This window comes from Nocardioides oleivorans (assembly GCF_004137255.1).
Taxonomy (GTDB): domain Bacteria; phylum Actinomycetota; class Actinomycetes; order Propionibacteriales; family Nocardioidaceae; genus Nocardioides; species Nocardioides oleivorans.
Genome location: NZ_SDWT01000002.1, coordinates 283,627 through 339,822 on the forward strand (window position 1 = coordinate 283,627; position 56,196 = coordinate 339,822).

Consider the following 56,196-nt stretch of genomic DNA (forward strand, 5'->3'; position numbering starts at 1 on the left):
GAGCACGTGCTCGGGTTGAACGTCGCTTCGAGGTGTTCGACGAACTCGTCGATTTCGCTCGATGGGTCGTAAGTCTGTTGTTGCGCTTCGTCATGGCGCTCCGCAACACGGAGCCGGACCTCCTCGCGGTGGTCGCGAAGGTCCTCGACCAATGCCTCCGGCTGAAGGAAGGAGTTTCGTGGAACGGCGAGTACTCCCCACTGGTGCACGTCCATGCTCGGCGGCAGTTGAGTCCATGAAGCCGCCGACTCGGCGCCGAGCGCGATCTGCAGGAAACCCTTGAGCAGGCGGTTGTCGTCTATGCGCGACCGGACGCGCTCGTAGTCTTTGGCGTCGCCCATGATCAGCCAGCTGCCATCGATGTCGCCGCCTTGTTCGTGCGGCGCCTTTCGCGCGACAACGGCAAAGTCGGGGAGCGCCGGGGTCGCGCTGGCCTCCTCGAAACCGACGAAGGGGATGGCCAGCTGGTAGATCATCGTCGCGACGTTCCCTGAAACGGCGCGCTCGTGGGCGACGGCAAGGATCGCCGCCGTCTTGTCAACGTTGGTGCCTGCATGGACTATCGCCACCGACTCGGGCCGGGCCAAGTCGAGCCGTCCGACGGTCGTTGTCGCTACCTCGCTGGCGAATTTCTCGTCTCTGACGAGCTTCTCGAATGTGGCGGCGCGAAGCCACCTTGCCTCGGGGATCTTTCCCGAACTGTCGGCGAAGCCAATGTCAACGGCGAGTTTGCGCCGGGAACGACCCGTGATGATCGGGTCGGTCCCGCGGAAACGCGCGCAGGCGGCATGGGACGACGCCGCCACCGCGCTGGTTGCGCCTCCGGTTACTGTCGCCGCCACCCTCGACCCCGCTCTCGGTTCACTTGGTGAGTCGCCGGATGCAACCCCCGGTCAAGGACCCTAGTCAGACGGTCCGACAGTGTCTGGCCATTCGGTCGCAAAGGTCCTCGCAATGGTCGAGTTCCTGCGACTCCTGCGCGGAGTCAGGTCAAAGCCGATCGATCCAAGTGTCCTCATCGCGGTCGTCCCAGGCCGAAGCCCCCGACGGCTTCTTGGTCGGCGCCGGGCCCAACCGGTTCAGGACGCTGAGCGCCTCTTCCTGAGTGAGTGCTCGCAGCGACTCCACAGGCCGTCCGACTGAGGTCTCGATGGCCTCTTGACGCTCCGCCATTGTGGTCAATCCCCGGGCGTCGAGCGCCTTGCGGAGGAGGTCGATCTGCCAGTCAGCAGCGGAGGCCGGCCAGGTCGCCTGAGTCGGAGGGGCGGAAGGCTCGTCGTCACCGAATAGCGAGAGATCGTCAGACACGTGACGATCCTACGAAGCCGGGTGTGGGACGGTCAGCGACCGGGGTGGGGCGCCGATGAAGGAGTCTGGCGGCGCTGCGAAGGAGAACACCGATCGTGAGGCATCCAATCTTGATCGCGTCCCAGGCAAGGAGGAGCACGACGAGGTTGAGCCAACAGGGGCCTCCGGCACTGATGCCGAGTTGCATGCCTCGCATGGCCAACAGAAGTGCCGCCGCCAGGGCGGTGAGGCCCGCTGTCATCTTCCACGATGGAGGCGACCTCCGGACGTGGCGGATGAGGACGCTCGACGGGGCGTACACGGCCAGGTAACGCTGGAGGGCCGCGACTGCCATCAGGGCCGGGATTACGAGCAACAGCAACGTGGGGCTCCCTTCGGAGGTATCCCTCCAGACATACGCCTCGCGGGGCCAGCCTCTCGGACCGGAATTCCCTTCCTGTGGAGAACTGACCGCTGCGGGTGGCTATGGCGCGGACATGAGCGGCGGGACGGCAGTGACGGCTCGGCCGCGGTGGCTCTGGGCAACCAACTGCTCAGTGCGGCGTACTGCGTGGAGTGCACGGTCCCGATCAGCGCGCTGAGCGTCGGACTCCGCTCCCCCACCTATGGGGAGATTTGACGTGACCCGGTAGCGATCTCGGTAGGCGGCGATGGTCGCCAAGCATTCCACCCACTTCGCCTGCTCCGCGCGTTCAGGTTGGGTCACGCTGAACCGCCGAGTCCACGGTGGAAGCGGCTGCTTCACCCATCTCACCCACCAAGGCCTAATCTGCCGCAGGGTCGCGAGCCGCGATGACCTTCACCATGTTCGATACACCAGCATCGAACCGCAGGACGTGCCCCCGCCCGGCGGCCAACTCCTCGCTTCAGCCCGGTTGGTCGATCTACCCCCAGGATCCACGCCGGCGCATTGATGGTCCGCGTTCCGACAGCAGCTCAAGGTGCACGAAGAAATCGGCACTCCATACGGGGGCGAGTTTGGGATCACGGTCGAGCTTGGATCGGTTTGGGGTCGCCGCGGCATCGCCCCTGCGGTGAAGACGTTGCTCGACGGGTTCATAAGCGCCCTGCACGTCCACGACTTGTCGAGTCGTGAACACGTGGCGGCTGCTCTGGACGAAGTCGGCGACGGCGAGCGTCTGTGGGAGCTTCTCAACGATCCCGCAATGGCGATTCTGGGTCCACGACGCTTGGTCCGCCCTCACGGTAGGGGCATCGCATGGAACCCTGCCGACGAACGCTGCGGGTTCTTCCAGTTCACGAGGTCCGCGCAGGCCGATGCCGTGACCGTCAGGATCCACGCGTTGTCGCGCTGAAGTTCGGCGTCAGGTCTGCCCATTGAGTTGGAGCGCAGCTTGCAACGTTGGGGCGATGACCTCTGTGACATATGGAGCATTTGGTCGATCGCCCCACCTGATGTTCCCGTGAGCCGACGGGTGGGACAAGCGGCAAACGACAACCCGGCGCCCATCGAGGGTGGCCTCGTACAGGTGCTCCGTGTGCTCTCGTTCTGGGGCCAGAACCCCGGTCGCCCACTTGGCGACCTTGGTGCCCTGGAGGATCACGATCGTGGGCTCAAGTATCGACAGCGTGGCGGAGAAGTGGGTGCCGCAGTTGCGGGCCATGGTGCCGGTGGGTCGCCCTTGGCTACCTCCGGGCGGGCCAGCTGAGCAGAGCAGGCGGTTCACTAGGGCAAACGCGTCAAAGAGATGGAAGCGTCGACCCGTCGTGGGAAGCACGAACTCGCCCTCGTAGTCCGTACCGAGGCCGGTTCCCAAGAGCAGCCTCAGCGCGGTGGTCGTGCCTCTCATGTGGGGATTGCGTCCGGGGTATCCGTCCTGCGCGTAGTAGCGATGCGCCAACCCCGACCCGTTCAGGACCTGCTGATACCGCGTTTCCATAGTGACCCCGCTGAGGTACCTGGCCGCCGATGGACCCTTGGCGAGACCGGACTCTTGACCCACGACGGCGATGCGTAAGGGCGCTCCGTCAAGAGTCATGTCGAACCGGCGGCCGACGTGACTCATGATGCCTTCCCTGAAGGCATCGCCCTGGTGCCGCGAATTGCGGCACTGCTGGTAGCTCGGACAGATGAACTGGCCATCCGACAGGAGGCTGCCTTCGACGTACCTGCTTAGCCTCGCGATGCGACTTCTCGTTGCCGGGAGATCCACGCTGACCTGCCGGTCCCGCGGCTCAGGCACGGCGGCTACCGGCGGTCCTCGCAACCAATAGCGGGACGAGTCGATCTCTCCAGGTCGGTACGTGAATGTGCCCGCTCGACATGCCTCCGTGCGCGCACTGCTCGCGATACACGGACTCCTGCGTTTCCCGGCGAATGTCGACACCCGCCAGGTCTTCGATGAGGGTGACGAGCAGGTTCTCCACGCCGTCGTCGGTGGGCGGGACCGGCGTCTCGTCGAGAGCATCTCGAAGTTCCTGCCAGAGGTGCTGATCACCGCGCAGCCTCCACTGCTCGGGCTCGGGAATGAACAAGGACCCCATCCTCACGTCGTCAGACTACGGGAGCGGGCGGAGGCGATCGGGGGACGGAGAGCCCCGGTGCTTCGGTCAACGCACCTGATGGTCATGACCCTGATGCTGGTGACTTTCACGGACGTCGGCCCGAACTTCGGAGCCGTCGGCGGATCAGGCGAGCTCCGCACCATCGTCGGTGCCCTGCTGACCTACGGCCTGATCGTCGCCGTATTCGTGCTCGTCGTATCCGTGACGACGTGGGCCATCGCGTCGAGCTCTGGTAGCTGGAACACCGCCCAGAAGGCGAAGACCGGCTGCTTCGTCGCGATCGGCGGCGCGGCCCTTACCGGCGCCGCCCTCACCTGGGCCAACTGGCTGCTGGACATCGGCCCGCACCTCTAAGGCGTCCGCCCGTCCGACGTCAGGAGCCTCCGATGGACCTACTCACAGCAGCACTCCTGCTCCCCCTCGACATCTCGATCGATCCGAACTCCAACGGCCTGCCCGGGATCGGCCAACTCGAGAAGATCGTCGGAGCGTCGATGACGGTCGGGCTGATCCTCGCGGTACTCGCGCTGATCATCTCGGCCATCGTATGGGCGCTGGGAGCCAACTCGTCCAACCCACACCTCGCGGGTCGCGGCAAGCTCGGCGTTCTCGTAGCCCTGGGCGCCGCGATCGTCTGCGGCGCCTCGGTGACACTGGTGAACTTCTTCTGGAACGTCGGCCAGCAGGTCTGAGGAATCGGCATGGGTGTCTGCGACGTACCGGTAATCCACGAGGTCTGCAACGCCGCGGGCGACGCGGCCGGCGCGGTCATCACCGCGCCCTTCGACTGGCTTGCCCAGGGCATGGGCGGCGCGGCCGAGTGGATGTTCACGTCCGTCTGGAAGGTCATCGACACCACGACCTTCGTCGACGTGACCAGCGGGGAGTACACGAAGGTCTACAACATCATGTTCGGCGTCGGCGTCTTCGTGATGCTCGGGTTCTCATGCTCCAGGTCATCGGCGGCGTGATCCGCCGCGAACCGGCTGCACTGTCCAGAGCCGCGCTCGGGCTAGCCAAGTCGATCCTCGGCTCTTTCGTCGCACTCGCGTTGCTCGCGACCGCGCTCGAGATCACCGACCAACTCTGCATTGGCATCGTCAACGCCGCCGGCACCAACATGAACGAGATGGGCGACAAGGTCGCCGTACTCGCCGCCGGACTCGGTTCCATCAACCTCGCCGCCCCGGGAGCCGGCGCGATCCTGACGATCTTCCTCGCCAGCCTCGCCATCATCGGCGCCATGGTCGTGTGGATCAGTCTGCTGATCCGCAAGGCGCTGCTGTTGATCGCGATCGTGTTCGCGCCGATCGCACTCGCCGGATCGAGCTGGGACCACACCCGCTCGTGGCTGGCCCGGTGGGCGACGTTCGTGATCGCGATGATCCTGTCGAAGGTCGTCCTCATGGTGATCTTCCTACTCGCCACCGCCCAGGTCTCGGCGCCGATCGATGCCGACCTGGAGTCCGTTAGCCAGCCGATGGCGGGCGTCGTACTGATGCTGATGGCCGGGTTCGCGCCGTACCTGACCTACAAGGCCATCGCCTTCATGGGCTTCGACATGTACCACACGATGTCGGCCGAGCAGGAGGCCAAGTCGTCGCTCAACCGGCCGATGCCGATCCCGCTGTCTCGCCGCACCGGCAGCGAGCCGGCGAAGGTCCTGGGCGGGGGCGGCGCAGACGGTGGCGGCGGTACGACGTCCGGCGCCTCGCCTGCGGTCACGGGACCATCCACGGGCGGACCGTCAGGTGGAACCGGCGGCGGAGGCGCCGCAGCAGGTGGCGCCTCCGGATGTGCTGCGGCGGGCGGTGCAGTTGCCGCCGGAGTCGTGGTCGCGAATGAGGCAGCAGCGGCCGGTCCTCGGCTCGGCAACTTCGTCGCCGCCCAGGCGACCGGCCAGGCACAGGCACATGAGTCCGCCGCTCCTTCGACCATCCCACCCCCAGTCGCGGATTCGACGCTGGTCGACACCGCAGGGAAGAAGTGAGCGGCCGTGGCCACGACGACCCGCGAGCGGGAGCTGACCCCGATCAAGTTCTCGCGCCTGACGCGGCGCGGCGTCCTGCTGGGCCTCTCCGGGGCGCAACTCGTGATGGCCAGCCTCGCGTCGGGCACGTTGATCATCGGTCTGTACGTCGGCGCCGTGGTGATGACCTTCCCGATCATCCTGTTCTTCGTCATGCTGGCATTCGTTGGCGTCGGCGGGCGCAAACTCATCGAGTGGGCGCCGATCGGCGCGCGCTGGCTCTGGCGATCAGCGGGAGGTCAACTCCTGTATCGCCGTCGAGTCGTGAAGCCGCGTCCGGCCGGAACGCTGGCGCTGCCCGGCGATGCGGCTCGGCTGCGTCAATGGGTCGACCCCGAGACAGACGCCGTCATGGTCCACGACCCCCACGCTGCAACCCTGACCGCCATCGTCGGTGTCTCCCACCCCGCGTTCGTGCTGCTCGACCCAGCTGAGCAGGAGCGCCGAGTCGTCTCGTGGGGCCGCGTCCTCGCGACGGCATGCCGATCCGGACGAATCGCCTCCGTCCAGGTGATGGAGCGGACGCTGCCCGACTCCGGCAAGGGCCTGGCGGACTGGTGGGAGCAGCACGGCAGCCGTTCAGGATCGTGGGCGTCGACGACGTACGGCGAGCTCGTTGACCGCGCCGGCCCGGCGGGCGAGCGCCACGCGTCGACCGTCTCGATCTCCCTGGACATGAAAGTGGCCGGGCGAGCGATCCGGGCTGCCGGCGGCGGCAAGCGGGGGGCGGCCGCCGTACTCCGGCAGGAGATGGCGACCATGCTCGCCGCTCTCCGGTCCGCCGATCTCTCCCCCGGCGAGTGGCTCACGGCCGGGGATCTTGCGCTGATCCTCAGGTCGGCGTACGACCCTGCCGTGGCGGGCGCACTTGAGCGCCAGGGCGACATCGGGCGCGACCTCGCGACCGCGGGCCCTGTCGCGGTCACCGAATCGTGGGGCTCCTTGCGCAGCGACTCCGCGCACCACTGCGTGCTCTGGATCAGTGAGTGGCCACGATCCCTCGTCTACCCAGGATTCCTCGCGCCGCTGCTGCTGTCCTCGGGGATCCGGCGGACTTTCACGCTTCTCTACACACCGATGCGCACCGACCGCGCGGCCCGGGACATCCGCAAGAAGAAGACGGAGTACATCTCGGACGCCGCCCAGCGGCAGAAGATCGGGCAGATCGAAGACGCTCAGCAGACCGCCGAGTACCAGGACGTCCTCCAACAGGAGGCAGACCTGACGGCCGGCCACGGCGTGCTGCGGGCAACGGGCTTCATTTCGGTCAGCGCGAGCGATCCCGATGAGCTCGAGCGCGCCGTGGCAGCGATGGAGCAGGCGGCGATCCAGGCATCGTGCGAGACCCGCCGGCTCTGGGGGCAGCAGGCTCAGGGTTTCGCGCTGGCAGCACTCCCCCTGTGCCGACCCGTGTGACGCGACCGGCTCCGCTGATCACCTGCGGCACGGGTCCTGCCTGACTACGATCGGCCGTGTGACGGGCCCCGACGAGATGCTCACCCACAAGACCCGGGCGAACCATTTCAAGAGGCGGATCGCGATGGGGGGCCACCTCTGGCTGGACGAAGGAACGTCGCCCGCCCTGGTCTTTCGGGCGCATGGGTTCTTCCAACGGCGCTACGAGCTCCGCCTTCGACTCGCCGACATTCGTTCGTGCACCGGGTGGACGATCAACATGAAGGACGGGACGACCGAACGGTTCATTGTGGCGTCCGGTACTGGCCTTGCCGAAGCTCTGGCCGCGGCGCGCTCGCCACGTCGGCGCAATTCGAACATCTCGGATGACGATGGCTACGACAACCTCTCGAAGAAGCAGAGCGATCACTTGTGGTACGGCGATCACTCGGAGCTGAACTGGCGCGACAGAGAACAGGCGCAGGCCTGGGGCATGGATGCCGACACCTACGTGAGCAACTGGCTCGAGAACGACAAGGACTGATCGTTCGGTCGCGCTTCGGACACGTGGACCCATCCCAGAGAGCCGTTGGCGGATCGTTCACGAACCCTCACGGGAGGAAACGTTGCCGGAGGTCCGCCCAGCCGATCGCGCTCAGATGTTCCAGAGTCGCCCTCGGAACGTTGACGTCCCATGAATAGAACTCCTTGTGGAGCATCACGAGGTCGCCGCAGACTGCACGTTCGTCCTCGTCAAGGCAGACGCCGCGACTCAGCTTCGTGAACACGGTCCTTACGAAGCCGACCAGAAGGTCGGCAAGTTGGATGAAGGGCTCCTGCTTCGAGTCGCCGAGCTTCAGGCTGTCGACGGTGGGCATGCTGAAGAAGCGAATCTCGCCATTGATGACGAGCCAGTCACTGCCGTCGGACTCCCGGATCATGCCACGCACCAAGGCGAGAAGGTCATCGAACCGCACGATGTTGTCGTGGACGATGTCGATACGCACATCGCGGGGTCGGAGGAACTGCTCTAGCCGGTTCATCAGAGCGAACATCGAGTGCCCGAGCGTGGTCCGCATCCAGACATCTGCACCAAACTCACGCCCGATGGCGGCAAGCGACTCGGATCCGAAGTGTCTGAGCATTTCTGCGAGGGCGGCCCCGTTGTTCTCCTCGATGAAGTCGGCGAATTGCAGCGCGAGCTGTGCGAGGCGGGCGAGCTCTGGTTCTACACCGGCACGGAGCATGTCCGCGAACGCGGAGAGAAGCTCGGGAGCCGGCAAGAGGTGCTCCGCAAGGTCCTTCTTGACGTCGTACGCTGACGTGAACTCGATGGGGAGGAAGTGGTTGTACTCGGGATCAAAGAAGGTCTCCACCACCTTCGCGGCGAGGATGTAGTCCTTGTCCATCACGTGGAAGAAGGGCACGGCAGCGCTCCCGAGCATCGTCTGGAAGATGTCCCTGAACACAGCCGAGCCACCGTCACGTCTTGACAGCTGTTGCCACTTCAGCTCAGGAGCGTTGAGGCGGTGCCGCGCCCGCAGGCCGGAAAGGGCGGAGACCAGTGCCCCTTGGTGGGTGGATGGAACCATCCAGCCTCCGTGGACGAACACGGGCTGGTCACGATCACCCCAGTGGACGCCTGTATTGCCGCTCTCGTCGCAGTAGAAGGTGGCGCGCGTTTCGGTCTCCCGACTACCGACGGCAGCGCGAGCACGCTCCTGGACCGCTCGCTTAGCCGGATTACCTGACCTCCCCACAGCGAAAGCCTAGATCTACAGAGCGTGGCCGAGCTGCAAAAAGATGTTGCGGAGGCGCTTCTTCGGGCCTACCGCTGTGATGACCTGGCCGTTGCGGTCGACCACCTCGACGACCATGTTGAGGCCCTTCGCCGCCACCCGGACTGAGGCGATGTCGTCCTTGAAGACCTCGGCGAACCCAGAGAAGTTCCGGCCGATGAAGTGCAGCGCAAGCACGTCCTCTGTCGGGTAGTGGTTCAGCACCCATGTCCCGTCGGTCTTCGTGGAGGACCGCGAGGTCCGGAACTCGTCCCAGCCCCCGTCGATGAAGCCGCCTGCCGTCGAGATCAGCGCCGTGGGGTCGGAGTCCAGCGCGGGCTCGTAACGGATTCCGCCGATGAGCGTGTGTGTGCCCTCCGTGGCCCGACCCGGCCGATCATCAACATCATCGTGACCGGGGATCGTGACGCCATGGAGGCGGCCGCCAGGCCCCACATCTGAGGCGATGTGCTGGCCGACGTACTCGTAGAATCGTCTCACCGTGCCGCAGTCGTCCATGGAGTGTCCGGCCTTGAGCCAGCGCCCGGCCGCCTCTGCGCCCGCCACCTGGCTCGCGAGCTCTGCCAACTCGGGCGTAACGACATCACCTGGTTCACCGAGTTTCGAGGCCGACGCGAAGATCTCGGCGGCGACGGCACCTTCGTCGGGCAGCATCGCCATCACCCGCGCCCGCTCGCGTTCTTCACGCTTGGACATGTCTCTCTCCTGTTCTCAGTGGCCGGCACAACGTCATGGTCATGAAGGGACTCGTCGCTTCGATGTGCACGCGGGGAAGCGGTTGCACGCCATGAACGGGCCGTACTTGCCCTGCCGCAAGACCATCAGCCCCTTGCCGCAAACTGGGCAGGGGTCAGGCACGTCCCCTTGTGCGCCATCACCGAGGACGGTCACAACGCCATCGCTGAGCAGTTCGGTCACGAATTCCGACTCACGGCCGGTCCTGGCGATGAGGAGCACCGTCTCGCGCGCCCTCGTGAGCGCGACGTAAAAGAGACGTCGTTCTTCGGCGTGCGGAAAGTCGTCACCTTCGGGGAGCGCGAGTCGCAGCAGTGGATCGTCTTCCTTGGTGCTTGGAAAGGCACCCCGGGTGAGTCCAGGGATGATCACGTGATCTGCTTCAAGCCCCTTGGACGAGTGCACCGTTTGGAACGAGACATCCAGGCTCGGATAGCGGGTGCGCGGAACGAGTTCTCGCTCGTACCTGTAGCGCCCGAGGATCTTGACCGACGTGGTGGGTCCGTCCGCAGCGAGGCCCGATAACTCGCTCAGTCTTTGCGCAATCGCGTCGGTAACCCCTGTGTCGCTGTCCACAAGGGCGAGGGCGAGCGGGACAGCCTGAGTCCGGTCGGAGCGCACCTGCTTCTTCAATTGGTTTGGGTTCTTCATGGCGAAGTCGCCAGCGATGGTGCTGAGCTGCTGAGAGCAGCGGAAGGTCCGTTCAAGGCGCAGGATGTGTCCCGCCCCGAAGGCGTCTTCGAAGCTTGTCATTGCCGAAATGTCTGATCCTGCGAAGCGGTAGATCGATTGCCAGTCGTCTCCCACCGCGAAGAGGAAGTGGCCCGGGCGATTTACTAGCGCGCGGACGAGCCGGGCGCGCGAGTGGCTTGCGTCCTGGAACTCGTCGACGAGCACGACGCGATACGGCGACGTCCACCGGCCTGCCTCGACGAGGTCGGTTGCGTGGTTCAGCATGTCCTCGAAGTCGACCTCATTTGCATCCCTCAGGCGGCGGTCCCACTCCTGGCGGACCTCGTCGAAGAGGTCAAGGAAGAGAGTCTCGCGGAGGTCCGGTGTCCCGTTTCGTCCCGTTGTCACCCGGGCACGCAGGTCGGCAGCTCCAAGGCGGTTGCTCTTTGCGTGGGCCAGGAACGTACGGAAGAGGGTGCACATCTCCCGATCCGTGAGGAGCGGAGTTCCGGGGACTGGTCGGTCAGGGTCGAAGTCCGGTTCGATGCCATTGGCGCGGAGCTGTCGCTCAAGGTCACCAAAGAGACTGCCACTTGCCAGGTCCCTCGCTGCAGTTTCGATCAAGATCGTCCGGTTGTCAGAGTGGAGGCTCTTCTTCCAAGCGCTGGACTGGAGGTACCCCTCGAAGCCCGGCGGCTCCGCCTGGCCAGGCACCAAGGCCCAGTGCTCGTGGTAGACGCCCACTGACGGATAGAAGAAGTCGGGTCGGTATTGCGAGTGCTGGGCGTCTGCGACATCGACTTCGTACGGACGCTCATATTCGAACTCGATGCCGGACTTGATGAGCCAGTTCGCGATAGCCCGTTCGCCGGCACTCTTCATCACCTCGAGGTTCAGATCACGGAAGCCACTCCTCCGCTTCACGGGATCCCACGCGTCGGGCTCGGGTTCCGCGTCACCCGTCACCGGAACGCCCAGCACGTTCTGGAACAGAGACCATCTGGCCGCGAACTCCGGCGATGAACGTCGTAAGGCGCGCACGACGTCCGCGATCAAGGGAACTCCGTTGTCGGAGTCCAAGCCCGGTGCGAGACGCGGCTTCGCTCCGGTCGCCTCTCCGATGACCCTCAACCCGAAGGCATGGAAGGTCGTGGCGCGGAGGCCGTCAGCCGAGATGTTGGCGTTCGCGAGTCGAGCGTCACAGCGCTGGCCGAGCTCATCAGCCGCAGCCTTGTTAAAGGCCAGGAGCAAGATCTCGTCAGCCTCGGCGAGGTTCTTTCGGATCGTCCACCCGGCCTTGGCGACCATCGTGGAGGTCTTGCCAGAACCTGCCGAGGCGACGAGCTGCACTCGATTGTCAAAGCAGATGACTGCCCGAGCCTGCTCCTCATTGAGGGGCGTCTTCTCGATCCGGTCAAAGAACGCTCGTTCGTCGATGAGCTCGACGTCTACGAGGGCCTCGTTTTGGGCTGCGACGTGGGCGTGGACGGACCAGTCTGCGTCGAGAACGTGCAGCGCCTTGCGCTCCCGCTCATCTGCTCGGTCAGCCATCAAGCGGCGCTGCGCGGCACTAAGCAGATGAGTCGAGCGCAGATGAGCGAGTCTGTCTTCCCACTCGACGATGAACTCTTCGGGGAGCCAATGCCGGTTGTCCCAGTTCGTGCGGGTAGCTGCCTGGAATCCGGTCCACCAGCCAACCAGCGCTTCGAGCACCGGCTGAAGGTCGAGTGCTTCCTCGTACTCCCTGACCTGCTGACCGACGCACGCGCGGAACTCTGACAGGGCACGCTTTGAAAGGCCCGGGAGTGCGCTCAAAATGCCAAGTTCAGGCGCAGACATCCGCGCCCAGATCGACCCGATCTCGAAGTTGAGCTTCTCGTGTTCGGCGACATGCACAGTCGACAACCCCGACGGCGTCATGACGCTGATGTGCTGGTCAGTGATACCAAGCGTCCAGTACGGCGCCCGACCGAGATGCCGAGCCCAGAACGATGGGGACCACGAGTTCGCCTGCCGCCCGCCGATCACACCCATCCCCTCCCTGAAGGCCGCCGGCACCCTTCCCTCCGCCGATCACCTGAAGACTGGCAGAGCCGTCCGACAGATGTACCGAAATGCGTACAGGGACTCACGTCGAGTCGTTCTCCGAGGAGGAACCGCCCCCCGCACCCGGCCCCGGCGCGGTCCGGACGCGCAACCGGGCCAATCGGGTGAACGGTGCTGCTCTGCGTGCAAGCGACCCTGACGGGCTCGCTTGACGGCTGAAGGAGAGGACGATGGCCAGGCAGAAGTTGATGGTCGGCACCTACGGTGAGATCAGTTGCTTCAAGTTGAAGAGCGGCACGTGGCATGCCCGCGCCCGATGCTGCGATGTCGACGGTGTCGTGCGTCAGTACCGCAAGAACGGCGAGACCAAGAACAAGGCGAGGGCCAACCTCAAGGCGTTCTTCGTCGAGCACACCGGAACCTTCGGCGATGGTGCTCTCGCACCCGATAACACGGTTCAGGATCTTCTCGACCTCTGGTTCGAGAAGATGGAGAAGGCCGAAGGCGGTCCCAGCGCGGAAACCCTGGGGTACTACCGCTCCCACGTCCGCTGGGTCCTGGACAGGGACAAGACCGAGCAGCCGCTCGGCGCCTACCAACTGCGGCACGTTCGACCGGTGATCATCCAGGCCGCGCTAGACAGCGCTGGCGTCTCTCCCGACCTGCGCAAACGCATTCGCAGCGTTCTCGTGCGCGCGTTCAACATGGCGATCTTCCACGAGGCCATCAACGGCAACCCGGCCACGGCCGTCCCCTCGGTCCCTGTGCCACGTAACAAGAAGAAGCCTGTTCCCGTGAAGGACCTGGACGCCGTCCGCGTCGCAATCCGCGAGTGGGCCAGCGCCGAGAAGCGGAACGGTCCGAAGAGCGTCGATCTGCCCGACATCGTCGAAATGCTCATCGCCACCGGCATGCGCATCGGCGAACTGCTCGCCCTTCGATGGTCCGACATCGAGCTGACGCCGCCGCCCGAACGGCGGGACCACGAGGGGTGGTTCCCGTGGCTGATGGTGAACGGCCAGATCACCTCGAAAGGCAAGCGGGTCGACTACGGCAAGACCCACGCCGCGATCCGTCCCATCGCGCTCCCGGACTGGGCTGCGGCGCTGCTACGCCGGCGCAAGGTTGCGCAGACACCCAACGACCTCGACGCGGTGTTCATCACCCGCAACGGCACCTGGCACTTCCCCACCATCGTCCAGGGTCGGCTGCGCCACATTCGCCTACTCGATGACTACGCCGACCTTGCCGCGCTCCAGGATGTCTCGCCCCACTCCTTCCGCCGAACCGTGGCAACCGAGATCGACGAGGTCTACGACGCCGAGGCCGCAATGAACCAGCTGGGCCACACTTCCAAGGCGGTCACAGAGCGGCACTACATCAACCGACGGCTCGTCGTGCCCGACTACCGGGCCGCCACCGACCGCCTTGCTCCCGGCCCCGAGACGAGCGATGGGCCGACTCCCGGGCTCTGAGAGGCCTTCGGCGGACCGAAGTGGCTCTCCGGTCCGTAGACGCGCCCTGAGCCGTCTACGGACCGTTCTGCGCGTCCCCAGCCCATCACGACGGCCAGTCACGGCGGCGCGATCGAGGCCTCAGAAGCCGAGCCGCGATCTCAAAGTGAGCCCAAAGTGAGCCTTAAGGCCGGTTTTGCGAGGTCAACCCTGACAGCCCGGATCGCATCACCGCAGGTCAGAGCCGGTTTTCGTCAGCAGGGCCACGCACTCGACGTGGTGCGTCATCGGGAACAGGTCGAACGCCCGGATGGCGGTGAGCTCGTAGCCGTGCTCGGCGAAGATCGCCACGTCGCGGCCGAGCGCGGCGGGGTCGCAGGCGACGTACGCCACCGCGCGGGGGCGGCGGTCGACGACCTGCTCGACGACGGCGCGCTTGGCTCCCTCGCGCGGCGGGTCGAGGACGACGAGGTCGAACGGCTCGTCGTACCCCTCGCGCAGCACCTGGTCGGTCGGACCGCACTCCACGACCGCGGGCTTCAGCGCGGCGAGGTTGCCGCGCGCGTGCTGACAGGCCGTGCGATCGGCCTCGACGGCGACGACACGGGCGCCGGTGGCCGCACCGACGAAGCGGGCGAAGAGCCCGACGCCGGCGTAGAGGTCGAGCGCACGCTCCCCCGGCGCCGGTGCGAGCAGGTCCAGCACCGTCTCGACCAGGACCCGCGGAGCCTCGGGGTGCACCTGCCAGAAGCCGTCGCCGGCGACCGTGAACGGGTACGTCGACCCTGCCGCCGTGACCTCGTGGGTGACCGGGTCTCGTGACGGGCGCTGGGCGCCCTCCTCGACCAGCGACTCGCGGGGGCCGGCGCCGTCGGCGGCGATCAGGCAGTCGTCGACCGGGACGAGCGTGTGGGACCGGTGTGCGCGCATCGCGGGACGTCCGTCCGGGAGCGCGGCGTAGCGCTGGCGGGTGCGCCAGCGCAGGCCGTCGTCGGGGCGGCCGGGCACCGGCACGGCCGCGACGTGCAGCCCGTCGACGAGCGGCGAGGCTGCGTCGAGGCGTCCGAGCCGGACCAGCTGCTCGCGCACGACGGACGTCTTGAGGTCGCGCTGCGCGGGCACGGCGACGTGCTGGAAGTCGCAGCCGCCGCACAGCCCCGGGCCCGACAGCGGACAGGGCGGCACGACCCGGTCGGGCGAGGACGTGAGCACCTCGACGGCGTCGCCACGCCAGAACCGGTCACCCTCGGTGCCCTCGGTGATCTCGAGGACGACCCGTTCGCCGGGCAGCGCGTGGCGCACGAACACCACCCGCGCCTCCGGCTCCGGCAGTCGTACGACGCAGTGGCCGCCGTGCGCGACCAGACCGACCTCGGCCTCGAAGCGCTCACCGACGCGGGAGCGCCCCCGGGCCCGGCGCGGGCGGTTGGTGCGGCTCACGAGTCACCGGGACGGCGGGTCCCGCGCGAGGACGCCCGCCCACGACGCAGGTCGCCGGCCAGGACCCGGCCCTCGTTGGCCTTCTCCCGCTCCTGGGCGGCCTGCGACGAGCGCAGCTGGTAGGGCACGGAGATGACCATGACGCCGGGCGTGAAGAGCAGCCGGCCCTTGAGCCGCAGCGCGGTCTGGTTGTGCAGCAGCTGCTCCCACCAGCGGCCGACGACGTACTCCGGGATGTAGACCGCGACGACACCACGGGGGTTCGCGTTGCGGATCTCCTGGGTGTACTCCACGATCGGCCGCACGACCTCGCGGTAGGGCGAGTGCAGGACCTTGAGCGGGATGTCGAGGTGCCGGTCGTCCCACTCCTCCAGCAGCCGGTTGGTCGCCTTGGCGTCGATGCTGACGTAGATCGCCTCGAGGACGTTGGGGCGCGTGGCCCGGGCGAAGGCGAGGGCGCGCAGCGTCGGCTTGTGCAGCTTGGACGCCAGCACGATCGCGTGGACGCGGGTCGGCATGACCTTGTCCTGCTCGTCGGCGGCGAGCTCGAGCTCGACCCGGGCGTAGTGGCGACCGATCGCCTTCATCAGGACGAAGAAGAACACCATCGCCAGGATCGTGATCCAGGCGCCGTGGAGGAACTTGGTGATCAGCACGATGACCAGGACCACGGCGGTCATGCCGAGGCCGAAGGTGTTGATCGCGCGCGAGCGCAGCATCCGGCGTCGGGCGGCGGGGTCCTTCTCGGTCCGCAGGTGGCGCGTCCAGTGGCGGATCATGCCGAGCTGGCTCAGGTTGAACGAGACGAAGACACCGACGATGTAGAGCTGGATCAGCTTGGTGGTCTCGGCGTCGAAGATCCAGATCAGCAGGATCGACATCGCGGCGAGGAAGACGATGCCGTTGCTGTAGGCCAGGCGGTCGCCGCGCGAGCCGAGTGACCTCGGCGCGAGGCCGTCCTGGGCGAGGATCGAGCCGAGCACCGGGAAGCCGTTGAAGGCCGTGTTGGCGGCCAGCACGAGGATGATGCCGGTCACCGTGAGGACGAAGTAGAAGCCCGGCGAGAAGTGGTCGAAGACCCCCGCGGCGATCTGGGCGATCACCGGGTGCTGCTCGTAGCTGTCCGGCACGGCCCCGCCCGCCGCCGTACGCAGGCGGTCGAGCTCGTGCGGGTCGACGTAGCGGATCGCCATCTGCTTGGCCAGGACGATCACGCTCATCATCATCGTGATCGCGATCAGGCCGAGCAGGAGGAGCGTCGTGGCGGCGTTGCGGCTCTTGGGCTTGCGGAACGCGGGCACGCCGTTGGAGATCGCCTCGACACCGGTCAGGGCGGCGCAGCCGGACGAGAACGCGCGGGCGAGCAGGAACATCAGCCCGACCTGGGTCAGCGGCTCCTCCCAGCCGGGCTGCGGCTGGATGACGAGGTCGGCGCTCTCGGCCTGCGGCAGGTCCCCGGCCAGCAGGCGCAGCAGGCCGTAGGCGCACATCCCGAGGATGGCGAACATGAAGAGGTACGTCGGGACCGCGAAGAACGAGCCGGACTCGCGCACCCCGCGCAGGTTCACCGCGGTGAGCAGGACCACCGCGACGATCGCCACCGTCGCCTCGTGCCCGATCAACGGGTTGATCGCGCCGGCGGCGTACTGGGCGGCGGACGAGATCGACACCGCGACGGTGAGGACGTAGTCGACCAGGAGCGCGCTCGCGACGGTGACGCCGGCGTTGCGGCCGAGGTTGACCGTGGCGACCTCGTAGTCGCCACCGCCCGACGGGTAGGCGTGCACGGTCTGGCGATAGCTCGCCACGACCGTGAGCATCACGAGGGCGACGACGATGCCGATCTTCCAGGACCAGACGTAGCTCGAGGCCCCGGCCACGGCCAGCATGATGAAGATCTCGTCCGGCGCGTAGGCCACCGACGACAACGCGTCGCTGGCGAACACCGGGAGGGCGATCCGCTTGGGCAGAAGGGTCTCGCCGAGCTGGCTGCTGCGGAGCTTGCGCCCCAGCAGGATCCTCTTCGAGACGTCGCCGACACTCACAGGCGGGAAGCCTAGACCCGGCCACGCCATATTCCACGCTGGGATACGGTTCTGGAGTGCACGTCGTGATCATGGGTTGTGGCCGCGTCGGTTCGACGCTTGCCCGCAGCCTCGAGGACCGCAACCACACCGTGTCGATCATCGACAGCGAGCCCGACTCGTTCCGTCGCCTGGGACCAGAGTTCAACGGCGACAAGATCACCGGCTACGGCTTCGACCAGCAGGTGCTGGAGAAGGCCGGGATCCGGCGGGCCGACGCCTTCGCCGCGGTGTCGAGCGGTGACAACTCCAACATCATCGCGGCGCGCGTCGCGCGCGAGACGTTCGGCCTCCAGCAGGTCGTCGCCCGCATCTACGACCCCGGTCGCGCCGAGGTCTACCAGCGCCTCGGCATCACCACCGTCGCGACGGTCAAGTGGACCTCCGACCAGATCCTGCGGCGCATCCTGCCTGCGGGCGCCGAGCCGGACTTCCGCGACCCGTCCGGCACCATCCGGGTCGACCACGTGCCGATCCCGGAGGCCTGGATCGGCAACCGCACGGTCGAGTTCCAGATGCAGTCGCGCTGCCGGATCGCGTGGATCGACCGGCTCGGGGAGGGCATGCTGCCGACCCGCGAGAGCGTGCTCCAGGAGGGCGACATGCTGCACCTGGTGATGCGTGAGGAGCACGCCGCCCACGCCTACGCCGTGCTCGAGGCCGGCCCCGAAGCCGACTGAACACCCTTCCCCGAACTGAGCCAGGAGCACTGCAGACATGCGCGTCGCCATCGCCGGAGCCGGAGCCGTGGGTCGTTCGATCGCCCGCGAGCTGATCGAGAACGGCCACCAGGTCCTGCTCATCGACAAGAGCCCGTCGTCGATCCGTCCCGAGCGCGTCCCGAACGCCGAGTGGCTGCTCGCGGACTCGTGCGAGCTCTCCTCGCTCGCCGAGGCCCAGCTCGGGAAGTGCGACGTGGTGATCGCCGCGACCGGTGACGACAAGGCCAACCTGGTGACGTCGCTGCTCGCGAAGACCGAGTTCGGGGTGCCCCGAACCGTCGGCCGGGTCAACCACCCGAACAACGAGTGGCTCTTCACCGAGGCCTGGGGCGTCGACGTCAACGTCTCGACCCCGCGCATCATGTCGGCACTGGTCGAGGAGGCCGTCTCCATCGGCGACCTCGTCCGGCTGTTCACCTTCCGCCAGGGCAACGCCAACCTGGTCGAGATCACGCTGTCGCCCGACTCCCCCTACGTCGGTACGCCGGCCGGGCTGGTGCCGTTCCCGGAGAACTGCGCCCTGGTCACGATCCTGCGCGACGGGCAGGTCTACACGCCCGAGGCCGAGCAGCCGCTCGAGTCGGGTGACGAGCTGCTCTTCGTGGTGCCGGCCGAGGTCGAGTCCGCCCTCGAGCACCTGCTCTCGCCCGGGCACCACCCGGGCTGAGTCAGGCCGGGGCGGCGTCCGGTTCGACCGGCGTCCGGTTGCGCGACAGCAGCCACACCATCGCGCCCAGTGCCGCGAGCTGGAGCGGCCAGCCGAGCACGATCTTGAGCACGCCGAGCGCGGCCACGGCCGTGTCGGGGTCCATCCCGCCGTTCCCGCCGGCGATCCAGATCGGCGCCTGGATCGCGACGCGGAGGATGCAGGGCGCCACGAGCAGCCAGGTGAGGCGGCTGCAGAGCCTCACGACCTGCTTGTCGGAGTGCCAGGCCGTCGGGTCGCCGGTGATGCTGCCGACCATGAAGCCCACCAGCGGCCAGCCGATGAGGCACGTGAACGCCAGCACGACGGCGTACCCGCCGTTGTAGAGCAGGCCGGGCAGGAAGTAGGCGAGCGCCTGCTCCTGCTCCGATCCCCCGGACGCAGCGGACCGGTGCACGAAGTACCAGCCGATCCCGATGCCGAAGAGCGCATTGAGGACGAACTGGACGGTCGAGCGCTGGACGAGCCGGATCGCGAGGAGGACCAGGGCGGCGCCGATGCTGACGTAGAGCGCGAGCTGCAGGTCGCGCATCGACAGCCAGGTCGCGGTGAAGAGGATCGTCGGCACGGCCGCCTCGGCCATGCCGCGCCGCCCGCCGAGCGCCTTGGAGAGCTGCTGGCGCACGGCCGCCTCGACCGACTCGGTGCTGGTCACGGCCTGCTGCCCGGTCTGCTGCCCGGTCTGCTGCCCCGTCGCGTCGGCCTGCGCCGCCTCGTCGGTCACGGGCGCAGCTCGTAGCGCGGGTTGAACATCAGGGGTACGTCGCCCTGCCGTCCGATGCAGCCGGTGACCGTGACGTTGCGGCCGGGGTCGACGCCGGTGATGCGCCGGCGGCCGAGCCACACGACGGTGATCTTGCCGGAACCGTCGTCGAGCTCGGCCTCGAGGGCCGGGACCCCACCACGCGGGCGGAGCGTGACGGTGCGCAGGACTCCGCTGACCGTGACCAGCTCGCGCTCGGGGGCGTCGGCGATCGCCAGCGTCTCCCCCTCGATGAACCGGTGGGACTCACGCAGGTCGCGCTGGTTCTGGTCGGAGCTGTCGGCCCACTTGGACAGTGCCTGGCGCAGGCGGCTCTTCTCGGCCACGGGGGTCACCTCACCCGGCGGGCGTCGTCCGGCAGGCGCACGGGCAGGGGCTCGCCGACCGGCATCGCGCCTTCGCCACGGCGTACGACGACCTGCGCGAGCGCGTCCTCCCACTCGGTCGTCTGCTCCGGCTCGAGTGCCGGGCGGCCGAGGAACGAGGCGCGCAGCATCCAGCGGTCACCGTTGATGCCGAGGATCCGGGACGGCTGCACCGCCTCGGTGCCGTCGGGTCGCTTGACCGGCATCTGGCAGACCAGCTCGGTGCCCCATCGGCCCTCGCGCTCGGTGGCCTGGCCGCCTCGGCGGACCATGTCCTCGGCGATCTGCGGGCGCACGTCCGACCAGAGGTCGCCGTTGCGCGGGGCGGCGAACGCCTGGAACTCGAGGGCCCCGTCGGAGCCGGCGAGCATCACCGAGCGGACCTGCCCGCTCTGCTCGTCGACCTGGAGGCGCAGCTCGCGGTCGGCGATCGCGGGGACGAGCACGGAGCCGAGGTCGGCCCGGTCGATGCCGTCGTCCTCGACCTGGGAGAAGTCGAAGGGTCCCGTGGCGGGGTCGGCGGGCTCGACGCTCGTGGCGGCTGCCTCGTCGGTCGGGCTGGCGTCTGCCTTGCGGCGGAACTTCACGTGAGCATCTCCTTGTCAGCGAACCGGGTCATGGGCGCGAACCGGTACCCGTAGAACCGTAGCCCCCGGCACCGCGAACGGACTCCGGCAGCACCCCCACCTCGACGAACCGGGCACGCTCGAAGCGCTGGACGACGAGCTGGGCGATCCGGTCGCCCCGCTTGAGGTCGACGGCCTCCGCCGGGTCGTGGTTGATGAGCATCACCTTGATCTCGCCGCGGTAGCCGGCGTCGACCGTGCCCGGGGTGTTGACGATGGACAGGCCGTGACGGGCGGCGAGGCCCGATCGCGGGTGCACGAGGGCGACGTACCCGTCCGGCAGCGCGATCGAGAGGCCCGTCGGCACGAGTGCCCGCTCGCCGGGCGCGAGGGTGAGGTCGACCGTCGTGTGCAGGTCGGCGCCCGCGTCGCCCGGGTGGGCGTACGACGGCAAGGGGAGGTCGGGGTCGAGGCGGACGACGGCGATGTCGAGGTCGTGGTCGGGCACGAGGACTGAATCTATAGGCTCTGCGCCGTGGACTACGCCGAACGCCTCTCCGTTCCGCTGCGCTGGTGGGTGCAGGGATCGATGATGGTGGCGTCCGTCTGGCTGGCCGTCCTCGTCGCGACGCCCGACAACGAGGTCATCGCCTGGCTCGTGACCGCGCTGGCGTTCGCGGTGATGGTCGTGCTGTTCGTGAGGTACGGCGGCGTCCGGGTGTCCGTCGACCGCTCCACCTTCCACGCGGGACGGGCGCACATCGCGCTCGAGCACGTCGGTTCCGTGACGGCCCTCGACGCGGAGGGTGTACGTCGGCAGGCCGGCGTGGACGCCGACGCCCGGGCGTACCTCCTGCTGCGCCCCTACCTCAAGCGCGGCGTGAAGGTCGAGATCACCGACCCGGCCGACCCGGCGCCGTACTGGCTGGTCAGCTGCCGCCGCCCCGACCTCGTCGTCTCAGCCCTAGAGGCGGCGCGGACGCGCTGACGCGCTGGGTAGGGTGGCTACATGGCCAAGAAGAGCTCCGCGGAGTCGAACAGCAAGATGTACTCGGTGTTGTCGCTGGTCGCCGCCCTCGGCGCAGCAACCGTGGTCAAGAAGGCCCTGAACACCTCGTGGCGTGCCGCGACGGGCAAGAACCCGCCGGCCAACCCCGCCGACCCCGACGTCAGCATCGGCGAGGCCGTCATGTGGGCGACCCTCAGCGGCACCCTGATCGGCGTCGCCCGGATGCTGGCCACCCGCCGCGCCGCGCACTACTACGCCCGCTCCACCGGCCACCTCCCCGGCCAGCTGAAGAAGGACGGCCAGGACGCCTCGAGGGCGCCCGCTCACACCTGAGCGCCCTGCGGCTCCACGCCCACCGCTCTGTCCGGGGACCCGGTCCCCGCACGGCTGGTTCTCGTCCGCTTGCCGATGAGTCTCTGAGCGACTCAAGGCCGAAGTTCGCCGTCGCCCCCGCACACGCCGCCCGCCACTTGCCGATGAGTCTCTGACCGACTCATCGGCAAGCGCGCAGCGGGGCGGGTGCCGGAAGGGTCGGCCGGCCGCCCGATAGCGCCGGATCGTTGGCCATCAATCATCCACAGGTCCTTCTGTGAGGCGTTCGCGAGCCTGGCTGTGGAGGGCGGCCGACGGTCGTCGGTGGGCTGCCTTGTCATGGGTCGTACGACGACCACGACGGGGCAGGAGCAGACAGATGGGCGACGACGACGAGATGGCGGGTGCCGGTGACGGCGGCACGAGCGCCGGGGGCCTCGGACCGGGTCCAAGTCCCGACCCGGCGACGTGGGGCTCGATGGCCAACTGGACCGAGGCCGAGCGGGAGTGCTGGTTCATGGGCCCGTTCGGCGGTGGCATGCCCGGGTTGGTCCGTCGGATCAGACGGATCCTCGACGTGTCCCAGCGGGGGCTGGCTGCGCTCCTCGGCGTCTCACAGTCCGTGGTCGCGAGGTGGGAGACCGGGCGCACCAGCCCACGTGCCAGCGCGGTCGAGAGGCTGCTGGGGATGGCGAAGGTCCGGGCCACGCTGCACGACGAGGAGAGCGGGGAGGAGGTCACGCCGATGCGGGCGGACGGGGCGAGGAAGCACGGCGGCAGCAGGTTCCCGGCGCACACCGACCTCCGGGTCACCGGCTGGTGGATACCGCGCGAGCTGAGATCGATGACGAGTGTCGAGTACTTCTCGAGCAGGGACCGTTCACGGGAGCGGCGCGACCCCGCCATCCACTACCGCACCGGTCGCCGCGCCAAGTGGGTCGAACGGCTCGTCCGGGGCGTCCCGGACGATCACCCGGCCCTCCACCAGCTCGTGGCCGAGGCGGAGCACCTCGACGAGGTCCGCGAGGCACGCAGGCACCCCGAGCGCGCGGCCTAGAGGTGCCGACACGTCACAGCGCCCGCCCTCGAGGAGGACGAGCGCTGTCGCGTTCGAGGTGGTGCAGGCTCAGATGCAGTCGCGGCAGATGAGCTTCTTCTCATCGGCCAGCTGCGACCGGTGGTGCACCAGGAAGCAGCTCATGCACGTGAACTCGTCGTCCTGCCGCGGCATGACCTCCACCGCAAGCTCTTCGTGCGAGAGGTCGGCACCGGGAAGCTCGAACGACTCGGCCGCCTCGGTCTCGTCCTCGTCTACCTTGCCCGAGTTCTTGTCGTGGCGGCGGGCCTTGAGCTCCTCGATGCTCTCCTCGCTCTGGTCCTCCTCGGACTTGCGCGGTGCGTCGTAGTCGGTAGCCATCGAATCCCTCTCCCCATGCTGTGGTCCACCCCCGCCGGATCACGGCGTGGGCACGACCTGTTGTGCTCGTCGTCGGCGCCAGATTGTGCACCATGAACCGGCTCCGTGGTGAGCCGGTCCGCGACGTGTCGCATGAACAGTGGGTGCCGTCTCACTATTCCCTCGACGAGGAGGTGGTTCCGACCACCTGTTCGGGCGGCTTCAGCGGGCGAGGAAGCCCGTCTCCCGGAGCACCTCGACGAAGTCGTCCCACCCGTCCGCGGGAGTGGCGACCACCACGCTCCGGCCGGGCCACTCGTCGAGGTCCATCGTCCCGGGGAACACGTCGAGCCGGCCCCCCGCCTCACGCAGGACGACCGCCGCCGCGGACCAGTCCCAGGGCAGCGGGCCCTCCTCGACGTACGCGTCCCCGGAGCCGTCCGCGACGTGGCAGATGTCCAGCGAGCTCGAGCCGATCCGGCGGATGTCGCGGACCTTCGGGAGCAACGAGGCGAGGCACGACGCCTGGTGGGCGCGCACCTCGGGCCGGTAGCCGAACCCGGTGTGGACCAGTCGCTGCCCGACCGGCGGGCTCGGCCGCACCGAGATCGGCTTGCCGTCCCGGGTCGCGCCGTGCCCGACGGCAGCGGCGTACACCACGTCGACGCCGATGCCGACCACCGCACCGGCGACCAGGGAGCCGTCCAGCTCGGCCGCGACGGAGACCGAGCAGTCACGCAGTCCGTAGAGGTAGTTCACGGTCCCGTCGATCGGGTCCACGATCCACCGGACACCACTGGTGCCCTCGTGGTCGTCGCCCTCCTCGCCGAGGATCGCGTCGTCGGGGCGCACCTCGAGCAGCCGGCTCCGCAGCAGCTCCTCGACCGCCCGGTCGGCGCGGGTCACGACGTCGGTCGCGCTGGACTTGGTGTCCGCGACATCCACGCCTTCGTCCCGCATCCGACGCGCCAGGGTCGCCGCCTCGCGACCGACCGTGAGCGCGACGTCGCGCAGGGCGGCGTAGTCCTCGCTCACGAGTCCGCCCCGCACAGCGCCGGGCGCGCGCCCTTGGGGTTCGGGCAGCAGCCCACTCCGCACCGGTCCGGACCGGCAGGCATCGAGCCCACGGCCGGGCGTTCGGGTGACTCCCCCCGCTCGGCGGCGGCCCGCTCCAGCACCAGCTCACGCACCATCGCCACGAACCTCTCGTCGACCCCGGCCGTCGCGGCGCGGACCGCCTGGATGCCGAGGCGAGACGCGGTCGCCATCGCCTCGGTGTCGAGGTCGTAGATGACCTCCATGTGGTCCGAGACGAACCCGATCGGGACCATCACCACCTGCGCGACGCCGTCGGTCGCGAGCTCCTCGAGGTGGTCGTTCACGTCGGGCTCGAGCCACGGCGTCGACGGCGCGCCCGAGCGGGAGCAGTAGACGAGGTCGTGGCGGTGGGCTCGCCCGGTCGCCTCGCGCACCCGCCGGGCCACCTCGTCGACCGCGCTGCGGTGCTGGGTGACGTACGCCGGACGCGGCTGGCCGGCCGGGTCCTCCGAGCCGCTGGTGTCGTTCATCTCGGTCGGGATCGAGTGGGTCACGAAGACCAGTCGGGCCGCGTCGCCACCGCCCGGCAGCTCGGCCAGCGACGCCAGGACGGCGTCGACCGCCGGCTCGAGGAAGCCCGGGTGGTTGTAGTACTGGCGCAACCGGTCGAGCACCGGCGCCCCCGGCACCTCGGCGACCGCGTCGGCGAGGTTCTCGCGGTACTGCCGGCACGACGACCACGACGAGTACGCCGAGGTGGTGAAGACCGCCGCCCGCCTCACTCCGGCGGCCGTCATCTCGGCGAGCGTGTCGGCGAGGTACGGGTCCCAGTTGCGGTTGCCGAAGTAGACCGGCAGATCGATGCCGTGGTCGGCGAAGTCCTTCTCGAGCGCCGCGATCAGCGCCCGGTTCTGGTCGTTGATCGGGCTCTTGCCGCCGAAGAGGAAGTAGTGCTCCCCCACCTGCGCCAGCCGCTCGCGCGGGATCCCCCTCCCGCGGGTGACGTTCTCGAGGAACGGCACCACGTCGTCGGGCTTCTCGGGGCCTCCGAAGGAGAGGACCAGGAGGGCGTCGTACGGCGACACGTCGGGGAGACCCGCGGAGTTCATGTCGCCAGCGTAGACACGGCACGCGATCCTCTAGCGTGCGGGCATGAGCAGCCCCGTGCACGGCCACCTCTGGCGCAACTGGTCCGGCCTCGAGGAGGCGGTCCCCCGCCACGTCGAGACCCCGACGTCGGTCGAGGCGGTCCTCGACGTCGTACGCCGGACCCGCGAGCGCGGGACGACGGTGAAGATGACCGGGACCGGGCACAGCTTCACCGGGATCGCCGCGCCCGAGCACACGCTGCTGCGCCCTGAAGGGCTCTCCGGGATCCTCGCCGTCGACCGCGAGGCGATGACCGTGACTGCCCGCGCGGGCACCCCGCTCAAGGACCTGAACCTCGCCCTCGAAGGACTGGGGCTGAGCCTGCACAACATGGGCGACATCGCCGAGCAGACCCTCGCCGGTGCGACCTCGACCGGCACCCACGGCACCGGGGGCACGGCCGCCGGGCTCGCCGCCCAGCTGGCCGGGCTCGAGCTGGTCACCGGGACCGGCGAGGTCGTCCGCGCCTCGGCAACCGAGAACCCCGACGTGTTCGAGCTCGCCCGCGTCGGGCTCGGGGCGCTCGGCATCCTCACCAGCCTGACCTTCCACGTCGAGCCGCTCTTCGTCGTCGAGGCCCACGAGCAGCCGATGACGTGGGACGAGGCGCTCGGGTCGTACGACGAGATGGTGGCGGCCGCGCACCACGTCGACATGTACTGGTTCCCCCACACCGACCGGCTGATGGTGAAGCAGAACATACGCACCGACCTCGACCCCGGCGAGCAGGAGCCGCCGTCGGCGCTCGCGGCGTGGTGGGAGGACGACTTCGTCTCGAACACCGTCTTCGGCGGCCTGTGCCGCGTCGGGTCGCGCGCGCCGGGACTCATCCCCCGGATCAACCGGGTCGCCGGCCGCGCGCTCTCGGAGCGCCGCTACAGCGACCTGGCGCACCGCGTCTTCGTGACGCCGCGGCGTGTCCGGTTCCGCGAGATGGAGTACGCGGTCCCGCGCGAGGCCGGCCTCGACGTGCTGCGCGAGTGCCGCCGGGTGATCGACGCGAGCCACTGGCGGATCGCGTTCCCGATCGAGGTTCGCACCGCTCCCGCCGACGACGTCGCGATGTCGACCGCCCACGGTCGCGACAGCTTCTACCTGGCCTTCCACGTGCCGCAGGACACCGACCACACGGCGTACTTCGGAGGTCTCGAACCGATCCTCCGCGAGGCCGGCGGACGTCCCCACTGGGGCAAGGTGCACACGCGCACGGCCGCGGACCTGGCACCGGCGTACGAGCGGTTCGACGACTTCCTGGCGCTGCGCGACCGGCTCGACCCCGACCGGCTCTTCGCCAACGCCTACCTCCGGCGGGTGCTGGGCGACTGACCAGCGACTGACCAGCGACTGAGGCGCGACCGGGCGGCGACGACGGGCGGCGGCCCTTCACGTGGCGGCCGATCCGCAGTACGGTCGAGGTGATTGTTTTGTTACCTCAATGAACTAACTCCGTCTCGGATGCACCCACAGGAGCCCTCATGAGTACCCATGCACCCACCCGTCCCCTGCGCGCGGCGGTCACCGCCGCAGCCGCCACGCTCGCCGTGGCCGCAGGCGTCCTCACCTCGATCGGCGCGCCCTCCCAGGCGGCCGGCACCGACGCTGCGCCCAGCGCCGTGGCCGCCGACCTGCCGGCGCACGTCCTGACCGGCTACTGGCACAACTTCGACAACGGCTCGGGCGTGATGCGGCTGAGCGACGTGCCCGAGCAGTACGACATCGTCGCCGTCGCGTTCGCCGACGCGGTCCCGACCCGGTCCGGCGCGATCGACTTCGCCCTCGACCCGGCGGTGAGCTCTGCACTCGGCGGCTACGACGAGGCCGCCTTCAAGGCCGACATCGCGACCCTGCACGCACAGGGCCGGCAGGTGATCATCTCGGTCGGCGGCCAGAACGGCACCGTCCACCTCGACGACGTCGCGGCCGGCCAGGCCTTCGCGGACTCGACCATCGCCCTGATGGAGGAGTTCGGGTTCGACGGAGTCGACATCGACCTCGAGAACGCGCCGAACCTCGAGCACATGACCGAGGCGCTGCGCGCGATCGACGCCGCGAAGCCCGGCTACACCCTCACCATGGCGCCGGAGACGATCTACGTGCAGCCCGGTGGCTCCTACCTCGCGCTGATCGACCAGGTCGCGGACCTCATCACGGTCGTCAACACGCAGTACTACAACTCCGGCAGCATGATCGGCCGCGACGGCAAGGTCTACAGCTCCGGCACCGTCGACTTCCAGACCGCGCTCGCCGACATCCTCCTCGACGGCCACCTGCGCCCCGACCAGGTCGGGCTCGGCCTGCCCGCGACGTCCCAGGCGGCCGGCAGCGGGTACGTCGCCCCCGCCGTCGTCAACCAGGCACTCGACTGCCTGGCCACCGGCCAGCGCTGCGGCAGCTACACCCCCGCCGACACCTACCCGACGATCCGCGGCGCGATGACCTGGTCGATCAACTGGGACGCCACCAACGGCTACGCGTTCGCCACCACGGTCGGCGGCCACCTGGGCTCGCTGCCCGGCGGCGGTGGGGTCACGAACCCGCCGACGACTCCCCCCACCACGCCCCCGACCACGCCCCCGACGACCGATCCGACCGACCCGCCTGCCGGATGTGAGAGCGTACCGGCCTGGGCGGCGGCGACGGCCTACAACGGCGGCGCGGTCGTGTCATACGCCGGGCACCGCTGGCAGGCCAGGTGGTGGACCCAGGGCGAGGCGCCGAAGGTGCAGGACTGGTACGTCTGGGCCGACCAGGGCGCCTGCTGACGGGGTCGCGACGAGCCCTCCCTTGGCGTTGAGTCTCTCAGCGACTCAACGCCGAGGGGACCAGGTCACACGCTCGCCGGCCCCCTGGGCAGCGGAGCACGCCAGCCACGGACGAGACCGAGCAGCCGCCAACCCAGGCACGTCGAGGCGCCGGCCACGACGACCATGACGAACGGCAGGTCGGCGCGGTCGAGCAGGACGGCCACGGCGGCGCCGGCCAGCGCCGGGGTGGCGTAGAGGACGCCCTCGAAGATGATCGGCACGCGACCGGCCAGCACGTCGCGGATGACGCCTCCGCCGATGCCGGTCACCATGCCCAGCAGTGCTGCGGGCAGCGGGCCGAGGCCGTAGTCGACCGCCTTGAGGGCGCCCGTGACGCAGAAGAGCGCGAGGCCGCACGCGTCGAACAGCGTGACGACCCGCTCGACCCGCCCGATCGCCGGGTGGAGGAAGAACGTGAGCACACCCGCGGTCACCGGGACCAGCAGGTAGCGCCAGTCGGCCAGGGCGGCGGGCGGGGTCGCGCCGATGAGGACGTCGCGGATGAAGCCGCCGCCGAGACCGGTCACGCCGGCCAGCACCGTGGCCGCGAAGAGGTCGAGGTTCTTGCGCACCGCGACGAGCGCCCCGGTGACCGCGAACACGAAGATCCCGACGAGGTCGAGCACCACGAGCGTGGTGGCGTAGTCGGTGTCGAGCACGAGGCGAGGCTAGGCCCTGCGAAGGTCCCCCGGCACACGGCGCGCGTACCGGGACGGCACGGCACGCTGGCGTAGGGTCGTCCGAACGGACAGCACCCTCGTCCGCACCACCAGCACCCAGGCAGGAGCCCGCCGTCCATGGCCAAGCTGACGTTCACCGGACGCAGCGGGGACGGCAAGCGCCTGCTGCTGGTGGACGAGTCGGGCCAGGAGCACACCCTGGTCATCGACACGAAGCTCCGCCGCGCCCTCACCGGCGCTCCCGACACCACCGGCCACCCGAACGGCCAGTTGGAGATCCCGATGGAATCAAGCCTGCGCCCCCGAGACATCCAGACGCGCATCCGCGCGGGTGAGTCACCCGAGGCGGTGGCCCACGCCGCTGGTACGTCGGTCGAGAAGATCATGCCCTTCGCCGCTCCCGTGCTGGCCGAGCGTGCCCACGTCGCCCAGCGGGCCCAGCTCGCGTCCGTGCGCCGCCGCGCCACCGAGTCCGGGGTCCGCACCCTCGGGGAGGCCATCAGCGCCCACCTGCGCTCGCACAACGTCGACCCGAGCACCGTCGAGTGGGACGCGTGGCGGCGCGAGGACGGCCGCTGGACCCTCACCGGCCTGTACGACGTCGCCGGGCGCCTCGGCACCGCGACCTTCTCCCACGACCCGCGCGGCAACTTCGTCACCGTCGACGACGAGGACGCCCGCTGGCTGGTCGGCGACGCCACTCCCGCAGCCGGCTCCGAGACCGGATCCGGGACCGCCTCTGCGAGCGCCGTCGAGCCCGCGCCCGACGACCTCGCCGCGGCCCGGCAGCGCCGCCTGAGCGCCGTCGAGGAGGACGTGCCGCTCGGCGAGGACGCGATCGAGATGGTCGGCGGCGCCGACACCGACACCGACGCCGACTCCGACGCCGACGCCGTGTCCGCCAACGAGACCACGATGGAGCTCACCGGCGCCGACCTGGGCACCGACCTGGGCACCGAGCAGCCGGTCGAGGCCTACCTCGACGCCGACGGCTCCCCGGATGGCGCCCCCTCCACCGACGCCGAGCCCGCCGATGAGCAGGAGCCGGCCGCCGAGGCCCCCGAGCCCCGCCGCCCCGCCAAGAAGCGCGGCCGGGCGTCCGTGCCCAGCTGGGACGAGATCATGTTCGGCGGGGGTCCGAGCGAGCGGTGACGAGCAACGCGAAGTGAGGCTCCTCCAGCTCAACGTCCACCCGCTCAAGTCCGGAGCCATCCGCTCGGTCGACTCGGCCACGGTGCTCCCCCGCGGGCTGGCCGACGACCGGTCGTGGATGCTCGTCGACGCCGACGGCCGGCTGGTCTCCGCCCGTGAGGTCCACGAGACGTTCCGGATCGTCGCGGACACCCCGACGACGGACCCGGGCGTCGCTCGCGACCTGCGGCTGCGCGCACCCGGCCTCGACGACCTCGACCTGGACGTGCCCGGCGGTGACCCGGTCGCCGTACGCCTGCACTCGCAGGACCTCTTCGGCGTGCCGGCTCCGTCGGCCGATGCGTGGCTGGCCGAGGCGCTCGGCCGCGACGACGTACGACTGGTCTGGTGCCACGAGCCCGAGCAGCGGAACCTGCAGCCGGAGTTCTCCCGGCCGGAGGACTTCACCGCCTACGCGGACTCGTTCCCGGTGACGGTCGCGACCCTGGCCTCGCTGCGCCAGCTCAACGACTGGATCGTCGAGCGCGCTCTCGAGGTCGGCGAGGAGCTGCCCGAGCCGCTGCCGATCGAGCGGTTCCGGGCCAACCTCGTCATCGACGGCGACGAGCCCTTCGCCGAGGACCACTGGACCTCGCTCGAGGTCGGCGGCGTGCGGTTCCGCGTGGCCAAGCCGACCAGCCGGTGCGTGATGACCACGGTCAACCTCAAGACGCTGACCACCGCCAAGGAGCCGATCCGCTCGCTGGCCCGCCACCGGCTCGTGGGCGGCAAGACGCTCTTCGCCGCCCACCTGGTCCCGGAGACCCGCGGGCGGATCAGCGTCGGCGACGACGTCTGGGCCGACTGACCCTCAGCCCTCCTCGACCGGTCGGTCGGGGTCGGTGATCCAGCCGCTCCAGCTGCCGGGGTAGAGCGCCGCGTCGATCCCCGCGACCCGGAGCGCGAGGAGGTCGTGGGCCGCGGTGACTCCCGAGCCGCAGTAGGCAGCGACCGAGCCGGCCGTGTCCGCACCGACCCGGCCGTACGTCGCCCGCAGCTCGTCGGCGCTCCGGAACCGGCCGCGGGCGTCGAGGTTGTCGGTGGTCGGCACGTTGACCGCTCCGGGGATGTGCCCGGCCACCGGATCGACGGGCTCGGTGTCGCCGCGGAAGCGCTCCGGCGCCCGGGCGTCGATGAGCACGTCGACGTCGAGGACGTCGGCCGCGTCGACGAGGGTGGTCCTCTTCTCGGCGGAGACGGTGAAGCCACCCGCCTCCGGGGCCGACTCCCCCGTCTCGGTGGCGTGCCCGTCCTCGAGCCAGGCCGTCCAGCCTCCGTCGAGGACCCGGACGTCGGGGTGGCCGTGGTGCCGCAGCAGCCACCACGCCCGCGCGGCCGCCCGACCCTGCCAGTCGTCGTACACCACGACCGGGCGGTCGTCGTCCACGCCGACGCGGCGCATCGCGGCCTCGAAGCCGGCCTCGGCGGGGAGCGGGTGCCGGCCACCCTCGCCGGGTGCGGCTGCCAGGTCGCGGTCGAGGTCGACGTACGCCGCTCCGGGGACGTGGCCCGCGACGAACTGCTCGCGACCGGGCGGTCCGCCCATCTGGTAGCGGACGTCGAGGACCGTGAAGCGGTCCAGGCCGGCTGCCAGGTCGTCGGGACTGATCAGCGGACCGTCTGTCATGGAAACACCCTGCCACGCCGTGGCAGGCTGCGCGCATGGAGTACGACTGGGCCCGGGGCGACGTGATCCAGGCCGACGGTGTCGAGGTCGCGCAGGCCACCCGCTCGTGGTTCCGCGACCAGGCCGAGGTCCGGATCGGGCACGAGGTCTGGACGTACCGCGCCCAGGGCTGGGGCCGCGGCACGGTGGTGGCCGACGCCGACGGGGCGCCTCGGTTCACCGCTCGCCGGTCCGGTCTCTTCACGGCACGCTGGACGCTCGACGTCGGGTCGGAGCTCGCGCTCGTGCAGGCCGGCTGGGCCTCGTCGCGGCTCGACCTCGTCCGGGGCGGCACCTCGATCGCGAGCTGCTGGCGCTCCGGGCTCTTCAACGGCCGGCCGCGGCTCGAGCTGACCCAGGAGCTCGACGTCCCGGTCGTGTGCTTCGTCCTGTGGCTGGCCTATCGCGAGTACAACCGCCAGTCGAGCGACGGCGGCGCGGCCGCCGCGGCGACCTGACCGGTCTGTGACAAGATCGCCGCGACATGGCTGAACTGCACTTCTTCACGGGCACGATGGACTCCGGCAAGTCGACGCTGGCGCTCCAGACCAACCACAACCACGCGGCCCGGGGACGCGTCGGCCGGATCTTCACGACCCACGACCGGGCGGGCGCAGCCGTGCTGTCCAGCCGGCTCGGGCTGACTCACGACGCGCTCGAGGTCGACGCGGACTTCGACTTCTGGAAGTACGTCGTCGACACGCTGACCCGCGGCGGTCGCATCGACTACCTCATCTGCGACGAGGCCCAGTTCTACGCCGCCGAGCAGATCGACCAGCTCGCCAAGGTCGTCGACGAGCTCCAGATCGACGTGTTCGCCTTCGGGATCCTCACCGACTTCCGCACGGCCCTCTTCCCGGGCAGCGCCCGGCTCGTCGAGCTCGCCGACCGGATGAACGTGCTCCAGGTCGAGGCGCTGTGCTGGTGCGGCAAGCGGGCCACCCACAACGCCCGCACCGAGAACGGCGCGATGGTCGTCGAGGGCGAGGTCATCGTCGTCGGTGACGTCGACCAGGCCGACGAGCCGCCCGCCGACGTGGCCTACGAGGTCCTCTGCCGCCAGCACCACCGGCGGCGACTCACGGCGGCCCGCGCCAAGGCCGTCAGCCTCGCTCCGGAGCCCCTGCCCTTCGGCTGAGGCGTGCCCGCTTGCCCGTGAGTCTCCAGGAGACTCATCGGCAAGGGCGCCGGTCAGCCGACCAGGATCGGGATCAGCATCTCGGCCGGGGTGAGCGAGCCGTGGAGCCCGACGAGCGTGTCCTCGTAGGCGAAGTCACGGCTCGACACGACTGCCGAGTCACCGTGGCAGGCGACCATCACGTCGCCGAGGCGCGGCAGCACGCCGGGGTCGACGGTGCCGAACCACCCGGACGAGATCGCGTCCTCCCGGCTCAGCACGGTCGCCCGGGTCCCGAGCACCTCGCGCCAGGTCGCGACGACGTCGGCCACGGCACCGGCCGAGCAGTAGAGGTGCCGGAACCGCGCCTCGCCGCCCAGCAGCGCGACGCCGTCACGCAGACCGTCGGTCTCGTCGACGTCGATCCGGGACTCGCGCGGGCTGTCGACCATCCCGTGGTCGGCGACGACCAGCAGCCGGGTGGCCGCCGGCAGTGCCTCGCGCATCTGCTCGGCCTCGGCGTCGACCATCGCGAGCTGCTGGAGCCACTGGGTCGAGGCCACGCCGAACTTGTGGCCGGTCCAGTCGAGGTCGGAGTCGTAGACGTAGGTCAGCGAGGGGCTGTGGGCCGAGGCGGAGACGGTCGCGGCGATCCGCTCGCCGACCCGGTCGGCCCCGACGTACGTCGCGCCTCGCTGCGAGGCGAGCGTCAGACCGGTGCCGTCGAAGTCGCGCTTGTTGACCGAGGAGACGTGCACCCCGGCGCGCGCGAGGCGGCCGAACGCGGTCGGGTGCGGCTGCCACTCCAGCGGGTCGACGGACTTGTCCCACCACAGGTGGTTGAGCAGCCGGTCGGTGCCGGGGATGCGGGCGGTGAACCCCACCAACCCGTGGGCGCCGGGCGCGAGGCCGGTGCCGAGCGAGGTGAGCGAGGTCGCCGTCGTCGACGGCACCCCCGCGGTCCCGGTGGCGCCACCCTCGAGAAGGGAGGCGAGGTACGGCGCCGAGTGGCTGTAGCGCGACAGCAGCTCGGCGCCCATGCCGTCGACGAGGAAGACGACGTACGACGGGGCCGGCGGGAGCTCGATCCCGACGGGGTGACCTTCGAGGGCCACCCCCAGCGCGCGTCCGACGGAGGGGACGACGTCGGCCAGCGAGCGGTCGCCGTACGCCGGCGGGGTGAACGCTGCCGACGCGGTGTCGCTCATCCCCGGGTGCGCGCGGAGAGCGCCTCGGCGAAGCCGAGCAGCCCGGCGACGGAGTCCGCGCCCTCGGCGGCGGCCGAGACGCGCAGCGTGTAGTCGTCGCCCGCGAGGGTGCCGGTGTAGCCGTGGTCGGCGTCGCAGTTCGGGTCGGAGCACCCGGCCGGCTCGAGGTCGATCCGGCCCACGCCGCCCCACCCGATCGTCAGCACGGCCTCGGCCGGCGGGGCCACGCCCTTCGTCGGGTTGGCGACCATCCGGGTCACGACGACCGTGCGGATCGAGGTCAGCGTGACCGCCTCGGTCGTGGTGGAGGTGTAGGGCTCCGGCAGCAGGTCGTCGCCGGGGTGCTCGTCGGTGTGCGCGATCACCAGGCGCGTCGGGGTGAGGAGCAGTGCCGTCAGGTGCCGGCGCACCTCCTCGTGGTCGAAGGTCGTCTCGTGGTGCACGAAGTACGACAGCACCTCTTCGCCGCCGGCTGCGGAGAAGACGCCGTCGCTGACGACCTCGGGGTAGTAACCGGTGCGCTGGATCGCCTGGCGGAGGTCGTGGGAGACGTCCGCGTCACGGATGGAGCGGGGCATGACGGCAGTCTGTCACGCGGACCTCAGTCGGGCAGGGTGTCCCCGGGCATCGTGCTCAGCCGGCGGACGAACCAGTCCGAGCGCGGGTCCTTGACCGGCTCGACCCGGATGGTCGCGCCCAGCACCGTCGTGCTCTCGCTGCCGGCGAGCACCAGCGGCAGCTGGAGCGCCCGGACCTGCGGCAGGTCGTGCTGGAGCTGCGAGACCTGACGCACCAGCCGCTCGATCTCGGCGACGTCGACGATCTCGCTGCCGCGGTAGCCGAAGAGCAGCGGGGAGGCCTTGATCTCGCGGATCATGTCCTGGGCGTCGTGGTCGGCCAGCGGCGGGATCCGGAAGGTCCGGTCGCCGAGCAGCTCGGTCAGCGGCCCGCCGACCCCGAAGGAGAGCACCGGACCGAAGAGCGGGTCCTCCATCGTGTTGATCGTGACCGGGACGCCGGGCGGCGCGTTGCGCTGCACCACGAAGCCGGCCCGGTCGGGGTCGGTGATGAGGTCGTTCAGCGACGCCCACGCGTCGGCCATCTCGTCGGGGGTGTCGATGTTGCGCCACACGTGCGCGAGGTCGGGCCGGTCGCGCAGGTGGTCGGCCGTCGCCTTGAGCACCACGTCCCACCCCAGCGCCTCCGCGGCGGTCGTCGCCTCGTCCAGCGTCTCGACGGCGTAGGTGTCCCACAGGTCGATGCCGTAGGCGCCGAGCAGCCGGTGCTGCTCGACGAAGTCGAGGTCACGACCCTCGGGGTGGTTCATCAGCAGCTCGTTGACGAGGTGGCGCGCGTCGTCGCGGTCGTTGCCGACCAGCTCGCCGACGCTCGTCTGCGGCACCCGCACCCACACGGCGTACTCCACGACCCGGGCGAGCGCGCGCACCGCGGCCTCGACGGCGGGGTACGACGGCACGGACCCGCGACCGGCGCTGGAGCCCGCCACGTCGGGGACCCGCAGCAGCTCCGGGACGCCCTCGGTCCCGAGGAAGGTCGACACGATCGGCTTGTCGGACTGCTCGCCGACCGCGGCGAGCACGTTGGCGACCTGCTCGCGGGCGCCGGCCACGTTGAGGGGCGGGATGAAGATCGCGACCACGGCGTCGACCTCGGGGTCGTCGATCGCCGCGTCGAGGGCGTCCTCGAAGTCCTCCGCAGTCGCCTCGGCACCGAGGGCCTCCTGCCGGTTGACCACGAGCCCGACGCCGTTGGCGGCGTCGGCGGCGAGCAGGCCGAGCGCGTCGGAGTTGCCGACGATCGCGACCCGTCGCCCGCGGGGCAGCGGCTGGTGGGCGAGCAGCTGGGCGACGTCGAACATCTCCTCCAGCGACTCGACCTGGATGATCCCGGCCTGCCGGAACATCGCGTCGACGGCCTCCGGCGGGGCGCCGATCTTCCGCACGGCGTGCCCCATCGGCACGCCCTGCGAGCTGCGACCGGACCGGACGGCGACGATCGGCTTGCGGCGGCTCACCCGGCGGGCGATGCGGGAGAACTTGCGCGGGTTGCCGATCGACTCGAGGTAGAGCAGCACGACCTCGGTCGCGTCGTCCTCCTCCCAGTACTGGAGGAGGTCGTTGCCGGAGACGTCCGCACGGTTGCCGGCGCTGACGAAGGTGGTGAGGCCGAGGCCGCGGTTCTGGACCTTCTCCAGGATCGCCGAGCCCAGGGCACCGGACTGGCAGAAGAAGCCCGCTCGTCCGCGCGGCGGCATGACCGACGAGAGCGAGGCGTTGAGCTGGACGTCGGGGTCGGTGTTGATGATGCCGAGCGCGTTGGGCCCGATCAGGCGCAGGCCGTAGGACCGGGACAGGCCGACGAGGCGGCGCTGGCGCATCCGGCCCTCCTCGCCGGTCTCGGCGAAGCCCGACGAGATCACGACCAGGCCGTGCACCCCCTTGGCGGCGCAGTCGAGCACGACGTCCTGCACGGACTCGGCCGGGACGGCGACGATCGCGACGTCGACCTCCCCGGGGATCTCCCCGACCGTCTTCCAGGCCGGCATGCCCGACACCGAGTCGGCGCTCGGGTTGACGACGTGGATGCGGCCGGTGAAGTTGCCCAGCACGAGGTGGCGCACGAGCGCGCGGCCGATGGTGTCCTGACGGCGGCTCGCGCCGATGATCGCGACCGACTTCGGCGAGAAGAAGCGCTCGATCGAGGCGTACTCGGCGCGGTGCTCGCGCTGCTCCATGACACCGATCGCGGTGTCGGTCGGGTCGATGCGGAACACCAGCTCCATCACGCCGTCCTCGAAGGCACTCTTCACCTGGTAGCCGGCGTCCCTGAACGTGTGGATCATCGCCTGGTTGTCGGGCAGCACCTCGGCGACGAACTCCTCGACGCCGCGCTCGCGACCGGCCTGGGCCAGGTGCTCGAGCAGCAGCTGGCCGATCCCCCGGCCCTGGTGGCGGTCCTCGACGAGGAAGGCGACCTCGGCGTGGCCGGGTCGGATCGTGTCGAAGCGGCCGACCGCGATCATGTGTCCGGCGACCAGCAGGATCAGGGCGACGCGGTCGCGGTGGTCGACCTGGGTGAACCGGTCGAGGTCGCGCTCGGACAGCTCCGGCATCGGCGAGAAGAAGCGGTAGTACTTCGACTGGTCCGAGACGCGGGCGTAGAAGTCGACCAGCAGCTCGCGGTCCTCGGGCTGCATCGGGCGGATGTGCGCGGTGCGGCCGTCGCGCAGCAGCACGTCCGCCTCCCAGTGGCGGGGCGGCGGAGTCGTGGCCACCTCGACAGTGGCGTCCGCTTCGGTCACGGCTGCAATCTATCGGCAAGGATCGGACAAGGTGCGCATACCTCCGCAACGCTCGAGCCGGGCGATTGTCACGGTGGCCCCGGCGTGCCCCCGGCCGCGGGGCCGGGCCGGACAGGGACAATGGCGCCCATGGCACGACGTACGACGAAGCAGCCCCTCCCGGACGACTTCGAGGAGCACATCCTCGACACCGACATCCGCGACGAGATGCAGTCGTCGTTCCTGGAGTACGCCTACTCCGTCATCTACTCCCGCGCGCTGCCCGACGCGCGCGACGGCCTCAAGCCGGTGCAGCGCCGCATCCTCTACACGATGGACGACATGAGCCTGCGGCCCGACCGCGGGCACGTGAAGAGCGCCCGCGTCGTCGGTGAGGTCATGGGCCGGCTGCACCCGCACGGTGACGGCGCGATCTACGACGCCCTGGTCCGGATGGCGCAGCCGTGGTCGATGCGACTGCCGACGGTCGACGGCCACGGCAACTTCGGCTCCCCCGACGACTCCCCCGCCGCCATGCGCTACACCGAGTGCCGGATGGCGCCGGCGGCGGTTGCGATGACGGCCTCGATCGACGAGGACACGGTCGACTTCAAGCCCAACTACGACTCCCGCGAGATGGAGCCGGTCGTGCTCCCCGCGGCGATCCCGCACCTGCTGGTCAACGGCTCGGCCGGGATCGCGGTCGGCATGGCGACCAACATCGCCCCGCACAACCTCGTCGAGGTGGTCCAGGCGCTCAAGCACCTGATCACGCACCCGAAAGCCACGATCGACGACCTGATGCGCTTCGTCCCCGGTCCCGACCTGCCCACCGGCGGCAAGATCGTGGGCCTCGACGGCATCCGCGACGCCTACGAGACCGGGCGCGGGACGTTCAGGATGCGCGCCACCGCCCGGATCGAGTCGGTCACCGCGCGCCGCAAGGGCATCGTGGTCACCGAGCTCCCCTACGGCGTCGGCACCGAGCGGGTCATGGAGCAGATCAAGAAGCTCGTGATGGCCAAGAAGCTCCAGGGCATCGCCGACATCAAGGACCTCAGCGACCGCGAGCACGGCCTCCGCCTCGTCATCGAGGTGAAGAACGGGTTCGTCCCCGAGGCGATCCTCGAGCAGCTCTTCCGCCAGACCGCCCTCGAGGACTCGTTCGGCATCAACGCCGTCGCCCTCGTCGACGGTCAGCCGCGCACGCTGGGCCTCAAGCAGATGCTCGAGGTCTTCCTCGGCCACCGCTTCGACGTCGTACGCCGACGGTCCACGCACCGCCGCAAGAAGGCCGCCGACCGCCTGCACCTCGTCGACGGCCTCCTCGTCGCGATCCTCGACATTGACGAGGTCATCCAGGTCATCCGCAGCTCCGACAACGCCGCCGCGGCCAAGGAGCGGCTGATCTCGGTCTTCGAGCTCTCCGAGGCGCAGGCCGACTACATCCTCGACATGCCGCTGCGCCGGCTGACGAAGTTCTCCAGGCTCGAGCTGGAGAAGGAGAAGTCCGAGCTCGAGCGGACCATCGAGTACCTCGACGCGATCCTCGCCGACGAGAAGCTGCTCCGGAAGGTCGTCTCCGACGAGCTCTCCGACGTCGCGAAGGAGCACGGCACCCCGCGCCGCACGGTGCTCCTCGGGGCGGCGCCCGCGGTCACCGCCTCGACGTCGGTCGAGGTCACCGACGACCCGTGCTTCGTCCTGCTGTCGTCCACCGGTCTGCTCGCCCGCACCCGCGACGCCGAGGTGCCCGGCTCGGGCGGCGACCGGGCCGGCCACGACGTGGTCGTCTCCGCGGTCCGTACGACGAAGCTCGCGGACGTCGGCGTGATCACCAACCGCGGCCGGGTCGTGCGCCTGTCCGTGATGGACCTGACCAACGCCGAGCTGCCGCCGACGGCCAACGACCCGAACCTCCAGGGCACGCTCCCGCTCGCCGAGATGCTGGCGCTCGACAACGGCGAGCGCGCGCTGGCGCTCACCTCGCTCCCGACCGACGGTCCCGGCCTCGCGCTCGGCACCCGCGACGGCGTGGTCAAGCGGGTCAACCCCGAGGTGCCCAACCGCGACGAGTGGGACGTGATCGGGCTCAAGGACGGCGACGAGGTCGTCGGCGCCGTCGAGCTCACGACCGGCGAGGAGGAGCTCTGCTTCATCTCGAGCGACGCCCAGCTGCTCCACTTCGGTGCGGCCGGCGTGCGCCCCCAGGGTCGCGCCGGCGGGGGCATGACCGGCATCAAGCTCGGGTCCGGGCAGCACGTCGCCTTCTTCGGTGCCTTCGACCCGGCCGACGCCGTGGTCGTCACCGCGTCGGGCTCGTCGGTGGCCCTGGAGGGCACCGAGCCGGGCGCGGTCAAGGTGACGCCCTTCAGCGAGTACCCCGGCAAGGGCCGCGCCACCGGCGGCGTCCGCAGCCACCGCTTCCTCAAGGGCGAGGACGTGCTGGTCAACGCCTGGGCCGGCCCCGGCCCCGCACGCGCCTCGGCGTCGAGCGGCGCGCCCATCGACCTGCCCGAGGCCAACGGGCGACGGGACGGCTCCGGCGTACCCGCACCGCAGCCGATCGCCGCGATCGGCTCCCCCGTCGCCGCACAGGTGGCGGGCAGCTCTCCGGACCAGGCGCCGGACCAGGCACTGGACCGGCCGGCCGGAGAGCCCGGTGACGCGACCGCCCCTGTGGAAGGCTGACGCCATGTCCCGCCGCCTGCACACCCGACAGAGGCGCCTCGCCCTGGCCACCTCCGCGCTCTTCCTCGCGCTCCCGACGCTCGCCGCCTGCTCCGGCAGCGACTCCCCCGCCGAGGAGGGCGCGTCGCCCGAGGACGTGCTCGCCGAGGCGTCGGCCATGCTCACCGAGACCAGCGGCGTCGAGCTCACCCTGGCCACCGGTGCGCTCCCCGAGGGCGTCTCCGGCATCGCCAACGCGACCGGCACGATCACCCAGGCGCCGGCCTTCGAAGGAACCATCTCGGTGGTCTTCGCGGGCCAGAACGTCGACGTGCCGGTGATCGCGGTCGACGACACCGTCTACGCGCAGCTGCCGTTCACGCCCGGCTGGAACAAGCTCAACCCCAAGGAGTACGGCGCTCCCGACCCGTCGACGCTCATCGGGAAGGACGGGTTCCCGGGCCTGCTGACGCTCACCGAGTCGCCCGAGGCGGGCGAGAGCGTGCGCGGCGGCGCCGACAACAAGGAAGTCCTCACCACCTACTCAGGCACGGTCCCCGGCGACGCCATGGACGCGGTGATCCCGTCCTCGGCGGGTGACTCCTTCGACGTCGAGTGGCAGGTCAACGACGACGGCGAGCTCCGCAAGGCCACCATGACCGGCGTCTTCTACCCCCACACCGACCCGATGACCTACACCGTCGACTTCGCCGACTACGGGACCACGAAGGACATCACCGCGCCGTGAGCCAGCCGGTCGAGGTGCCGGTCGAGCACGGGCGCTCCTCGCGGTTGCTGCTCGCCCTCGCGGCGGTGGCCGTCGCGTTCGCCGCCGCCGACACCTACGTCGTCGTGCTGGCGCTGCCCGACATGATGACCGGCGTCGGGGTGCCGATCGACCAGCTCCAGCGCGCGGCCCCGATCGTCAGTGGCTTCCTGCTCGGCTACGTCGCCATGCTGCCGCTCATCGGCCGGATCGCCGACCTCCGCGGGCGGGTGCCGGTGCTGGTGATGGCCCTGGTGCTGTTCGCCCTCGGCTCGCTCGTCACCACCCTCGCCTACGACATGCCCAGCATCGTCGCCGGCCGGTTCCTCCAGGGTGTCGGCGGCGGCGGACTGGTGCCGGCCACCCTCGCCCTCGTCGCCGACCTCTACCCGGTCGAGCGTCGTGGGGTGCCGCTCGGCGTCGTCTCCGCGGTCCAGGAGATCGGCTCCGTCCTCGGCCCGCTCTTCGGGGCGGCCGTGCTCGCCGTCTTCGACTGGCGCGCGATCTTCGCGATCAACCTGGCCGTCGGGCTCGTGCTCGCCGCCGCGATCCGGGCGCTGGCACCGCGCGGCGAGTCCCGGCCGCGCCGGCGTCCCGACCTCGTCGGCATCCTCCTCGCCCTCGTCACGCTCGTGGCCGGCGGGGTCGTCTTCGTGCGCCCGCCGTCCCTGATGCGCGACCTCACGTGGGGCCAGCTGTTCATCCCGTTCGCGGGCGACGGCCGCTGGCTCACGCCGATCGGTGCCGTCGCCATCGCTGCCCTCGTGCTCCTGATCGCCTGGAGCTGGTTCGCTCCGCGACCGGTGCTCGACCTGCGCGGCTGGGGACGCGTCCTGGTCGACGCCGACCTGGTCGGCGCCCTCCTCCTCGCCCTCGCGCTGGGTGGCGTGATCCTGGCCTTCGCGACGGCCGACCCCAAGATCGAGGTCTTCTCCCCCCGGGGTCGCTGGTACCTCCTCGGTGCGGTCGTCGCCTCCGCCGTCTTCACCTGGCACGTGCGCCGCGCCGCCCACCCGCTCGTGCCGCGCGGCGCCCTGCGACGTACGCCGGCGTGGGGGGCGCTGCTGGTCAGCTTCTTCGTCGGTGCCGCGCTGATCGCCGCGCTCATCGACATCCCGCTCTTCGCCCGCACCACCGTCTACCCCGACGACCAGCTGCCCGCAGCCCTGGTGCTGGTGCGGTTCCTGCTCGCCCTGCCGGTGGGTGCCGTCGCGGGCGGCTACCTCATCCGCACGGTCTCCCCCGGCGTCGTCACCGCCGCCGGGATGCTGATGGCGGCCACCGGCTTCGTGCTGATGACCCGGTGGGGACTGACCACGATCGAGGAGCCGGTCGCCAACGTCGCCCTCGTCGTCGGCGGCCTCGGCTTCGGCCTGGCGCTGGCACCGGTCAACGCGGCGCTGCTCGCCTCGACCGACGACGACTCGCACGGGGTCGCCAGCGCCTTCGTGGTGGTCGCGCGCATGGTCGGGATGCTCGTGGGGATCTCCGCACTCACCACGATCGGCCTGCGCCGCTACTACTCCGAGCAGCTCGCGATCCCACCGGTGCAGGAGGTCTGCGACGGCAAGAGCCGGTGCAAGGAGTTCTCCGACCTCCTCCGGGTCGCCGGGATCGCGCAGGAGCACGCCGTCTTCTGGGGAGCCGCCGGGTGCGCGGTCGTCGCCGCCGTCCTCGCGCTCGTGCTCTTCCGCCAGGTGGGCCCGACCCGGCTCAGCGTCCGCGACGCGATGGGATCCGCTGGCTGACCGATCGCGGGCCGCGCCACCCGGAGGCGTTAGCCTGCGTCACGTGAGCGACTTCGACGACCTCCTCCAGGCAAACCGCGAGTTCTCGGACTCCTTCGACCTCGGCGGCTTCGACGGCAAGGCGCACGCAGGTGTCGGCCTCATCACCTGCATGGACTCGCGCATCAACCCGCTGCGGATGCTCGGGCTCAAGTACGGCGACGCCAAGATCTTCCGCAACCCGGGCGGCCGCGTGACGCCGCAGGCGCTCGAGGCGCTGGTCCTCGGCGTCCACCTGCTCAACGTCCAGCGGATCCTCATCGTCCCGCACACCCGCTGCGCGATGGCAGCCTCGTCCGAGGCCGAGCTGCGCGCCAGGATCGGCGAGTCGGCCGGCACCGACGCCAGCTGGGCGTCGTTCGGCGTGGTCACCGACCAGCTCGACCAGCTCCGCCAGGACGTCGCCAAGGTGCGCACGCACCCGCTGATCGGCGACCGCGCCAAGGTCGGCGGCTTCATGTACGACGTCGACACGGGCCTGATGACCCAGCACGTGTGACGGCTAGGCGTCCAGCGACTCGACGTCGACCTCGTAGGCGCCCTGGACGATGAACTCCTTGCGGGGGGCCACGTCGGAGCCCATCAGGAGGTCGAAGACCCGGGCCGCCTCGTCGACGTCGTCGATCGTGAGCTTGCGGAGCGTGCGGTGGCGGGGGTCCATGGTCGTCTCCGCGAGCTGGTCGGCGTCCATCTCACCGAGGCCCTTGTAGCGCTGGACCGGCTCCTTCCAGCGCACGTTCTTCCGCTTGAGGTCGGCCAGCCTCCGCTGGAGCTCCGCGTCGGAGTAGGTGTAGACGTACTTGTCCATCCCCTTCTTCGGGTTGGACAGCTCGATGCGGTGCAGCGGCGGGACGGCCGAGTAGAGCCGCCCGTCGCGGACGAGCTCGGGCATGTACTTGAAGAACAGCGTCGCGAGCAGGCAGCGGATGTGCGCGCCGTCGGAGTCGGCGTCGGCCATCAGGATGATCCGGCCATAGCGCGCCGCCTCGAGGTCGAACGTCCGACCGGAGCCGGCGCCGACGACCTGGATGATCGAGGCGCACTCGGTGTTCTTGAGCATGTCGCCGACGGTGGCCTTCTGGACGTTCAGGATCTTGCCGCGGATCGGCAGGAGCGCTTGGAACTCGCTGCTCCGGGCCGCCTTGGCGGTGCCCATGGCCGAGTCGCCCTCGACGATGAACAGCTCGGTGCGCTCGGTGTCGGTGCTGCGGCAGTCGAACAGCTTGGCCGGGAGCGCGGACGACTCCAGCGCGTTCTTGCGCCGCTGGTTCTCCTTGTGCTGGCGGGCCGCGAGCCGGGTCTTGGAGGCACCGGCGACCTTCTCCATCAGGAGCTTGGCCTGGGCCTTCTCGGCCCGCTTGGTCGAGGTGAGGAACGCCTTGAGCTCCGCGGCCACGACCTTGCGCACGACGCCGCGCGCGGCCGGGGTGCCCAGGATCTCCTTCGTCTGGCCCTCGAACTGCGGCTCGGCCAGGCGCACGGTCACGACCGCGGTGAGGCCCTCGAGCACGTCGTCCTTGATGACGTCGGTGTCGGCGGCCTTGAGCACCTTCGCGGCCCGCATCGCGTCGTTGAACGTCTTGGTCAGCGCCGACTCGAAGCCGCCGACGTGGGTGCCGCCCTTGGGCGTGGCGATCACGTTGACGAACGAGCGCACCTCGGTGTCGTAGGCCGTGTCCCACCGCACCGCCACGTCGACGGTCAGCTCGCGCTCGACCTCCTGCGGCGTCATGTGGCCCTGGTCGTCGAGCAGCGGCACGGTCTCGGTGAACGTGTCGGTGCCCTGGAGCCGCAGGATGTCGGTGACCGGCTCGCCGTGCGAGAGGAACTCGACGAACTCCGCGATGCCACCGTCGTGGCGGAACTTCTCCTCGACCATCTCCCCCGAGCGCTGGTCGCTGATGACGAGCTCGAGCCCCGGGACGATGTACGACGTCTGCCGGGCGCGGCCGATGAGGCCGTCCATCTCGAAGCGGGCGTCCTGGGTGAAGATCTGGCGGTCGGGCCAGAAGCGGACCCGGGTGCCGGTCCGCCCCTTCGCGACGCGCTTGCCCTTGCGGGTCAGTCCCGGTTGCGGGGTGAACGTCGCGCCCGGGCCGTCGCCGTCGAAGACACCCGGCACGCCGCGCTGGAACGAGAGGCCCTGCTGCGAGGGGGCGCGGTCGACGTCGATGTCCATCCGCGAGGAGAGCGCGTTGACGACCGACAGGCCGACGCCGTGCAGGCCACCGGTGGCGACGTAGGACCCGCCGCCGAACTTGCCGCCGGCGTGCAGCTTGGTCGCGACGACCTCGACGCCGGACAGCCCGGTCTTGGGCTCCTTGTCGGTCGGGATGCCGCGCCCGTCGTCGTACACCTCGACGGAGCCGTCGTCGTGCAGCGTCACCTCGACGCGGTGCGCGACGCCGGCCAGGGCCTCGTCCACGCCGTTGTCGATGATCTCCCACAGGCAGTGCATGAGGCCGCGCGTGTCGGTCGAGCCGATGTACATGCCCGGCCGCTTGCGGACCGCGTCGAGGCCCTCGAGGACCAGGAGGTGCGCTGCGTTGTAGGTGTTGTCTGCGGGTGCTGCCACGGAGGTCCTGTCGTACGTGAAATCTGCCGGGGTCGGGTGCTACGAACCACTCACGTGGAACGCCTCGACACTACCTGCGACACGCCGTACGACGACGGAGGCACGCCTGCCCCGGGTCGGGCTGCGGCCGGTCTACCGTGGGCGTCCTCGGCGGGTGCTGCTCGGCAACAGTTCGTCCACGGATGCGGACAACACCAGCGAGGACACGTGTGACGTGATTGACTTGAGGAGTTCTCGAGCTTGAAACGCCAGCGGGGAATCTTTGCCCCACTGGCTACGTTGGGCCAGACACCGATGAACAAGAAATGAGGCTGACGTGACCACTGCCACCGCACCCACCCAGGCCGTCCTGACGGCCGGTGACCGCTGCGACCGCTGCGGCGCCCAGGCCTACCTCCGCGTGGAGCTCCAGTCGGGTGGTGAGCTGCTCTTCTGCGCCCACCACGCCCGCGAGCACGGCGAGAAGCTCCGCGAGGTCGCGGCGACCGTCCACGACGAGACGCACAAGCTCGAGACCCCGACCGCCCCGGTCGCGGACGACGAGGCCTGAGCACCACCCCACCCGCTACGTCCAGAACGGCCCCGGAGAGATCTCCGGGGCCGTTCTGCGTCTGCAGCGCACGAGTGGCGGTGCGTCAGCGCGCCATCCCCGCGGCGAGCACCTTGAGCAGCGGCTCGATCTCGCTGACCGGCTGCTCGGCACCGTCGGCGACGGTGGCCACGCCCCCCACGAGTCGGCACACGTCCTCGGCGGTGATGCCCTCGCGCAGCACGCCCTCCTCGTGGAGCCGGTCGGTCACCCGGCTGGTGGCGTCGCGCAGCACCTTGCACTTGGGGGCGATCGGCGAGTCCGGCTGGACCATGGCGGCCGTGATCTTGGCCGGACCGCCCTTGTGCAGGCTGATCAGCTCGGCGTAGGTCATCAGCCACTGGTCGAGCAGCTCGCGCGGCGGGCCCTCGAAGGCGAGCACCTTCTCGGTCGCCTCCTCGACGCGGTCGACCCACACCTGCATGACCGCGTTGACGAGGTCCTCGCGGGACGGGAAGTGCCGGTAAAGGGTGCCGGCACCGACGCCCGCGCGCTTGGCGACCAGGTCGAGCGAGGCGTTGTAGCCCTGCTCGCGGAACACCTCGCGGGCGCTCTCCACGATCAGGTCGCGGTTGCGCCTGGCATCAGCTCGCACGGTCACTCCTCTTGCTAAACGGAGACACTCTCCGTATTGTTCTCGAAAGCGGAGAACTTCTCCGCCTACAGTACACCGGCCCCACCGGGCCAGAACAGGACCGAACCGTCGTGACCATCCGTTCCCGCTCCGCCGCCTCGTCCACGGCACTGCCCGACGAGCTGCCGCCCGACGCCACCCGGGTCGCCACCGGCATCGCCATCGTCCTGGTCGCCCAGCTGATGCTCGTGCTGGACGCGACCGTCGTGAACGTCGCCCTCCCCCGCATCGACGCCGACCTGGGCTTCGGCCCGGCCGCCCTCTCGTGGGTCCTCAACGCCTACACCCTCGCCTTCGGCGGCCTGCTGCTCCTCGGTGGCCGTCTCGGCGACGTCCGCGGCCGCCGCCGCCTCTTCCTCCTCGGCCTGGGCCTCTTCACCCTGGCCTCCCTCCTCGGCGGGCTCGCGCAGTCGCCCACCCAGCTCGTGGTCGCCCGCGCGGCGCAGGGCGTCGGCGCCGCGATGGCCGCACCCAGCGTGCTGGCCCTGCTGACGACCAACGCCCCCGACGAGGCCGCTCGCAACCGCGCACTCGCGCTGTTCGGAGCCGTCTCGTCCGGTGGCGCCTCGATCGGCCTGGTCCTCGGCGGGCTGCTGACCGACGTCGCGTCCTGGCGCTGGACGCTGTTCATCAACGTCCCGATCGGCCTCGCCGTGCTGCTGCTCACCCCCCGCTTCGTCAGCGAGACGCCGCGCCGAGAGGGTCGCTTCGACGTGGTCGGCGCGCTGACCGCCACCGTGGGTGCCGCCTCGGTCGTGTGGGCCCTGGTCGGTGCGCCCGAGCACGGCTGGCTCTCCGCCCGCACGCTCGGCGTGCTCCTCCTCGGTGCGCTCAGCATCGCCCTGCTCGTCCGCACCGAGCGTCGCCACCCGCACCCGCTCGTCCGGCCCAGCCTGCTGGCGGACCGCCGTCGGGTCGCCGCCCTGGGCGTGATGGGCCTGGTCGTGGCCGGGCAGCTGTCGATGTTCTTCCTGACCGTCCAGTACACCCAGCGTGCGCTCGGCATGGGTCCGCTCGCGACCGGCTTCGCCTTCCTGCCGTTCAGCGTCGGCATCTTCGCCATGTCGCGGCTGACGCCGTCGCTCCTCGCCCGCCACGGTGCGGGCCGGCTTATCCCGGTCGGCGCAGCGCTGCTCCTCACCGGCTTCGTCCTGCTGAGCCGGGTGAGTGAGACGTCGACGTACGCCACGGGGGTGCTGCCCTCGATGGTCCTGTCCGGCATCGGCGGCGCCCTGGTGTTCATGCCCGTGACCGCCACCGTGCTGTCCGGCGTCGAGCACGAGCACGCCGGGTCGGCCTCGGGTCTGCTGCAGACCGTGCAGCAGCTCGGCGCAGCCGTGGGCGTCGCCATCGTCGCCTCGGTGTACGCCGTCGGGGCGCAGGCCGGGAGCTTCGTCCCCGGCGCGCGGGCGGCCTACCTCACCAGCGCGACGTTCGCCGCGATCGCCCTGGTGATCGCCCTCGCTGCGCTCGCCCGGACCCGCCGCGGCTCCGCGCCGGCGCCCGAGGTCGAGGCCGAGCAGGTGCCCGTGCCCGATCTCGCTGCCTGACCGACCAGCCGGCGCCGGCCGGGACGTCGATAGGTTCACCTCGTGACCACCCTCGACGTCCTGGTCGGCATCGCCATCGCCATCGGCATCGCCGGCATCATCGTGCCGGTGCTGCCGGGCACCCTCCTCGTCCTCGGCGCGATCCTCGTGTGGGCCGTGCAGGTCGGCACGTCGACGGGCTGGGTCGTGTTCGCCGTCGCGACCGTCCTCCTCGCCGCCGGCACCGTGGTCAAGTACCTCGTGCCGGGCCGCCGGCTCAAGGCCGCCGGCGTGCCCAACCGGACGCTGCTCATCGGGGGGCTGCTCGCGTTCGTCGGGTTCTTCGTGATCCCGGTCGTGGGCATGTTCATCGGCTTCGTGCTCGGTGTCTATGTCGCCGAGCGCGCCCGCGTCGGCGGTGCGCAGGCCTGGCCCTCGACCGTCGGTGCGCTGAAGGCGGTGGGGGTCTCGATCCTCATCGAGCTCGTCGCCGCGTTCCTCGCCGCCGTGACCTGGGTCGTCGGCGTGGCGACCACCTGACCGCCCATGGCCGTCCTGCTCTCCCTCGTCGCCGCCCTCGCCTACGGGCTCTCGGACTTCGTCGGCGGCCTCGCCTCGCGTCGTACGTCGGCGTGGCCGGTCGCCTTCGTCGGCACCGCGTCGTCGTTCGTCGGCGCGGTCGTCCTGGTCCTCGTCACCGACGGCGACCCCACCTCCACCGACCTCTGGTGGGGCGCGCTCGCGGGTGTCGGCTCCGGCGCGGGCGGCGCATTCCTCTACCGCGGCCTGGCGGCGGGCCGGATGGGCGTGGTCGCGCCGATCTCGGCCGTCGGTGCCGCCCTGCTGCCGGTCTGCGTCGGCGTCGCGACCGGGGAGCGGCCGGCGCTCCTCGTGTGGCTCGGCATCCTCGCCGCGGTTCCGGGGATCTGGCTGGTCAGCCGTGAGCCCGGCGGCTCCGGCGACCTCGCCGCCGGGATCGTCGACGGCGTGCTCGCCGGCCTCGGCTTCGGCCTGCTCTTCGCGGCGATGGGCCAGGTGCCCGAGTCCGCCGGGTTCGCGCCGCTGGCGCTCGCCCAGGCCGTCGGCACGGTCTGCGTCGCCGTCACGGCGACGGCACTCGGCGGTCGGTGGGTCCCGAGCGCGGCCTCACAGGCGTGGGGCGTGGTGGCGGGCCTGCTGGCGACCGCGGCGGCGGTCGCCTTCCTGCTCGCGACCCAGACCGGGCTGCTCACCATCGCCTCGGTGGTGACGTCGCTCTACCCGGCGATCACGATCGCGCTGGCGGCGGCCGTCCTCCGCGAGCGGATCCACGGGCCCCAGGGGCTCGGGCTGCTGCTGTGCGGTGTCGCCGTGTCGCTCGTCGCCGCCGCGTGAGTGCGGCTGGGTCCGGCGGGACCTTGCGTCAGGCGGCCAGGCCCGACGCGATCGGCAGGCTCCAGCGGTGCCGCTTGGGCGCCCAGTCCACGACCGGGTGCGACCCGTCGGCCATGTCGCCCATCTTCACCGAGATGCGGATGGACGAGGCGTCGTCGAAGCAGTCGCGGCTGATCACGGCGCGGAAGACGTCGTTGCCCCACTTCGGCTTGGCGTCGTAGTCGCAGCTGACCCGCTCGTCGACCGCGCGCCAGCCCCTCGCCTCGGTGAGGACGTAGTCGGTGCCGTCGCCCAGGCCGCTGCTCAGGACGTACTCCGCGCCCCGGGCGTCGGGGTCGGTGTCGATGAAGACGGAGATGCCCGCGGCGCTGGTCCGCATCAGCTCCTGGAACCGCACCTTGACCAGCAGGTTCGCCTTGCCGTGGTTCGCCTCGAGCCCGGTGATGTCGGTCAGCGACGCGGTGGCGTCGGCCGGGTCGTCGATGCGGTAGAACTCCGCGTGCGCGGGGCCGGCGACCAGCGCAGCGAGCGCGAGGCCGGTGCCGACGGCGAGTGCGGTCCGAGATCTCATGGCGTCGAGTGTCGCACCCCGCGACCCCACCCCTCCACCCACTTGCGGGTGCTGGACCACCCCGCGGACACCCCGGTGCGAGCATGGGCGCATGACGGGGGCAGGCACGACGGGAGCACGACGCCGGCTCCTCGCCGCGGCGCTGGGCTCGACCTGCGTCGCGCTCGCCGCGTGCACGACGCCCTCGGACGTGGCACCGGGTCCCACGCCCGGGAACCGCTCGTCGACCACGCCCGGCTCGTCGTCCTCGGATCCCACCCCGGATCCCACCCCGAGCCCCGACCCTGCCCCCGCCGCACCGATCCGGATCGCCCTGGCCGGTGACATCCACTTCGAGGGGGTGCTGGCCGGGCGGCTGCGCGACCCGTCGTCCGCGCTCGCCCCGGCAGCGGAGGCCCTCTCGGCGGCGGACCTGACCATCGCCAACCTCGAGACGTCGGTCGGTGCTGGTGGACGCCCCGAGCCCGGCAAGCGCTACACCTTCTCCGCGGGCCCGGAGGCCTTCGCCGCGCTCGCCGCGGCCGGGGTCGACGTGGTGAGCATGGCGAACAACCACGCGCTGGACTTCGGACGCGGTCGTCTCCCCAGCACCCTCGCCGCAGCTCGCCGGGCCGGGCGGGCCGCGGCGCCGCTCGCCGTCGTCGGGATCGGCCGTGACGCCGACCGGGCCTTCGCACCCGCGCTCACCGACGTGGGCGGCACCGTGGTCGCCACCCTCGCCGCGTCCGTGGCCGACCAGGACCCGACCGCCGATCCCACGGGCGACTGGGCCGCCACCGACAACCGGGCCGGCATCGCCGACGCGCTCGACCCGGCTCGGCTCCTGGCGGGCGTGCGCCGGGCGCGCGAGGACGCCGACGTGGTCGTGGTCTACCTGCACTGGGGCGTCCAGGGCGAGCGGTGCCCGAGCCAGGACCAGCGCACGCTCGCCCGTCGCCTGGTGGGGGCCGGCGCCGACGTCGTGGCGGGCTCGCACGCCCACCGGCTCCAGGGTGACGGTCGCCTGGGCGACGCGTACGTCGCCTACGGGCTGGGCAACTTCGCGTGGTACTCGCCGGGTGGCTCCACCACGTCGCGCACGGGCATCCTGTACCTGACCGTGCGGCCCCGGACCGGCGGCTCGCGCCCTCCCCACGTCGTGCGCGCGGCGTGGGAGCCCCGGCGCATCGGGGTCGACGGGCTGCCCGCGACGACCGGCCCCAAGGACGGGGCCGACTTCCGGGCCGACCGCGAGTCCCTCCGGAGCTGCGCGGGCCTGGGCTGAGGGTGGCCTAGCGCCGCGGCGCGAGCCAGGCCAGCACGACCCGGCCCACACGCTCGAGCTGCGCGGGCGCGACGACGGCCGGCACGTCGCCCGCCGAGTGGTAGCCGGCGTAGGGCGTCGATCCCAGCCGGGCGGCCGGCAGGCCGGCCCTCACGAACGACCAGTGGTCGCTGCTCCGCTCGTCGGCCTCGGCGACGGTCGGGACGCCCGCCCGGCGCGCGGCCTCGAGCAGGGCCCGCTGCACGGGGTCGGACGTCGACGCCGACCCGACGGGCACGACCGTCCCCACGCCGACGCGGTCCAGGGAGACCATCGCGCGCACGGCCCCGCGCTCGGCGCGCGTGAGGGAGGCGACGTACTGCGTCGAGCCGAAGTGGTGCAGCGCGTCGCCCGCCCCGCGCGGCTCCTCGGCGCCGAAGGCGACGAGCACGACCGGCAGGCGCGTACGCCGGTCCGCGACCGCCTCCGCCACCGCGAGCACGACGCCGACCCCCGAGGCGTTGTCCTCGGCGCCGGGGGCCTGCGACACCGTGTCGAGGTGCGCACCCACCACGAGGTGCGGCTCCGTGGCGTCGAACCCGGGGGGCGTGGCGACCACGTTGGCCGAGCGACCCGCCGCGAGTGGCGCGCCCTGCCACGACACCCCGGCTGGTACGTCGACCCGCTGGCGGGAGACGTCGTACCCCAGCGCGGTGAAGCGAGCCTCGACCCAGTCGGCGGCGCGCCCGAAGGCCGGGCTGGTCCCCTCTCGTGGACCGATCCGCCCGGCGAGGTGCGCGACGGCGGCCACCGCCGTCGCGCGGTCCAGGTCGTCGGGCGAGACGGGCGCGGGGGCCGGGCTCGAGGGCGGGGTCGAGGTAGGGCTCGAGGCAGAGCTCGAGGTCGGCGTCGAGGTCGGCGTCGAGGTCGGCGTCGAGGTCGACGTGGGTGCCGGCTCGCCGCTGTCGGTGCAGGCCCCGACCGCCAGCAGTGCGGGCGTGAGGGCGAGCGCGAGGCGGCGTCGACGTGACCTCGGGTCGGGCGTCGGCCGGCGGCTCATGCGTCCACAGTGCCAGCCACTTCCTGATCCCACCCGTTTTGAGGTTAGCCTTCCCTTACTCCAGTCCGGAAAGGGACGACACATGACCAGCAGATTCCGCGCCGCGGCCCTCGTCGCCGCCTCGCTCGCCCTCCCCCTCAGCGCCTGCGCCGGTTCCTCGGAGGCCGAGCCCGACACCGCCGCCGACGCGCCTAGCGGTCCCTGGAGCTTCACCGACGGCTCCGGTGAGGAGGTCACGCTCGACGAGACCCCGACCCGGATCATCGCCCACGGCGCCGCTGCCCGGGCGCTGATGTCGTTCGGCATCAAGCCCGTCGCCATCTACGCCGACGAGTCGGTCGAGACCGACCCCAACCTGCGCGACCTCGACCTCGACGGCATCGAGATCCTGGGCGAGGAGTGGGGCAAGATCGACGTCGAGAAGGCCGCCTCGCTGCGCCCCGACCTCATCGTCGCCGACTGGTGGCCCGCCGAGGAGGCGCACTCGGGTGTCGAGGAGGGCGTCGAGGCCAGGAGCAAGAAGATCGCCGAGCTCGCGCCGATGGTCGGCGCGACCCAGGGCGACTCGATCCTCACCCTCGCCGAGACCTACGAGGACCTCGCCGAGAGCCTCGGCGCCGACGTCGACGACCCCGCGATCGCCGCCGACAAGGAGCGCTTCGAGGAGGTGCGTGCGGAGTTCGAGGAGGTCGCGAAGTCCCGCGACGACCTCAGCGTCTACGCGATGTCGCCCTACGAGGACCAGGTCTACGTCGCGAACCCGGAGTACGCCCCCGAGCTGCTCGACTTCATCGCGTGGGGCCTCGACCTGAAGGCGCCCGACTCCCCCGACGCCGACTTCCCCTACTGGGAGACGCTGAGCATGGAGAACGCCGACAAGTACCAGCCCGACCTGATCCTCTGGGACGACCGCGACGACCTCGACAACGTCGGCGAGCTCAACGCCGACTACGGGAAGACCCAGCCGACCTGGTTCTCCGTCAAGGCCGCGGAGGCGGGCGCGGTCGCGTCGTGGCCGGCGTTCTGGCTGCACACCTACGGTGACTACGCCACGCAGCTCGAGGAGCTCACGGACGCGATCCGCGACGCCGACGGCACCGTCGGCGACTGAGCGGGCCACCGAGGTTGTCGACCGACTCCGCACGGCGGGCCCCGCTCCTCGGAGCGGGGCTCGCCGGACTGCTCGTCCTCGTCGTCGTCCTGGCCTTCCTCAGCCTGACCCAGGGCTCGCGCGACATCGCGTTCGGTGACGCCATGCACGCGTTGCTCACCCTCCAGTCGGGCGACACGATGGACGGCACGGTGACGCTCGAGCTCCGCGTCCCACGCACGATCCTCGGCGTCGTCGTCGGCGCCGCGCTCGGCCTGTCGGGGGCGGTGCTGCAGGGCGTCACCCGCAACCCCCTGGCCGACCCCGGCATCATGGGGATCAACGCGGGCGCCGCGCTGTTCGTGGTCGTCGCGATCGCGTGGCTCGGCATCACCGACGTCCAGGGCTACGTCTGGTTCGGCATGGCCGGTGCGCTCGTCGCCACCGTGATCGTCTACACGATCGCCTCGCTCGGCCGCGAGGGTGCGACCCCGGTCAAGCTCGCGCTCGCCGGGGTGGCGGTGACGGCAGGGTTCGGCTCCGTCACCAGCGCCGTGATGGTGACCCGCACCGACGTCCTGGACCAGATCCGCTTCTGGCAGGTCGGATCCCTGGCCGGGCGCTACGAGCCGGTCGTGCTGGGCGTCGCGCCGTTCCTCGCGGTCGGCATCATCGCCGCCCTCGCCTGCGGTCGTACCCTCAACGGCCTCGCGCTCGGCGAGGACTCCGCGCGCGGCCTGGGCATCGACGTCCGCCGTGCGCGCTGGGCGACCTTCGCGGTGGTCACGCTCCTCGCCGGCGCCTCGACCGCCGCCTGCGGGCCGATCGTCTTCGTCGGCCTCGTCATCCCGCACCTGGCCCGCTTCGTCTGCGGCCCGGACTACCGCTGGATCCTGCCGTACTCCCTCGCCCTCGGACCCGTCGTGCTCCTGCTGGCCGACGTCGTCGGGCGGGTGGTCGCACGCCCCGGCGAGGTCCAGGTCGGCGTCCTCCTGTGCGTGCTCGGCGCGCCCGCCTTCATCGCGGTCGTGCGCTGGGGAAGGCTGGCCGAGCTGTGAGCGCACGCACCGACACCCCCGCTCGTCAGCAGGCCGGGCAGCCCTCGACCCTCGACGCCCTGCGTGCCGTACGACGATCACGCTGGCGCCGCGGCCTGCTGGTCACCGCAGCCCTCGGCCTGCTCGCCCTCGGCCTGTGCGTGGTGACCCTGGTCGTCGGGAGCTTCCGGCTCAGCCTGGCCGAGGTGTTCGGCTCGGTCACCCACCTCGTCGACGACCCCGCGGTGGACTTCATCGTGCGCGAGCTCCGGCTGCCCGTCGCGGTGTCCGCGCTGTGCGTCGGTGCGGCGCTCGGCGCCTCCGGCACGATCTTCCAGCAGCTGCTGCGCAACCCGCTCGCCTCGCCTGACTTCGTGGGGGTCTCCGCGGGCGCCTCGGTCGCCGCGGTCGCGGGGATCGTGCTCTTCAACGCCAGCAGCCTCACCACCTGCCTGCTCGCGCTGGGCGGGGCCGTGGCCGGCTCGCTGCTGATGTACGTCCTCGCCTGGCGCGACGGCGTCAGCGGCTACCGCTTCATCCTGATCGGCATCGGCGTGGCCGCGACCTTCGAGGGGATCACCGGCTACCTCCTGACCCGGGCCACCGTCTTCGACGCCCGCGAGGCGATCCACTGGCTCACCGGCACGGTCGGACGCGCCGACGACGCCCAGCAGTACACGCTCGCCGCGGCGCTCGTCGTGCTCCTCCCGGTCGCCGTCGCGCTCCAGCGCCAGCTGAGGCTGCTCGAGCTCGGCGACGACACCGCGCGTGGGCTGGGAGGTCGCACCGAGCTGGCGAAGGTGGGCCTCATCGCGCTCGCGGTGCTCCTCATCGCGCTCGCCACGGCCGCCGCGGGTCCAATCGCCTTCGTCGCCCTCGTCGCCGGGCCCCTGGCCCAGCGCCTGCTCGGGCCGGCGGCGGGCGGCGTGCTCCCGGCGGCGCTGGTCGGTGCCGCCCTCCTGCTGGGCGCGGACCTCGTCGCGACCCAGCTCCTGCCGGTGGCCCTGCCCACCGGCGTCGTCACCGGCGCGCTCGGCGCGCCCTACCTCGTGTGGCTGCTCGCCACCGCCAACCGGGAAGGACAGGGCGGATGACCAGGCTCGCCGCGACAGGACTCACCCTCGGCTACGACGACCGCGTCGTCGTCGACGCGCTCGACGTCGAGATCCTCGAGGGCCGGGTGACCACCATCGTCGGCGCCAACGCCTGCGGGAAGTCGACCCTGCTGCGCGGGCTGGCCCGCCTGCTGAAGCCGCGCGCGGGCACGGTGCTCCTCGACGACCGCCCGCTCGACGTCCTCTCCACGCTCGAGGTCGCCAAGGTCCTCGGGGTGCTCCCCCAGACCCCGGTGGCACCCGACGGCATCACGGTCGGCGACCTCGTCGGGCGCGGTCGGCACCCGCACCAGGGCTGGTTCCGCCGCTGGACCGAGGCGGACGAGACCGCGGTCGCCGACGCCCTCGAGGCCACCGGCACCGAGGACCTCGTCGCCCGACCCCTGCGCGAGCTGTCCGGCGGCCAGCGCCAGCGCGTGTGGGTGGCGATGGCCCTGGCCCAGCAGACCGACGTGCTGCTGCTCGACGAGCCGACGACGTACCTCGACCTCAACCACCAGGTCGAGCTGCTGCGCCTGCTCCGCGAGCTCAACCACCGCAGCGGCAAGACGATCGTGGTGGTGCTCCACGAGCTCAACCTCGCCGCGCGCTTCTCCGACCACATGGTCGCCATGGCCGACGGCCGCATCGTCGCGCAGGGAGCGCCCGGCGACGTCGTGACCGCCGACCTCGTTC

55 protein-coding genes (2 of these 55 cut by a window edge) are annotated in these 56,196 nt (G+C 70.6%); 32 read left to right on the plus strand and 23 right to left on the minus strand.

From position 1 onward, the window contains the following. Both EUA93_RS17075 and EUA93_RS17080 read right to left on the minus strand, forming a co-directional pair. On the minus strand, positions 1–842 hold the start of the coding sequence (locus tag EUA93_RS17075) for a hypothetical protein (protein ID WP_129401510.1). It extends 1,885 nt beyond the left edge of the window; the window shows 842 of its 2,727 coding nt (coding positions 1–842); it begins with the start codon at positions 840–842; its stop codon lies beyond the left edge, outside the window. A 148-nt stretch (positions 843–990) separates the two neighbouring features. After that, complete coding sequence (locus EUA93_RS17080; RefSeq protein ID WP_129401511.1) at positions 991–1,308, minus strand: hypothetical protein; 318 nt, start codon at positions 1,306–1,308, stop codon at positions 991–993. Between the two features lie 941 nt (positions 1,309–2,249). Here EUA93_RS17080 and EUA93_RS17085 point away from each other — a divergent pair. The 7 genes from EUA93_RS17085 (at position 2,250) to EUA93_RS17110 (ending at position 7,802) form a co-directional block, all read left to right on the plus strand. Continuing rightward, a complete protein-coding gene (locus EUA93_RS17085; RefSeq protein ID WP_129401512.1) occupies positions 2,250–2,624 on the plus strand; it encodes a hypothetical protein in 375 nt (124 codons plus the stop codon). A 976-nt stretch (positions 2,625–3,600) separates the two neighbouring features. Then, positions 3,601–4,188 carry a DUF6112 family protein gene (locus EUA93_RS22085; RefSeq protein ID WP_242497472.1) on the plus strand — a complete coding sequence of 196 codons (588 nt, stop codon included), beginning with the start codon at positions 3,601–3,603 and terminating at the stop codon, positions 4,186–4,188. A 32-nt stretch (positions 4,189–4,220) separates the two neighbouring features. Then, positions 4,221–4,526: a DUF6112 family protein gene (locus EUA93_RS17095; RefSeq protein WP_129401513.1), complete on the plus strand. Its 306-nt coding sequence runs from the start codon at positions 4,221–4,223 to the stop codon at positions 4,524–4,526. A 9-nt stretch (positions 4,527–4,535) separates the two neighbouring features. Next, positions 4,536–4,805 (plus strand): hypothetical protein, encoded by a 270-nt coding sequence (locus EUA93_RS22090; protein ID WP_242497473.1) that lies wholly within the window; start codon positions 4,536–4,538, stop codon positions 4,803–4,805. Then, positions 4,781–5,824 carry a TrbL/VirB6 family protein gene (locus EUA93_RS17100; RefSeq protein ID WP_242497474.1) on the plus strand — a complete coding sequence of 348 codons (1,044 nt, stop codon included), beginning with the start codon at positions 4,781–4,783 and terminating at the stop codon, positions 5,822–5,824. Before EUA93_RS22090 ends, EUA93_RS17100 begins: the two co-directional genes overlap by 25 nt. A gap of 6 nt (positions 5,825–5,830) precedes the next feature. Further along, positions 5,831–7,279 (plus strand): SCO6880 family protein, encoded by a 1,449-nt coding sequence (locus tag EUA93_RS17105; protein ID WP_129401514.1) that lies wholly within the window; start codon positions 5,831–5,833, stop codon positions 7,277–7,279. A 58-nt stretch (positions 7,280–7,337) separates the two neighbouring features. Then, positions 7,338–7,802 (plus strand): hypothetical protein, encoded by a 465-nt coding sequence (locus EUA93_RS17110; protein WP_129401515.1) that lies wholly within the window; start codon positions 7,338–7,340, stop codon positions 7,800–7,802. Positions 7,803–7,869: 67 nt separating this feature from the next. Here the strand turns inward: EUA93_RS17110 and EUA93_RS17115 are convergent, their stop codons facing one another. The 3 genes from EUA93_RS17115 to EUA93_RS17125 are packed head-to-tail and all read right to left on the minus strand — an operon-like array spanning position 7,870 to position 12,522. Then, positions 7,870–9,018, minus strand: coding sequence for a DUF3800 domain-containing protein (locus EUA93_RS17115; protein WP_129401516.1), 1,149 nt, complete (start codon positions 9,016–9,018; stop codon positions 7,870–7,872). Between the two features lie 15 nt (positions 9,019–9,033). Continuing rightward, positions 9,034–9,753: a hypothetical protein gene (locus EUA93_RS17120; protein WP_129401517.1), complete on the minus strand. Its 720-nt coding sequence runs from the start codon at positions 9,751–9,753 to the stop codon at positions 9,034–9,036. Positions 9,754–9,792: 39 nt separating this feature from the next. Then, positions 9,793–12,522: a UvrD-helicase domain-containing protein gene (locus EUA93_RS17125; protein ID WP_129401518.1), complete on the minus strand. Its 2,730-nt coding sequence runs from the start codon at positions 12,520–12,522 to the stop codon at positions 9,793–9,795. 218 nt (positions 12,523–12,740) lie between these two features. Between EUA93_RS17125 and EUA93_RS17130 the strand changes: the two genes are divergently transcribed. Continuing rightward, positions 12,741–13,985 carry a tyrosine-type recombinase/integrase gene (locus EUA93_RS17130; protein ID WP_129401519.1) on the plus strand — a complete coding sequence of 415 codons (1,245 nt, stop codon included), beginning with the start codon at positions 12,741–12,743 and terminating at the stop codon, positions 13,983–13,985. 207 nt (positions 13,986–14,192) lie between these two features. Here EUA93_RS17130 and EUA93_RS17135 read toward each other — a convergent pair whose 3' ends face one another. Continuing rightward, positions 14,193–15,404 carry a class I SAM-dependent RNA methyltransferase gene (locus EUA93_RS17135; protein WP_129401520.1) on the minus strand — a complete coding sequence of 404 codons (1,212 nt, stop codon included), beginning with the start codon at positions 15,402–15,404 and terminating at the stop codon, positions 14,193–14,195. Beyond that, positions 15,401–17,449 (minus strand): APC family permease, encoded by a 2,049-nt coding sequence (locus tag EUA93_RS17140; RefSeq protein ID WP_242497476.1) that lies wholly within the window; start codon positions 17,447–17,449, stop codon positions 15,401–15,403. Before EUA93_RS17140 ends, EUA93_RS17135 begins: the two co-directional genes overlap by 4 nt. Positions 17,450–17,505: 56 nt before the next feature. On the opposite strand from EUA93_RS17140, the gene EUA93_RS17145 reads away from it, so the two are divergent. Both EUA93_RS17145 and EUA93_RS17150 read left to right on the plus strand, forming a co-directional pair. Continuing rightward, positions 17,506–18,168 carry a potassium channel family protein gene (locus EUA93_RS17145; protein ID WP_129401522.1) on the plus strand — a complete coding sequence of 221 codons (663 nt, stop codon included), beginning with the start codon at positions 17,506–17,508 and terminating at the stop codon, positions 18,166–18,168. A 37-nt stretch (positions 18,169–18,205) separates the two neighbouring features. Beyond that, entirely contained in the window at positions 18,206–18,877 is a 672-nt protein-coding gene (locus tag EUA93_RS17150) for a potassium channel family protein (RefSeq protein ID WP_129401523.1), read from the plus strand. A 1-nt stretch (position 18,878) separates the two neighbouring features. Here the strand turns inward: EUA93_RS17150 and EUA93_RS17155 are convergent, their stop codons facing one another. From EUA93_RS17155 to dut, 4 genes are read right to left on the minus strand one after another with little or no spacing between them, the layout of a single operon-like run. Then, positions 18,879–19,640 carry a DUF3159 domain-containing protein gene (locus EUA93_RS17155; RefSeq protein ID WP_242497477.1) on the minus strand — a complete coding sequence of 254 codons (762 nt, stop codon included), beginning with the start codon at positions 19,638–19,640 and terminating at the stop codon, positions 18,879–18,881. Next, complete coding sequence (locus EUA93_RS17160; protein ID WP_129401524.1) at positions 19,637–20,005, minus strand: OB-fold nucleic acid binding domain-containing protein; 369 nt, start codon at positions 20,003–20,005, stop codon at positions 19,637–19,639. The genes EUA93_RS17155 and EUA93_RS17160 overlap by 4 nt, the downstream gene beginning before the upstream one ends. Before the next feature lie 5 nt (positions 20,006–20,010). Further along, complete coding sequence (locus EUA93_RS17165; protein WP_129401525.1) at positions 20,011–20,631, minus strand: DUF3710 domain-containing protein; 621 nt, start codon at positions 20,629–20,631, stop codon at positions 20,011–20,013. A 28-nt stretch (positions 20,632–20,659) separates the two neighbouring features. Next, entirely contained in the window at positions 20,660–21,118 is a 459-nt protein-coding gene (gene dut, locus EUA93_RS17170; protein ID WP_129401526.1) for a dUTP diphosphatase, read from the minus strand. 27 nt (positions 21,119–21,145) lie between these two features. Here dut and EUA93_RS17175 point away from each other — a divergent pair, with 27 nt between their 5' ends. The 3 genes from EUA93_RS17175 to EUA93_RS17185 all read left to right on the plus strand — a co-directional run bounded on the left by EUA93_RS17175 (position 21,146) and on the right by EUA93_RS17185 (position 22,988). Next, positions 21,146–21,598 carry a DUF3093 domain-containing protein gene (locus EUA93_RS17175; protein WP_129401527.1) on the plus strand — a complete coding sequence of 151 codons (453 nt, stop codon included), beginning with the start codon at positions 21,146–21,148 and terminating at the stop codon, positions 21,596–21,598. 21 nt (positions 21,599–21,619) lie between these two features. Then, positions 21,620–21,952 (plus strand): DUF4235 domain-containing protein, encoded by a 333-nt coding sequence (locus EUA93_RS17180; protein WP_129401528.1) that lies wholly within the window; start codon positions 21,620–21,622, stop codon positions 21,950–21,952. Between the two features lie 358 nt (positions 21,953–22,310). Beyond that, complete coding sequence (locus tag EUA93_RS17185; protein WP_129401529.1) at positions 22,311–22,988, plus strand: helix-turn-helix domain-containing protein; 678 nt, start codon at positions 22,311–22,313, stop codon at positions 22,986–22,988. A 69-nt stretch (positions 22,989–23,057) separates the two neighbouring features. Here the strand turns inward: EUA93_RS17185 and EUA93_RS17190 are convergent, their stop codons facing one another. From EUA93_RS17190 to EUA93_RS17200, 3 genes are all read right to left on the minus strand, one after another. Beyond that, positions 23,058–23,348, minus strand: a complete 291-nt coding sequence (locus EUA93_RS17190) for a DUF4193 domain-containing protein (RefSeq protein WP_056600397.1) — start codon at positions 23,346–23,348, stop codon at positions 23,058–23,060. Between the two features lie 201 nt (positions 23,349–23,549). Then, positions 23,550–24,362, minus strand: a complete 813-nt coding sequence (locus tag EUA93_RS17195; protein ID WP_242497478.1) for an inositol monophosphatase family protein — start codon at positions 24,360–24,362, stop codon at positions 23,550–23,552. Next, a complete protein-coding gene (locus EUA93_RS17200; RefSeq protein WP_129401530.1) occupies positions 24,359–25,474 on the minus strand; it encodes a ferrochelatase in 1,116 nt (371 codons plus the stop codon). Before EUA93_RS17200 ends, EUA93_RS17195 begins: the two co-directional genes overlap by 4 nt. A gap of 43 nt (positions 25,475–25,517) precedes the next feature. On the opposite strand from EUA93_RS17200, the gene EUA93_RS17205 reads away from it, so the two are divergent. Beyond that, the gene (locus tag EUA93_RS17205; protein WP_129401531.1) at positions 25,518–26,840 is read left to right on the plus strand and encodes a D-arabinono-1,4-lactone oxidase; all 1,323 of its coding nucleotides are present in this window, start codon (positions 25,518–25,520) and stop codon (positions 26,838–26,840) included. A 149-nt stretch (positions 26,841–26,989) separates the two neighbouring features. Next, complete coding sequence (locus EUA93_RS17210; protein ID WP_129401532.1) at positions 26,990–28,276, plus strand: glycosyl hydrolase family 18 protein; 1,287 nt, start codon at positions 26,990–26,992, stop codon at positions 28,274–28,276. Positions 28,277–28,341: 65 nt separating this feature from the next. Here EUA93_RS17210 and EUA93_RS17215 read toward each other — a convergent pair whose 3' ends face one another. Beyond that, positions 28,342–28,977, minus strand: coding sequence for a trimeric intracellular cation channel family protein (locus EUA93_RS17215; protein ID WP_129401533.1), 636 nt, complete (start codon positions 28,975–28,977; stop codon positions 28,342–28,344). 138 nt (positions 28,978–29,115) lie between these two features. On the opposite strand from EUA93_RS17215, the gene sepH reads away from it, so the two are divergent. Both sepH and EUA93_RS17225 read left to right on the plus strand, forming a co-directional pair. After that, positions 29,116–30,150 (plus strand): septation protein SepH, encoded by a 1,035-nt coding sequence (gene sepH, locus EUA93_RS17220; protein WP_129401534.1) that lies wholly within the window; start codon positions 29,116–29,118, stop codon positions 30,148–30,150. Between the two features lie 13 nt (positions 30,151–30,163). Beyond that, positions 30,164–30,997, plus strand: a complete 834-nt coding sequence (locus EUA93_RS17225) for an MOSC domain-containing protein (RefSeq protein ID WP_165355205.1) — start codon at positions 30,164–30,166, stop codon at positions 30,995–30,997. 3 nt (positions 30,998–31,000) lie between these two features. Here the strand turns inward: EUA93_RS17225 and EUA93_RS17230 are convergent, their stop codons facing one another. After that, positions 31,001–31,816 carry a sulfurtransferase gene (locus EUA93_RS17230; RefSeq protein WP_129401536.1) on the minus strand — a complete coding sequence of 272 codons (816 nt, stop codon included), beginning with the start codon at positions 31,814–31,816 and terminating at the stop codon, positions 31,001–31,003. A 35-nt stretch (positions 31,817–31,851) separates the two neighbouring features. Here EUA93_RS17230 and EUA93_RS17235 point away from each other — a divergent pair, with 35 nt between their 5' ends. Beyond that, positions 31,852–32,313 carry a hypothetical protein gene (locus EUA93_RS17235; RefSeq protein ID WP_129401537.1) on the plus strand — a complete coding sequence of 154 codons (462 nt, stop codon included), beginning with the start codon at positions 31,852–31,854 and terminating at the stop codon, positions 32,311–32,313. Positions 32,314–32,339: 26 nt separating this feature from the next. After that, on the plus strand, positions 32,340–32,993 hold the full coding sequence (locus EUA93_RS17240; protein ID WP_129401538.1) for a thymidine kinase: 654 nt from the start codon (positions 32,340–32,342) through the stop codon (positions 32,991–32,993). A gap of 53 nt (positions 32,994–33,046) precedes the next feature. On the opposite strand, the gene EUA93_RS17245 is transcribed toward EUA93_RS17240, so the two are convergent. The 3 genes from EUA93_RS17245 to EUA93_RS17255 are packed head-to-tail and all read right to left on the minus strand — an operon-like array spanning position 33,047 to position 37,502. Then, the gene (locus EUA93_RS17245) at positions 33,047–34,180 is read right to left on the minus strand and encodes an alkaline phosphatase family protein (RefSeq protein ID WP_129401539.1); all 1,134 of its coding nucleotides are present in this window, start codon (positions 34,178–34,180) and stop codon (positions 33,047–33,049) included. Beyond that, positions 34,177–34,758, minus strand: coding sequence for a DUF5998 family protein (locus tag EUA93_RS17250; RefSeq protein ID WP_129401540.1), 582 nt, complete (start codon positions 34,756–34,758; stop codon positions 34,177–34,179). Before EUA93_RS17250 ends, EUA93_RS17245 begins: the two co-directional genes overlap by 4 nt. Before the next feature lie 23 nt (positions 34,759–34,781). Continuing rightward, positions 34,782–37,502, minus strand: a complete 2,721-nt coding sequence (locus EUA93_RS17255) for a bifunctional acetate--CoA ligase family protein/GNAT family N-acetyltransferase (RefSeq protein WP_242497479.1) — start codon at positions 37,500–37,502, stop codon at positions 34,782–34,784. Between the two features lie 129 nt (positions 37,503–37,631). On the opposite strand from EUA93_RS17255, the gene EUA93_RS17260 reads away from it, so the two are divergent. From EUA93_RS17260 to EUA93_RS17275, 4 genes are read left to right on the plus strand one after another with little or no spacing between them, the layout of a single operon-like run. Continuing rightward, on the plus strand, positions 37,632–40,172 hold the full coding sequence (locus tag EUA93_RS17260; RefSeq protein ID WP_129401541.1) for a DNA gyrase/topoisomerase IV subunit A: 2,541 nt from the start codon (positions 37,632–37,634) through the stop codon (positions 40,170–40,172). A 4-nt stretch (positions 40,173–40,176) separates the two neighbouring features. Further along, positions 40,177–40,899 carry an LppX_LprAFG lipoprotein gene (locus EUA93_RS17265; RefSeq protein WP_129401542.1) on the plus strand — a complete coding sequence of 241 codons (723 nt, stop codon included), beginning with the start codon at positions 40,177–40,179 and terminating at the stop codon, positions 40,897–40,899. After that, entirely contained in the window at positions 40,896–42,665 is a 1,770-nt protein-coding gene (locus tag EUA93_RS17270) for an MFS transporter (protein ID WP_242497480.1), read from the plus strand. The genes EUA93_RS17265 and EUA93_RS17270 overlap by 4 nt, the downstream gene beginning before the upstream one ends. 43 nt (positions 42,666–42,708) lie before the next feature. Then, positions 42,709–43,203 carry a beta-class carbonic anhydrase gene (locus tag EUA93_RS17275; RefSeq protein WP_207208814.1) on the plus strand — a complete coding sequence of 165 codons (495 nt, stop codon included), beginning with the start codon at positions 42,709–42,711 and terminating at the stop codon, positions 43,201–43,203. Positions 43,204–43,206: 3 nt separating this feature from the next. On the opposite strand, the gene EUA93_RS17280 is transcribed toward EUA93_RS17275, so the two are convergent. Beyond that, positions 43,207–45,279, minus strand: coding sequence for a DNA gyrase/topoisomerase IV subunit B (locus EUA93_RS17280; protein ID WP_129401544.1), 2,073 nt, complete (start codon positions 45,277–45,279; stop codon positions 43,207–43,209). Between the two features lie 316 nt (positions 45,280–45,595). On the opposite strand from EUA93_RS17280, the gene EUA93_RS17285 reads away from it, so the two are divergent. Further along, the gene (locus EUA93_RS17285; protein ID WP_129401545.1) at positions 45,596–45,829 is read left to right on the plus strand and encodes a DUF7455 domain-containing protein; all 234 of its coding nucleotides are present in this window, start codon (positions 45,596–45,598) and stop codon (positions 45,827–45,829) included. 85 nt (positions 45,830–45,914) lie between these two features. Here EUA93_RS17285 and EUA93_RS17290 read toward each other — a convergent pair whose 3' ends face one another. Beyond that, on the minus strand, positions 45,915–46,463 hold the full coding sequence (locus EUA93_RS17290) for a TetR/AcrR family transcriptional regulator (RefSeq protein ID WP_129401546.1): 549 nt from the start codon (positions 46,461–46,463) through the stop codon (positions 45,915–45,917). A gap of 110 nt (positions 46,464–46,573) precedes the next feature. Between EUA93_RS17290 and EUA93_RS17295 the strand changes: the two genes are divergently transcribed. From EUA93_RS17295 to EUA93_RS17305, 3 genes are read left to right on the plus strand one after another with little or no spacing between them, the layout of a single operon-like run. Next, positions 46,574–48,052, plus strand: coding sequence for an MFS transporter (locus EUA93_RS17295; protein ID WP_242497481.1), 1,479 nt, complete (start codon positions 46,574–46,576; stop codon positions 48,050–48,052). 42 nt (positions 48,053–48,094) lie between these two features. Continuing rightward, positions 48,095–48,571: a DUF456 domain-containing protein gene (locus tag EUA93_RS17300; protein ID WP_129401547.1), complete on the plus strand. Its 477-nt coding sequence runs from the start codon at positions 48,095–48,097 to the stop codon at positions 48,569–48,571. 6 nt (positions 48,572–48,577) lie between these two features. Beyond that, a complete protein-coding gene (locus EUA93_RS17305; protein WP_129401548.1) occupies positions 48,578–49,405 on the plus strand; it encodes a DMT family transporter in 828 nt (275 codons plus the stop codon). 28 nt (positions 49,406–49,433) lie between these two features. On the opposite strand, the gene EUA93_RS17310 is transcribed toward EUA93_RS17305, so the two are convergent. After that, positions 49,434–49,976 carry a hypothetical protein gene (locus tag EUA93_RS17310; protein WP_129401549.1) on the minus strand — a complete coding sequence of 181 codons (543 nt, stop codon included), beginning with the start codon at positions 49,974–49,976 and terminating at the stop codon, positions 49,434–49,436. Between the two features lie 91 nt (positions 49,977–50,067). Between EUA93_RS17310 and EUA93_RS17315 the strand changes: the two genes are divergently transcribed. Then, positions 50,068–51,240, plus strand: coding sequence for a CapA family protein (locus tag EUA93_RS17315; RefSeq protein ID WP_165355206.1), 1,173 nt, complete (start codon positions 50,068–50,070; stop codon positions 51,238–51,240). A gap of 7 nt (positions 51,241–51,247) precedes the next feature. Here the strand turns inward: EUA93_RS17315 and EUA93_RS17320 are convergent, their stop codons facing one another. Further along, the gene (locus EUA93_RS17320) at positions 51,248–52,279 is read right to left on the minus strand and encodes a M28 family metallopeptidase (RefSeq protein ID WP_129401551.1); all 1,032 of its coding nucleotides are present in this window, start codon (positions 52,277–52,279) and stop codon (positions 51,248–51,250) included. Positions 52,280–52,361: 82 nt separating this feature from the next. Here EUA93_RS17320 and EUA93_RS17325 point away from each other — a divergent pair, with 82 nt between their 5' ends. The 4 genes in view from EUA93_RS17325 to EUA93_RS17340 are tightly spaced (at most 14 nt apart) and all read left to right on the plus strand, a layout consistent with a single transcriptional unit that may run on beyond the window. Beyond that, positions 52,362–53,390, plus strand: coding sequence for an ABC transporter substrate-binding protein (locus EUA93_RS17325; RefSeq protein ID WP_165355207.1), 1,029 nt, complete (start codon positions 52,362–52,364; stop codon positions 53,388–53,390). Between the two features lie 14 nt (positions 53,391–53,404). Beyond that, positions 53,405–54,427 (plus strand): FecCD family ABC transporter permease, encoded by a 1,023-nt coding sequence (locus EUA93_RS17330; RefSeq protein ID WP_129401553.1) that lies wholly within the window; start codon positions 53,405–53,407, stop codon positions 54,425–54,427. Continuing rightward, positions 54,424–55,500, plus strand: coding sequence for a FecCD family ABC transporter permease (locus EUA93_RS17335; protein ID WP_129401554.1), 1,077 nt, complete (start codon positions 54,424–54,426; stop codon positions 55,498–55,500). Before EUA93_RS17330 ends, EUA93_RS17335 begins: the two co-directional genes overlap by 4 nt. Further along, positions 55,497–56,196, plus strand: partial view of an ABC transporter ATP-binding protein gene (locus EUA93_RS17340; RefSeq protein WP_129401555.1) — the 5' portion only. 74 nt of this gene lie beyond the right edge of the window; only the first 700 of its 774 coding nucleotides appear in the window; its start codon is at positions 55,497–55,499; the stop codon falls past the right edge of the window. Before EUA93_RS17335 ends, EUA93_RS17340 begins: the two co-directional genes overlap by 4 nt.

Bases quoted from the DNA above. Each gene is read 5' to 3' on its own strand.
- EUA93_RS17325 (WP_165355207.1), top strand. From the start codon at position 52,362: ATGACCAGCAGATTCCGCGCCGCGGCCCTCGTCGCCGCCTCGCTCGCC.
- EUA93_RS22090 (WP_242497473.1), top strand. From the start codon at position 4,536: ATGGGTGTCTGCGACGTACCGGTAATCCACGAGGTCTGCAACGCCGCG.
- EUA93_RS17320 (WP_129401551.1), bottom strand. From the start codon at position 52,279: ATGAGCCGCCGGCCGACGCCCGACCCGAGGTCACGTCGACGCCGCCTC.
- EUA93_RS17250 (WP_129401540.1), bottom strand. From the start codon at position 34,758: ATGCCCCGCTCCATCCGTGACGCGGACGTCTCCCACGACCTCCGCCAG.
- EUA93_RS17095 (WP_129401513.1), top strand. From the start codon at position 4,221: ATGGACCTACTCACAGCAGCACTCCTGCTCCCCCTCGACATCTCGATC.
- EUA93_RS17210 (WP_129401532.1), top strand. From the start codon at position 26,990: ATGAGTACCCATGCACCCACCCGTCCCCTGCGCGCGGCGGTCACCGCC.
- EUA93_RS17235 (WP_129401537.1), top strand. From the start codon at position 31,852: ATGGAGTACGACTGGGCCCGGGGCGACGTGATCCAGGCCGACGGTGTC.
- EUA93_RS17180 (WP_129401528.1), top strand. From the start codon at position 21,620: ATGGCCAAGAAGAGCTCCGCGGAGTCGAACAGCAAGATGTACTCGGTG.
- EUA93_RS17230 (WP_129401536.1), bottom strand. From the start codon at position 31,816: ATGACAGACGGTCCGCTGATCAGTCCCGACGACCTGGCAGCCGGCCTG.
- EUA93_RS17240 (WP_129401538.1), top strand. From the start codon at position 32,340: ATGGCTGAACTGCACTTCTTCACGGGCACGATGGACTCCGGCAAGTCG.
- sepH (WP_129401534.1), top strand. From the start codon at position 29,116: ATGGCCAAGCTGACGTTCACCGGACGCAGCGGGGACGGCAAGCGCCTG.
- EUA93_RS17150 (WP_129401523.1), top strand. From the start codon at position 18,206: ATGCGCGTCGCCATCGCCGGAGCCGGAGCCGTGGGTCGTTCGATCGCC.
- EUA93_RS17190 (WP_056600397.1), bottom strand. From the start codon at position 23,348: ATGGCTACCGACTACGACGCACCGCGCAAGTCCGAGGAGGACCAGAGC.
- EUA93_RS17260 (WP_129401541.1), top strand. From the start codon at position 37,632: ATGGCACGACGTACGACGAAGCAGCCCCTCCCGGACGACTTCGAGGAG.
- EUA93_RS17305 (WP_129401548.1), top strand. From the start codon at position 48,578: ATGGCCGTCCTGCTCTCCCTCGTCGCCGCCCTCGCCTACGGGCTCTCG.
- EUA93_RS17310 (WP_129401549.1), bottom strand. From the start codon at position 49,976: ATGAGATCTCGGACCGCACTCGCCGTCGGCACCGGCCTCGCGCTCGCT.
- EUA93_RS17185 (WP_129401529.1), top strand. From the start codon at position 22,311: ATGGGCGACGACGACGAGATGGCGGGTGCCGGTGACGGCGGCACGAGC.
- EUA93_RS17120 (WP_129401517.1), bottom strand. From the start codon at position 9,753: ATGTCCAAGCGTGAAGAACGCGAGCGGGCGCGGGTGATGGCGATGCTG.
- EUA93_RS17205 (WP_129401531.1), top strand. From the start codon at position 25,518: ATGAGCAGCCCCGTGCACGGCCACCTCTGGCGCAACTGGTCCGGCCTC.
- EUA93_RS17265 (WP_129401542.1), top strand. From the start codon at position 40,177: ATGTCCCGCCGCCTGCACACCCGACAGAGGCGCCTCGCCCTGGCCACC.
- EUA93_RS17245 (WP_129401539.1), bottom strand. From the start codon at position 34,180: ATGAGCGACACCGCGTCGGCAGCGTTCACCCCGCCGGCGTACGGCGAC.
- EUA93_RS17130 (WP_129401519.1), top strand. From the start codon at position 12,741: ATGGCCAGGCAGAAGTTGATGGTCGGCACCTACGGTGAGATCAGTTGC.
- EUA93_RS17315 (WP_165355206.1), top strand. From the start codon at position 50,068: ATGACGGGGGCAGGCACGACGGGAGCACGACGCCGGCTCCTCGCCGCG.
- EUA93_RS17100 (WP_242497474.1), top strand. From the start codon at position 4,781: ATGCTCCAGGTCATCGGCGGCGTGATCCGCCGCGAACCGGCTGCACTG.
- EUA93_RS17200 (WP_129401530.1), bottom strand. From the start codon at position 25,474: ATGAACTCCGCGGGTCTCCCCGACGTGTCGCCGTACGACGCCCTCCTG.